Source organism: Mesocryomonas fontinalis (assembly GCF_055730125.2).
The window spans coordinates 166,041-222,254 of record NZ_JBUZWG020000006.1; the positions used below are offsets into that span (position 1 = coordinate 166,041).

Consider the following 56,214-nt stretch of genomic DNA (forward strand, 5'->3'; position numbering starts at 1 on the left):
CGACGACTTGGCGTCGCCCACGGCTTGCTGGGCCTCGCCCTTCACTTCCTGCGCCTTGCCGTCTGCCTGCAGACGCTCGTTGCCGGTGACCTTGCCGGCCGCCTGCTTGAGGTTGCCGACTGCCTCGTTGGCGAGGCCCGAAATCTTGTCGCCCGTGCTACCCATCGATTTTCTCCCGCGGACACCCGTGTCGCTGGAGAGGAAAATGCGCAGCGTACGGTTTGGTTCATTCGGCCGTGAGAGAGGCGCGCAATGCCCCGCAGACGCCCTGCAGAACTGTCCCTTCGCCTACCAGCCGCACCAGACATTGCCCTTGCTCCGCCAGGGCTGCGCGAGGTCCTCGGCGATCAGCACGCTGCCGGCATCGCGCCCGTCGGCGAGTTGGATGGTGACGCGCGCCCGGCGGCTGCGGTCGCGTCGGCCGCTGTCGATGAGGCTGTAGCCGGGTGCCATCAAGGCGATCAGCCGTGCCCGCGCCGCCTCGCCGTCCGCCTTCTCCGCGGGACAGCCGGGATTGGCGATCGAGGGCGTGTCGACGTCGAGCAGCACCCAGGCGAGACCCTTCTCGATGCCCATGTCGCCTTCCTCGATGCAGGTCGCCTTGCGGTCGCTCCGGCTGGCCTCGGTGCAGATGGCCGGCGCCCCGTCCGCCGCGGCCGCGGGGAGCGGAAGCACGGCGAGGCCGAGGACGAATATTGCGCCCAGGAGGACCGGCACGAGCGCTCCCGGCCGCCCGTCGCGCGCCTGGCGCCGGCCTTCCGTCCCGCGTCCGTCGCGGGCGGAAGGCTCCCCTGTAGGAAGCCGGCGGCAGCATGTGGGGTCGGGCAGGATCATGATCGACGTTGGACCATGCCGGCCCTGTCAAGATCAACCCTCGGGGGCCTTTTGGCCGCCGATGCGGTCGTGCGTCGCAGCGAAGTGATCCGGGCGCATCGAACCGGCAGCCTTCTCAGTGCCGGGGAGCCCGGCCGGTACGGGTTCTCCCCGCCGGCCCTTACTGCCGGCGGGCCTTGAGATCGAAGGCGATGGTGACCGGCAGCGCCAGCCACTGGCCGGTCGCGTCGTTCGCAGCGCCGAGCCGGTAGGCCATGCGGTCGAAGCTTGCGGTGCCGGTGACGTGCGCCGTGCCGTCCTGGCTCTCGGTGAAGCTGAAAGGCACCTCGATCGGCTGGCTGGTGCCCTTGATCGTCATCGTGCCCTTGCCGAGGAAGCCGCTTGCGGTCTTCTCGAAGGCACCGAGCGCGACGCTCGCCTGCGGTTGCGCCGCGGCGTCGAGGCCGTCGGGGCCGGCAAGGTTGGAGCGCACGAAGGCGTCGTCGATGGTCACCGAGGCGCTGTCGACGACGATCTTCGCCGAGGCGTCGGCAAGGTTCTCGGGGTCGAAGACGACGGCGGCATCCCAGTTGCCGATCGTGCCACCGATGGTCTTGCCGGAGAACGTCGCGGTGTAGCCGAGCGTCGAGGCCGGCTTGTCGATGGTCCAGCCGGTGCCGGATGCCGCCGGGGCGGCGACCACGGCAGCGTTCGTCGCCCCGGTCGCGGCGCTGCCGCCACCGACGGCGAGGCCGCCGCCGAGGAAGACGGCGCTGGCGGCAATCGCGATGGGAATGGCGAGGAGCGCGGCCGACTGGCGCGGCAGCCGGCCCACCGGCAGCATGCGGGAGAAGGACGGCGCGCGGTCGACGAGGGAATGCTTCAGCGCGCCGGCGACGTGGAGGACGATCAGGCCGGCGACGGAGTAGGCGAGCCAGATGTGGACGGTCTCGGCGGTCTCCTCGGTGGCCGCACTCGCCGCCACCGGAAGGTTCGGCCAGGGCAAGAGGTCGGAGAGGAAGAGCAGCGTCGGAATGCGGGTCGGCGAGGCCGAGACCAGCACCCAGCCGGACAGCGGCACCGCCAGCATCAGGGCGTAGAACAGGAAATGCACGACGCCCGCGAGCGCCGCCTCGGTGGGGCGCATGGCCCCATGCGGCGGCGGCGGGTTGAACAGCCGCCAGGCGATGCGTGCGAAGGTCAGCGTCAGCACCAGGAGGCCGACGGTCTTGTGCCACTGGAACAGCGTGAAGCGCAGCGTATCGGGAAAGATGTCGAGCCGGCTCATCGCGAACCCGATGGCGAGCTGGAACAGCATCGCCAGCGCGATCGCCCAGTGCAGCAGCATCGCCCCGGCATTGTAGCCCCGGACGGTCTCGCCCCCGGCGGCTTGGATCGCACCGCGGTTGAACGTCGTTCCCGGCATCGTCTTCTCCTGCGCTGACAGAGAAAGGGCCCGATCCTTCGATCAGGCCCTTCCTGGCGGACGCGTCTTACTTCGCGCCGAACTCGGTCTCGATCGTCAGCTTGACGTCGTCGCCGATCGGGCCGACCAGCGTGGCAACGCCGAAATCGGAGCGCTTGATGGTGCCGGTGGCCGAGAAGCCGACGACCGGCTTCTTCGACATCGGGTGCGGGTTCAGCGCGGCGTTCATCTTGACGTCGAGCGTCACCGGCTTGGTCACGCCGTGGAAGGTGAGGTCACCGGTCACCGTGCCGGTGTCGGCGCCGGTGGTCTTGATCTCGGTCGAGACGAACTTGATGTCCTTGAACTTGCCGGCGTCGAGGAACATGTCGCTCTCGATCTCGGCGGCGAAGTCCTTGTCGTCCTTCGGGTAGTTCACGTCGACCGAGGCCGGGTCGATCGTCGCGGTGAGCTTCGACTTGGTCGGGTCGGCCGGGTCGATCTCGAGCGTCGCCTGGATGCCGTCGAAGCGACCGATGTAGTTGGACACGCCGAAATGGCTGACCGACCAGAGCAGGTTGGTGTGGGTGGGGTCGCTGACATAGCTGCCGGCGGGAACGCCGATGGTCTGGGCCGAGGCGGCGGAGACGCCGACGAGCGCGGTCGAGGCGATGATCAGGGATTTCACGAGAGTCATGGTCGCTTACGTTCCTTAGGTTGGAAGTGAACGGACCCTAAGCGATCGTATCGCAGTGCAAAATCCCGGCAGGTGCGACGCACTGTTCAGCGTCAGGCGTCCTTGGGGGAAGCCGCGGCCGGATCTTGGCTTTGTCGAGGAAGGATATTTTCCGAGGGCGCCGCGGGTTCGCGCTGGCCGCACCAGGGTTCTGGCGGTGTTCTGGCAAGGGTGCGCCGGGCTGTCCGCCCGGCGCACCGGGACAGTCAGTTCGGCTGGCGGGCGGTCGCCTCGCACACTTCCACATGCTTCAGCAGCGCGTCCATGCTGAGGATGGCACTGATCGAGCGGACGTCGCGGCCCTTCAGCTGCGGGGCGTTCTGCACGTTCTGCAGGCGCTTCAGGAGATCGGCACGTGTCATGGCATTTCCTTTCCGTTGATGGGGTTTGACGGACGTTTCAATGCGCGGCGGCAAGCCGGACCGGGCTGATGGGCAGTTCGATGTCCACCTCGAGCGTCGAGACGGCATTGCCGCTGTCCATCTTCACCTTCACCTTGTCGCGATCGATTTCGACATGCTTGGCGATGACCGCGAGAATCTCCTCCCGCAGCAGCGCCACCAGATCGGACTGGCCGATCGTCGAACGCTCGTGCGCGAGGAGAATTTGCAGGCGCTCCCGCGCCGCCGGGGCGGTGGAGCGTTTATTGAGGAAGCTGAACAGGCTCATGCCGCCCTCCTTCCGAACAGCCGTCCGAGGAAGCCCTTCCGGTCGCCCGGAACGGTCATCGCGATGTCGGCGCCGTTGAGGCGGCGGGCGGCGTCCATGTAGGCCCGCGCCGGCGCGCTGGTGGCGTCGCTGATCGTCACCGGCGTGCCGGTGTTCGAGGCACGCAGCACTTCCGGGCTCTCCGGAATGATGCCGAGCAGCGGGATCGACAGGATCTCCAGCACGTCCTCGACCTTCAGCATGTCGCCGCGCTCGGCGCGGGCGACGTCGTAGCGGGTGAGGAGGAGATGCTTCTCCATCCGCTCGCCGCGCTCGGCCTTCAGCGTCTTGGCGTCGAGGATGCCGATGATGCGGTCGGAGTCGCGCACCGAGGACACTTCCGGATTGGTCACGACGACGGCGACGTCGGCATGGCGCATGGCGAGCGTCGCGCCGCGCTCGATGCCGGCCGGGCTGTCGCAGATCACCCAGTCGAATTTCTCGCGCAGCTCGGCCATCACGCGGTCGACGCCCTCGACGGTGAGGTTGTCCTTGTCGCGGGTCTGCGAGGCCGGAAGGAGATGCAGCGTGTCGATCCGCTTGTCGCGGATCAGCGCCTGGGCAAGCTTGGCATCGCCCTGGACGACGTTGATGAGGTCGTAGACCACGCGCCGCTCGGCGCCCATCACGAGGTCGAGGTTGCGCAGGCCGACGTCGAAGTCGACCACGCAGACGCTCTGTCCGCCCTGGGCCAGGGCCGCGCCAAGGGCTGCCGTCGACGTCGTCTTGCCGACGCCGCCCTTGCCCGATGTCACCACCATCACTCGTGCCATCTCAGGCCTCCTTCTATTTCAATTCGTCAAATTCAGGCGAGGACGGCGGTCTTCAGCTCGTCGCCGTCCAGCCAGGCCTGAATGGATTGGCCGACAAGGCCAGGTTCGATGTCTTCGGCGGTCTTGTAGAGGCCGTCGATCGCGATCAGTTCGGCCTGCAGCTTGCGGCAGAATATGCGCGCGCCGGCCTGGCCCGCCGAGCCCGCCAGCGCCCGGCCGCGCAGCGCGCCGTAGACGTGGATCGAGCCGCCGGCGATGACTTCCGCGCCCGAGGCGACGGAGCCGAGAATGGTGACGTCGCCCTCGGGAAAGATGATCGACTGGCCCGAACGCACGGGCACGTCGACGAGAAGCGACGCCTGTGCCGGCAGGATGGGCGAAGGTTGTGGCGCGGTTGCGGCGGACGGCGCCGTCGTCGCCGCGGGGACTGATGCGTCGTCGACGGCCTCGATGTCTTCGGCGGCGCGGCCGCCGCGCATTTCCGGCGGCATGCCGGGCGACAGCTGCGAGGGAATGGCGCCTTCGATGCCCATGATCCGGACGTTGCGCTCGCCGAGCGCCGCGATGAGGCCGGTCAGCGCCTCGCGGTCGATGCCGAGGCCGCCGATGTCCAGCACGATCGGCCTGCCCAGGAAGAAGCCGGTCGAACGCTTGGCGAGGTCGTCGAGGCTCGCCAGCCAGTCCTTCAGCGGAAGCTCCGGCGAAAGGACGAGGGCGAGGAAGGATCTGCCGCGGAGGCGGACCGGTTTGATCATGGTTAACGCTTCGGTCATCTTGGTTAAGGCTTGGTTGCGGTACGATCTAAGCCCGTCATCGTTAACAAGGCGTTAAGTTCTCCAGCCTGTGCCGAGCTTACGGTCCACCCGTCGCCAAACCTAAGCAATTGACGACGCTGGTATTTTAATTTGGGCAAGGATGGCGTCGAGGGCGCCCTCCGGCGCTTCAGGCCTTGAATTGCAGGGGGCAGGGGCGACATCCCGCATAAGGGCCCTCCGGCCCGGACAGCCAGCATAAGGGCCTCCCGGCCCGGCCAGCCAGCAAGAGGGCCCTCCGGCCCGGATATCCAGCATGAGGGCCTTCCGGCCCGGACATCCAGCAAGAGGGCCTTTCGGCCCGGAAGGATCCCGATGTCGGTTCGAAACCTCGATGCCCTGTTTCGTCCCCGCGCCATCGCGCTGCTTGGGGCCAGCACCGTCGAACGCTCGATCGGCGCGGTGCTCGCCCGCAACCTCATGGAAAGCGGCTTCGACGGCCCGATCCTGCCGGTCGATCCGCAGCGCCGGGTGATTCGCTCGGTGCTGACCTATCCCGGCGTCGCCGATCTGCCGGTGACGCCGGACCTTGCCGTCATCGCGACGCCGCCGGAGACGCTGCCCGGCCTCATCGACGATCTCGGCCGGCGCGGCTGCCGCGCGGCGATCGTCGTCACCGTCGGCTTCGGCGAGGATGGCGGGGCCGAGGGCATCGCCTTGCGCCAGGCGATGCTCGATGCCGCAAAGCCGCATCTCCTGCGCATCGTCGGGCCGAACGGGCTCGGCGTCATCTCGACGCAGAGCGGCATCAATGCGAGCTATGCCCACCGCGCGCCGGCGCCGGGCAACATCGCCTTCCTCACCCAGTCCGGCCTGATCGCGACCTCCGTGCTCGACTGGGCGGCGGAACGCGGCATCGGCTTCTCCCACATCGTCTCTCTGGGGGCGATGAGCGACGTCGACTTCGGCGACATGCTCGACGTCCTGGAGTCCGACCCGCACACCCGGATCATCCTTCTCTACGTCGAGGCGATCACCGAGGCGCGCAAGTTCATCTCGGCGGCGCGGATCGCGTCGCGCACCAAGCCGGTGGTGGTGGTCAAGGCCGGGCGCACGGCCGAGGGCGCGCTGGCGGCGATGGCGCACAGCGGCGTCGTGGCGGGCGCGGATGCGGTCTACGACGCCGCCTTCCGGCGCGCCGGCATGCTGCGGGTCGACACGCTCGGCGAGCTGTTCCAGGCGGTGGCGACGCTGTCCTCGGGCCTGCGGGTGCGCGGCGACCGGCTGGCAGTGCTGACCAATGGCGGCGGCATCGGCGTGATGGCGGCCGATGCCGTTGCCCGCACCGGGGGGCGCCTCGCCGAACTGCCGGCGGCAACGCTCGAGGCGCTCGCAGCCTTGCTGCCGGGAGCGGCTGAGATCGCCCATCCCGTCGACATCCGGGGCGATGCGGACGGCACCCGCTATGCCGCGGCCGCGGCGATGATGCTGGATTCCGGGGCGGCTGACGCGGTGCTCGTGCTCAACTGCCCGACGGCGCTCGCCGACAGCCTGGCGGCGGCGAAGGCGGTGGCCGAGGTCGCCGGCAAGCGGCGCAAGCCCGTGCTCACCTGCTGGCTCGGCGGCGAATCGGCCGGGGCCGCGCGGCGCATCTTCGATGCCGCCAAGGTCGCGACCTACACCACCCCCGAGCGCGCCGTGCAGGCCTTCGTGCAGCTCGACGACTACCGCCGCAACCAGGATCTCCTGATGCAGACGCCGGGCGGCACGGCCGAGGCGCTGCGGTTCGACCGGTCGCAGGCGGAGGCGCTGATCGCCGAGGCGCGCGCGGCCGGCCGCAACGTGCTGCACGGCCCGGCCGCCCTGGCGCTGCTCTCCGCCTACGGCATTCCGACGGTCGAGACCGCCGTCGCCGCCGACGTGGACGCGGCCTGTGCGGCTGCAGAGGCGATCGGCTTTCCGGTGGTGCTGAAGATCCGGTCCGACGACATTCACCTGAAGTCCGACGTCGGCGGGGTTCACCTCTCCATCGGCTCGGCCGCGGTGCTGCGCGAGGCGGCGGCCGACATGCTGGCCGCGGTGCGGGCGAAGGCACCGGGTGCCGCGGTCGACGGGTTCCTTGTCCAGCCGATGATCCGCCGCGGCGAGACCCGCGAGCTCAGCCTCGGCGTCTCGGAGGACAAGGTGTTCGGGCCGGTGATCCTGTTCGGCGAGGGCGGCACGGCAGCCGACGTCATCGGCGACCGGGTGGTCGGCCTGCCGCCGCTGAACGATGTCCTCGCCGGCGAGATGATCGCCCGGACCCGCGTCTCGAAGCTGTTCGACGGCCACCGCGGCGGGACCCCGGTCGATCGCGAGGCGGTGGCGCTGGCGCTGGTGCAGCTGTCGCACCTCGCCTCGGACCTGGCCGACGTGATGTCGCTCGAGATCAATCCGCTGATCGCCGGCGCCAAGGGCGTGCTGGCGCTCGACGCCCGGATCGTCCTGCGGCCGGCGGGCACGCGGCCGCCGCCGCCGGCCATCCGTCCCTATCCGCGCGAGCTCGCGCATCCCGTCCGGACGAGCCGGGGTGCTGTCTATGCCGTGAGGCCGATCCGGCCGGAGGACGAGGCGGCGATCGTGCGGATGCTGCAGGCGTCCTCGCAGGACGACGTCCGGCTGCGCTTCTTCGCCCCCCGCAGCGATTTCAGCCACGCCTTCGCTGCCCGGCTGACCCAGGTCGACTACGACCGCGAAATGGCCTTCGTGGCGCTGGCGGACGGATCGGACGAGATCAGCGGCGTCGTCCGGCTGATCGCCGATCCCGATGGCGAGGCTGGCGAGTTCGCGGTCATGGTCCGCTCCGATCTGAAGGGCGTCGGCCTCGGCTCGCTGCTGATGGCGGAAATCCTTGCCTATGCCGGCAAGCGCGGGATCGTCCGGGTGCATGGCGAGGTGCTGCGCGAGAACACCCAGATGCTGAAGATGGTGAAGCGGATCGGCTTCGGCTCGAGGACCAAGCCGGACGACGCCTCCGTGGTGCTGGTGGAGATCGCCGTGCCGTCCTGAGGCCGCCAGAATGATTCACGTGAAACACGAAAACGCAGAAGGCCGCCGGAGTGCCCGGCGGCCTTCTGGTGGATCGGACTGCTTCAAACGACGGGCACCTATTTTGATGGGGTGAGGCCACCCCATCAAGAAGGATGCTGCTAGCCGCCGAACAGGTCGCGGAACAGCGAGCGGTCGGAGGCGCGGCCGCCGTCGCCGTTGCCGACCGGACCCTCGAGGATCGCGCCGGGCTCCGGCCGGTCGCGGCGGACGATGCGCGAGGGACCGCGGGCGGGGGCGATCTCGTCCGGCGCCCGCATGGCGCCGCCGCCGTCGTAATAGCCGTCCTCCGGCGGCAGCTCGCCGCTGCCGTAGATGTCCTGTTCCGGCGGCAGCGGGTCGACGCCGTAGACGTCGTCGTCCGGCAGCGCCTCGCGGCGGCGCGGCGCCGGCTCGCGCGCGACGGTGCGCGGTGCGATCTCGGTCGGCTGCGTCGTCATCGGCGGCAACTCGGCCTGCGGCGCCTCGGCGTCCGCCGGGTCCCGCGGCGGCAAGGCGGCGTTCGGGTCGGTGCCGGCCGGTGGCAGCTCGCTGTCGTAGAAGCCACCCGTCGGCTCGTCCGGATTGGTCGAGGCGGTCAGCGGTGCCTCGTGCTCGCCGCCGATCTGGTAGTCGCCCGGCAGCGGCATCGCCGGCAGCCCCTGGTGCGCCGCGACCATGAACGTGTGCCAGGCCTCGGCCGGCAGCCCGCCGCCGGTGACCTTCTTCATCAGCGCGCCGTTGTCGTTGCCGATCCAGACGCCGGTGGTGAGGTTGGCGGTGTAGCCGAGGAACCAGGCGTCCTTGAAGTCCTGCGTCGTGCCGCTCTTGCCGGCCGCCTGCCAGCCGGGGATCGCGGCCTTGCGGCCGGTGCCAGAGGTCACGACGCCTTCCAGCATGGCGTTCATCATCGCCACGATGTCGTTGGTGACGATGATCGGCGGCACGGCTGCCTCGCGCTCGTAGAGCACCTTGCCGGCCGAATCGGTGACACGGTTGACGAGATGCGGCGTCGCCTCGTAGCCGCCATTGGCGAACGGCGCATAGGCGCCGGTGAGTTCGACCAGCGAGACCTCGGACGTGCCGAGCGCGATCGACGCATTGTCGACCAGCGGCGTCTTCACCCCCATGCGGGCGGCGGTCTCGATCACCGCCTTGGCCCCGACATTGGCGGTCAGCTGCGCGGCGATGGTGTTCAGCGAATGCGCGAGCGCATAGGCGACCGTCACCGGGCCGCGGAACTTGCGGTCGTAGTTGGACGGCGTCCAGTTGCCGATCTTGGTCGGAGCATCGTCGACCATGGACTCCGGCCGCCAGCCGTATTCCAGCGCGGTCTGGTAGACGAAGGGCTTGAAGGCCGAGCCCGGCTGGCGCTTGGCATCGACCGCGCGGTTGAACTGGCTGTCGGCATAGTCGCGCCCGCCGACCAGCGCGCGGATCGCGCCGGTGCCGTCGACGGCGACGAGCGCGCCCTGGCTGGCGTTGGCCTTCGCTCCGTCGAGCGTCGTGCGGATCGCCTTCTCGGCGTCTTTCTCGAGCCCGAGGTCGATCGTCGTCTCGACGACGACGTCGCCCTTCACGTCGCCGACCAGCGTCTTCAGGTCGCGCATGACGATGTCGGCCGCGTAGTTCTCGGCGCCGTTCCAGTAGCTCTTCGAGCCCGTCGACTTCTCTTCCAAAGCCGCGTCGAGCTGCGCCTTGTCGATCATCTTCTCGTCGAGCATGGCCTGCAGCACGACGGCGGCACGTGCCTTGGCGGCGGCGGGATCCTTGACCGGCGACAGCCGCGAGGGCGCCTTGAGGAGGCCGGCCAGCAGCGCCGCCTCGCCGAGGTCGACGTCCTTCGCCGACTTGTTGAAGTAGCGCCGGGCCGCGGCCTCGACGCCGGTGGCGCCCGAGCCGAAATACACCCGGTTGAGGTACATCTCGATGATCTGGTCCTTGGTGAACTTCTGTTCCAGCCAGATCGAAAGGATCGCCTCCTGCACCTTGCGCTGCAGGGTCTGCTCGGGATTGAGGAAGATGTTCTTCGCCAGCTGCTGGGTCAGCGTCGAGCCACCTTGCACGGTGGCGCCCGCCGCCATGTTCTCGGCGAAGGCCCGGACGATGCCGACGGGGTCGACGCCCCAGTGCGAATAGAAGCGCCGGTCCTCGATCGCCATCACCGCCTGCGGGATGAAGCTGCTCATCTCGTCGAGCGAGACCGCCTCGCCGCCGGTCAGGCCGCGGTTGGCGAGGAGATCGCCGGAGACCGAGACGATCTTGACGTTCGGCGGCCGGTCCGGGATCGCCCAGGCCTCCTGCGGCAGCTTGATGGCGAAATAGACGATGACCGCGAGGACCGCGAGCGCGCCCCAGAGCCCGGTGAAGAAGGCAAGGCGGAACACGTGGCCGAAGAAGCTGCGCCGACGCCGCGGCGGACGACCGCCCCGGCCATCGCCGCTCGAACCGCTGCCGTTTCCGCCATTGCCACCACCGCCACCACCGAAGAAACGCCGGCGCTGCGCATTGCCGTCGTCCTCGAGCGCCAGCTCGGCTTTCGCCTGGCGGCGCGGGGCCTTGCGGGACGGCTCGCTGTCGCTGCGGACGGCACGGTCGTCGGCCGATAGCCGGAAATCGTCTTCCTTCCGGTCCGCGCCGAAGCTCGGTTCGATGCGTTCGCCTTTGCGCCGTGGGGCCATGAATACCTTTGCCTTGCCGCTCCACGGGAACGCGCTGCTGTCGGGGGTCGCCACGGCGACCGACCGGCGGGATACCAAACCGCTGACGATGGCCGCGGGGCGTTGCCGCGATCGGGGTCGATTGGACACTAAATGCGGCTATTTAACGGGGCGTTACGCATGGTCGCGGCGTCGGATCATCCGGCTTTAGCGCATTTGGCGCCCAGCGCCAAAGGCTTTGCGGCGCCATCTTCAGCTTTCGGGCACCGCGGTACTGCGACGGCCGGTGCCGACAGCAAAAAGGGCCGGCACGCGTGTGCCAGCCCCTTCTCATCAAGCAATCGAACGTCTTCTCAGCGGCCGGCGAAGGCGATGAGGTCGGCTGTCAGGCGATCCTTCTCGGTGAAGTAGAGCCCATGCGGCGCGCCTTCATAGACCTTGAGTTCGGCCGAGGGGACGAGCGCCGGCACACGCTCGGCCGAGGCGGCGAAGGGGACGGTCTGGTCGGCGTCGCCGTGGATGACGAGGGTCGGTACCTTGAAATGCGCCATGTCCGCGCGGAAGTCGGTCCGCGCGAAGGCGTTGACGCAGTCGAGCGTCGCCTTCGGCGAGGCCAGGAGGGCGAGCGACACGAACTGATCGAGGATCTCGGCCGAGACCTGGAAGTTCAGCATGCCCGCATTGTAGAAGCTCTTGGCGAAGCCCGCGAGGAAATGCGGCCGGTCGGCGCGCAGGCCGTCGAGGATCTCCTCGAAGACGCTGGCATCGACACCTTCCGGATTGTCGGAGGTCTTGAGGAGGTACGGCGTCACGGCCGAGACCAGCACCGTCTTGGCGACGCGCTTGCCGCCATGCCGCGACATGTAGCGGGCGACTTCGCCGCCCCCCATCGAGAAGCCGACGAGCACGGCCTTGTCGAGGTCGAGCTGGTCGAGCACCGCGGCAAGATCGTCCGACAGCGTGTCGTAGTCGTAGCCGTCATAGGGCTGCGACGACTTGCCGAAGCCGCGACGGTCATAGGCGACAACCCGGAAACCGGCCTCGACGAGCGGCGCCGCCTGATACTCCCACATCGCCGAGGTCACCGGCCAGCCATGGATCAGGACGATCGGCGTGCCCGTTCCCCAGTCGGTGTAGTAGAGCTCGGTCTGGTCGGCGGTCTTGATGAAGGGCATGCGGGACTCCTTGCAAAGGCAAGCGCTGAACAAACGGCTGGCGCTCGGCCGGAGTGAACCCAATCGCCTGCTGCCGGGAGTGTTCCGTCCTCGCAGCCTTGTGAGCGGGCAACACACGGGGGCGAAATGCAAAATGGCCGATCCTTGCGGACCGGCCATCGCGTCATGTCGGAAGCGTTCGGAAACGCGGTTTTCTCAAATCGAAAACCCGGGGTTTTCTCAGAAGACGTCGAGCGTGAAGCGCTTGGAGATGCCGAGGCCGAAAGTGTACTGGTCGCTGTCGCCAACGCGGACGATCGGCGAATCCTTGGCGTCGCCGATCATGCTGGTCCAGGACGCGTCGGCGTTGAGGAACCAGTCAGGACGGAACTCGTAGCGGGCCGCGGCGGCAATGCCGGCCGACTTGAAGCCGCCATCGGGATCGTAGGCGCCGAGACGGCCGCCCGAGTTGAAGGACTCGGTGTTCGAGACGCCGAAATAGGTGTCCATGTAGTCTTCCGAGGCGAAGGAGACGACCGGGCCGGCCTTCAGCTCGAGTTCCGGGGTCGGCCGGGCGATGAGGTTCGCGCCGACTTCGCCCATGAAGCCTTCCGCGCCGCCGAAGGCGTAGCGCACGGCACCGTAGACTTCCGCATACTGCCACTCGTAGCCGAGCTTGATGCCGGCGGCGTAGGTGGCGTCGACGTCGCGCAGGCCGCGCAGCTCGTCATAGTCGCGCGCCTCGCGCTCGCCGATGTAGTCGAAGGACGGTCCGATCGACAGGCCGCCGCCCTGCGGCGAGGTGCTGCCGAGCTCCAGAACGCCGGGGATGTTGAGGTAGCCGAGGTTGATGATCGGGAAAGGCGAGACCTCGTAGTCCTTCGAGCCTTCGTATTCCGGCTGGATCCGGCCGCCGACGCCGAGCTCGATGATGAGGTCGGTGTTGGTGGTGACCAGCGGGGCTTCGGCCGGCGCATCGTAGGACGTCATGTCGGCGGCAAGGGCAGGGGCCGCGGCGACGAGGGCGAGAAGCGAGGCGGCGAGAAGGGTACGGGACATCTGAGAACTCCGGAAAGCGGCTCGATGGCTGAGCCGGTGCATGGATGAAGCTCTCGTCTGAAACCGCCGGGCCGGCAATCACCAAAGCAACACACCGGCGCCGGGACCGACCCAGCGCCAATGTTTGGCCAGGCAACGTTGCAGGAAGGCCACGATTCGCAACACGTTGCCGCGATTTCGTCACATTTCTATTCCGCTGGGGAAGGCGCCGGATGGCGGCTTCAGGCCTCGGTCGCGCCGAGTGCCGCGAGCACCCGCGCCCAGGAGCGCTGGCCCTTGTGGAAGGAGGTCAGCTCGTACTTCTCGTTCGGCGAATGGATGCGATCGTCGCCGAGCGCGAAGCCGATCAGCAGCGAATCCATGCCGAGGCGGCGCTTGAACTCGCCGACGACCGGGATCGAGCCGCCCATGCCGATCATCACCGCCGGCTTCGGCCATTCGTCGGACAGCGCCTGGCGCGCCGTGGTCAGCACGGCCGAATCGAAGGGCAGCTGGATCGCCGGCGAGGCGCCGTGCTCGTGGAAGGTGACCGAGCAGTCCGCCGGCAGGCGCTCGGTGACGAAGGCGCGGAAGGCGTCGCGGATCGCCGCCGGGTCCTGCTCGAAGACGAGGCGGAACGAGATCTTGGCCGAGGCCTCCGAGGCGATCACGGTCTTGAAACCCTTGCCGGCATAGCCGCCGGTGATGCCGTTGACCTCGGCGGTCGGCCGCGACCAGGTCTGCTCGAGCACCGAGCGGCCCTTCTCGCCGGCGGGTACCGACAGGTCGACCGAGCCGAGGAAGGCGGCCTCGTCGAAGCCGAGCGCATCCCACACCGCCTTGACGCTCGCCGGCAGTTCCTGGACGCCGTCGTAGAAGCCGGGGAGTGTCACCCGGCCCTCGTCGTCGTGCAGGTCGGCGATGATCTCGGCGAGGATGCGGATCGGATTGGCGGCCGCCCCGCCGAAATAGCCGGAGTGCAGGTCCTTGTCGGCGGCGCGGATCACCACCTCCTCGCCGACCAGGCCGCGCAGGCCCGTCGAGATCGCCGGCGTGTCCTTGTCCCACATGTTGGTGTCGCAGATCAGCGCGATGTCGGCGGTCAGCTCGGCTTTGTGGGCGTCCATGAAGGGCAGCAGCGAGGGCGAGCCGGACTCTTCCTCGCCCTCGAGGAAGATCGTCACCCGGCACGGCAGTTCGCCGGTCTCCGCCTTGAAGGCGCGGCAGGCCTCGATGAAGGTCATCAGCTGACCCTTGTCATCGGAGGAGCCGCGGCCGGTGATGCGCTTGGCGCCGTCCGGCATGGTCACGAGCTGGGGGTCGAAGGGGTCGGTGTCCCAGAGCGCCACCGGATCGACCGGCTGCACGTCGTAATGGCCATAGAACAGGACATGCGGCGTGCCGGCGGGGCCGTCGTGGTGGGCGACCACCATCGGATGGCCGGTTGTGTCGCGCACCTCCGCCTGGAAGCCGATGGCGGAAAGGTCGCCGGCCAGCCACTCCGCCGCGCGCCGGCAGTCGCCGGCATAAGCCGGGTCGGTCGAGATCGAGGGAATGCGCAGGAGATCGCTCAACCGCTCGACCGAGCGGTCGAGGTTGAGGTCGAGGCAGGCGAGGACGCTGTCGAGGCTGGGCATGTCGGCTCCTTGCGTAGGGATGTCGGCGCGAAGGGATGGCGGCTTGCCGCCTTGCCGGGTCTAGATCAAAGTTTCGGCGACAGGACAAGGTTCGCGCTGGCGGGGCGGAGGGCATCGTCATGTGATGACGGGACGCGGCCGGAAGATCTGGCCACGGGCCAGTGGATCCGCCCTATCCAATAGTCATTCCGGACTTGATCCCAGCGAAACTAGAGGGTTTCGCAGGAATCCATGCCCGAGCCATTTCAGGACTGAGACGGGCGGCAACAAATTCAGCGACTCTGATGTGTTCGGCGCTGAGGAATGGATCCCGGATTAAGTCCGGGATGACGAAAAAAGGAAAAGAAAAAGGAAAGAAAAGCGCCCTCACAGCACAAAGCCGCCGCGGCACGAGGGGGACTGCCGCGACGGCTTCGTTGCATCAGCCGGCGGTCCACGAGGGGGGATCGGACCGATCGGCTCTATCCGGCACGAAAGCGGGGGACGACGCTCTGGCCGAAGACGGCGCTCAGCGCGCCGGTGCTGGAGATGTGCGCCTTGGCGGTGTCGTGATCAAGAAGTGTCGCCGCCAAATCCGTCACTTGCGTGTGAGAAAACCTAAACATTCGGAAAGGATCGCCAAGTCTCCAGCAAGAATTCGCAACAAAACCGAGCGATGCCGCGGGCTTGGCGGTTCGGTGGTCGCGGCTGTCCGTCCGCTGCCGCACCGGGGGCAGAGCAGGCCGGCGACGGGGCGGCTCGGATGGACTCTTTTCGCCCGCCGCGATAGGCAGCGGGGATGAAAAAAGGCGATCATCTCTTCCTGGTCGATGGGTCGGCCTACATCTTCCGCGCCTACCATGCGCTGCCGCCGCTGACGCGAAAATCCGACGGCACGCCGGTCGGCGCCGTCGCCGGTTTCTGCAACATGCTTTGGAAGCTGGTGGAAGAGTCGCGGGACACCTCGGTCGGCGTCGTGCCGACGCATTTCGCGGTGATCTTCGACCATTCCTCGACGACGTTCCGCAACGAGCTCTACGACCAGTACAAGGCCAACCGCTCGGCCCCGCCGGAGGATCTGGTGCCGCAGTTCGGCCTGATCCGCGAGGCGGTGCGGGCCTTCGACCTTCCCTGCATCGAGAAGCAGGGCTTCGAGGCCGACGACCTTATCGCGACCTATACGCGGCTCGCCGTCGAGGCCGGCGGCGACGTGACCATCGTCTCCTCCGACAAGGACCTGATGCAGCTCGTCGGGCCGAGCGTGATCCTCTACGACCAGATGAAGGACAAGCGCCTCGGTCCGGAGGAGGTGAAGGAGAAGTTCGGCGTCTACCCCGAGAAGATGATCGACCTGCAGGCGCTGGTCGGCGACAGCTCCGACAACGTGCCGGGCGTGCCGGGCATCGGTCCGAAGACCGCCGCCGACCTCCTCGACACCTTCGGCGACCTCGAGACGCTGCTGTCGCGGGCCGGCGAGATCAAGCAGGCCAAGCGCCGCGACAACCTGATCGAATTCGCCGACCAGGCGCGGCTGTCGAAGAAGCTGGTGACGCTCGACCAGAACATGGACCTCGACGTGCCGCTGGATGACCTGTTCATCCACGAGCCCGACGGCGAGAAGCTGATCGCCTATCTGAAGGCGATGGAGTTCAACACGCTGACGCGGCGCGTTGCCGCCGTGCTCGGCGAGGACGCCAGCGCCATTCCGTCCGCCGCGATCGCCGTCGACGGCCCGGCGCGCGGGCCCGACCTCGACCCGCAGGGCGGCGCGGGCCGCACCGCGGGGTTCGTTCCGGCGGAAGGGGCGGGCCTGCTGCCGATGGCGCCGGCGCACCTTGTCGCCGCGCGCCGCGAGGCAGCGTCCGCCGAGAGCTTCGACCGCAGCGCCTATGTGACCATCCGCGATGCCGAGACGCTTCTCGCCTGGATGGAAAAGGCCCGCGAGACCGGGATCCTCGCCTTCGACGTCGAGAGCACCTCGCTCAACGCGATGACCGCCGAGCTGGTCGGCGTCTCCTTCGCGGTCCGGCCGGGCGAGGCGGCCTACCTGCCGCTGGCGCATGTCTCGGCTGATTCAGGCGACCTCCTCGCCAGCGACGAAAGCCGCGCTGGCGTCGGGGCGCAGGTGCCGCTCGGCCCGGCGCAGGAGATCCTGAAGGCGGTGCTGGAGGACGCCTCGATCCTGAAGATCGGGCAGAACTTCAAGTACGACTACCTCGTGATGCTGCGCTACGGGATCGCCATTGCCGGCTTCGACGACACGATGCTGATCTCCTACGCGCTCGACGCGTCCTCCTCGCTCGAGGGGCACGGCATGGACGAGCTGTCCGAGCGCTTCCTCGGCCACAAGCCGATCAGCTACAAGGAGCTCTGCGGCTCCGGAAAGTCGCTGAAGCCGCTCGCCAGCATCGACATCGCCCGCGTCACCGAATACGCCGCCGAGGATGCCGACGTGACGCTGCGCCTCTGGCGCGTGCTGAAGCCGCGCCTCGTCGCCGAGGGTCTGATCTCGGTCTACGAGCGGCTGGAGCGGCCGCTGGTCGCCGTGCTCGCGCGCATGGAGCAGCGCGGCATCCGCACCGACCGGCAGATCCTGTCGCGCCTCTCCGGTCGCTTCGCCCAGAAGGCGGCGGCGCTGGAGTCGGAGATCGCCGAGATGGCCGGCGAGGCGTTCAACCCCGGCTCGCCGAAGCAGCTCGGCGACATCCTCTTCGGCAAGCTGGGCCTCCCCGGCGGCAAGAAGACCAAGACCGGCCAATGGTCGACCGACGCCAAGGTCCTCGAGGACCTTGCCGCCGAGGGCCACGTCCTGCCGCGGCACATCGTCGACTGGCGCCAGCTGACCAAGCTGAAGGGCACCTACACCGACGCTTTGCCGGCTTACATGGACCGCGAGGACCGGATCCACACCTCGTTCTCGATGGCCTCGACCACCACCGGCCGGCTCTCCTCGGCCGAACCGAACATCCAAAACATCCCCGTCCGCACCGAAGAGGGCCGGGCGATCCGCACCGCCTTCGTCGCCGCCGAGGGCCACAAGCTGCTGTCGGCCGACTACAGCCAGATCGAGCTGCGTATCCTCGCCCACATGGCCGAGATCCCGCAGCTGACGCTCGCCTTCCAGGAGGGCATCGACATCCACGCGATGACCGCGTCGGAAATGTTCGGCGTGCCGGTCAAGGGCATGCCGTCGGACATCCGGCGGCGCGCCAAGGCGATCAACTTCGGCATCATCTACGGCATCTCCGCCTTCGGCCTTGCCAACCAGCTGTCGATCCCGCGTGAGGAGGCCGGCCTCTACATCCGCCGTTACTTCGAGCGCTTCCCCGGCATCCGCGACTACATGGACGCGACCAAGGACTTCGCCAAGCGCCACGGCTATGTCGAGACGCTGTTCGGCCGGCGGGCGCACTATCCCGACATCCGCCACGCCAACCCATCGGTGCGCGCCTTCAACGAGCGCGCCTCGATCAACGCGCCGATCCAGGGCACCGCCGCCGACATCATCCGCCGCGCGATGATCCGCATGGAGGACGCGCTGGCCGAAGCCAAGCTCTCGGCGCGGATGCTGTTGCAGGTGCACGACGAACTGGTGTTCGAGGTGCCCGACGACGAGATCGAGGCGACGATCCCGGTGGTCAAGGCGGTGATGGAAAACGCCGCCGTGCCGCGCGTCGCGCTCTCGGTGCCGCTGGTGGTCGACGCGCGCGCCGCCCTGAACTGGGACGAGGCGCACTGACGATGACGTTCCGATCTCCCCACCCGAGGGGGAGATGCCCGGCAGGGCAGAGGGGGGTGGTGCGCCGCTACTTGACCAAGCGAGCCGGCATAGCCCTCGGAAATGCTCATGCGGGACAAGCCGCGGCAGCTCGCCCCCCTCTGTCGCCTTCGGCGACATCTCCCCCTCGGGTGGGGAGATCATCACGTCGCCGCCGCGCTTCTCCTTCGCTGCCGAAGGCAGCTCAGCCGTCGCGATTGATCCTGATGGATTGATACGCTAGTCCGGGCCTCCGAAGCCGTCGGATTTTTCCGGCGCGATCCGGAGACTTCCATGTCGACTACTTCCGCCCTGCGCGAGCGCCTGATCGTCGGGCTCGACGTCTCCAGCCGGGCCGAGGCCGAGGCGATCGTCGAGACGCTCGGTGACAGCATCTCGCACTACAAGATCGGCTACCAGCTGGTCTTCGCCGGCGGCCTGCCGCTGGTGGAAGAACTGACCCGTGCCGGCAAGAAGGTGTTCCTCGACTGCAAGCTGCTCGACATCGCCAACACCGTCGAGAAGGGCATCGAGAGCATCGTCCGCATGGGCGCCGCGATGACGACGATCCACGCCTATCCGCATGCGATGACGGCGGCGGCGAAGGCGGCCGAGGGCTCCGGCCTCCTGGTGCTGGCGGTCACCGTCCTGACCTCGCTTGACGAGGCCGACCTTGCCGCCTCGGGCTATGCCGGGACGGTCGAGGCACTCGTCGCCCGCCGGGCGGCGCAAGCCCGCGATGCCGGGATCGGCGGCCTCGTCGCCTCGGCGCAGGAGGCGCAAGCCCTCCGCCAGATTATCGGGCCGGACATGGCGCTGGTCACCCCCGGCATCCGCCCGGCGGGCGCTTCGTCCGGCGACCAGAAGCGCATCGCGACGCCGGCGGACGCCATCCGCGACGGCGCCTCGCACCTCGTCGTCGCCCGGCCGATCATCGCGGCGGCCGATCCGCGGGCCGCCGCCCTTGCCATCCTTGCCGAAATGGCCGCCGCCTGAAACGGCCGGCCTCAATCCCAGGAGCCATCACCATGCCGAAAGCCTACTGGATCGCCCGCGTCGATGTCCGCGACCCCGAGCGCTACAAGGACTACCTCGCCGCCGCCGCTCCCGCCTTCGCCGAGTTCGGCGCGAAGGCTGTGGTCCGCGGCGGCGCGGTGACCCCGCTGGAGGGCCAGGCGCGGGCCCGCAACGTCGTCTGGGAGTTCGAGAGCGCCGAAAAGGCGAAAGCCTGCTACGACAGCCCGGCCTACCAGGTGGCCGTGAAGATCCGGCAGGAATGCGCCGAGTCCGAGCTGCTGATCGTCGAGGGCGTCGCCTGACCGCCTTGCCGGTCGATGGCATCGGCTTCAGCGATTTCCCCGGCAGTCTCTGAGGCATGGCCAAACGCAAGCGTGACTGGTTCCGCAAGATGGCGCCGAAGGGTTTCCGCATCCGCATGATGGAGCCGGGCGAGGCACCCGCGCTGCAGGCGATCCGCGCGCGGGCGGCGGGCGTTCCTGCCGCCGTGGAAGCCCCCGTCCAGCCGATCGGCGATTTCGTCGCTTGGCTCCTGCAACACGAGATCTTCGTCGCCGAGACCAAGGCCGGCGTGCCCATCGGCTTTGCGGCTGCGGGCGATCTCGGCGAGCTCTACTGGCTCGCCGGGCTCTACGTCACGCGGGAGCAGGCGGGGCAAGGCGTCGGGCGGGCGCTTCTTGGCGCCGTCGTCGCGCGCGCCGGCTGGTTCTTCCACCGTGCCCTCGGCCTCACCACCGCGCAAACGACCGCCCCCTTCTTCGAGGCTTCCGGCTTCACCGCAATCTCCCGGCAAGACCTGCCGGCTATTCTGGAGGAACGCTGGCAGGCAGAATGCCCGCCGGACGCGTCGCCGGAAGAACGGCGGGTGCTGGTCAAATGGCTGTGACGTCATGCCCATGCATTTGAACCGTCGCTGGTCCGGGCGTACTTTGTGCACTGCAATAGAAGATGGTAGCGTGCTGTAACAATAACGGGAGGCTTCGATGTTGTATCAGTTCTACGAGTGGAACCATGCCGCCGTGGCGCCGATGCGCGCCTTCGCCGAAGCCGCGCGGATGTTCTACCAGAACCCGATGAACCCGATGTCCCAGACCGAGGCCGGCCGATCCTTCGCCGCGATGGCCGAGGTCTTCGAGCGCTCGACGCGGGTCTATGGCAAGCCGGAATTCGGCCTGCACGAGACCGTGGTCAACGGCCTGCGCATTCCCGTCGTCGACAAGCCGGTCTGGCAGAAGCCTTTCGGCCGGCTGCTGCACTTCGAGCGCGCACTGCCGGCAAGCCACAAGGCCGATCCGCGCCTGCTCATCGTCGCGCCGATGTCCGGCCATTATGCGACGCTGCTGCGCGGCACGGTCGAGGCGCTGCTGCCCTATGCCGATGTCTACATCGCCGACTGGGAGGATGCCCGCACCGTGCCGGTCGCCGCCGGCAAGTTCGACCTCGACGACTACGTCGACTACGTCATCGAGATGCTGCAGTTCCTCGGGCCGGACACCCACGTCATGGCGGTCTGCCAGCCGGCGGTGCCGGTGCTGATGGCGGTGGCCGCAATGGAGGCCAAGGACGACCCTTGTGCCCCCGCCACGATGACGCTGATGGGCGGCCCGATCGACACCCGCATCAACCCGACCGCGGTCAACACGCTGGCGATGGACAAGGGCATCGACTGGTTCCGCGACAATGTCGTCATGAAGGTGCCATTTCCGCATGCGGGCTTCATGCGCGACGTCTATCCCGGCTTCCTGCAGCTCTCGGGCTTCATGTCGATGAACCTCGACCGGCACGTGACGGCGCACCGCGAGTTCTTCGGCCATCTCGTCCAGAACGATGGCGACAGCGCCGAGAAGCACCGCGAATTCTACGACGAATACATGGCGGTGATGGACCTCACGGCCGAGTTCTACCTGCAGACCGTCGAGAGCGTGTTCATCACCCACGCGCTGCCGCGCGGCGAGATGCTGTACCGGGGCGAGCGCATTGACCTCTCGAAAATCCGCCGCACGGCGCTGCTCACCGTCGAGGGCGAGAACGACGACATTTCGGGCGTCGGCCAGACCCGTGCCGCGCAGGACCTCTGCTCGTCGATCCCGCCGGAGAAGCGGGTGCATTATCTCCAGCCGAAGGTTGGCCATTACGGCGTGTTCAACGGCTCGCGCTACCGCGCCGAGATCGCACCGCGCATTGTCGATTTCGCGCTGACGCACGGCACCACCCATGCCTCCGCCAAGCTGCCCCGCAAGGCCGCGGGCGCCGCGGCGCCGGCGACCGTCACCGAGCCTACGGCGCCAAGCCTCGCGAAGCCGCCTCTGGCTGACAAGCCCGCGGCCGGCAAGCCGCCTCTGACCGGCAAGCCCGTGTCCGGCAAGTCCGAGCAGCCCGAAGCCGCGGCGACTGCGGGCTTGAAGCGGCCGGTGGCCGTAAAAGGCACCCCGGCATCGCGCGGGACCAAGCCGGCCGCCCCGCCGGAGACGCCGACCAAAGCCTGACGGAAAAGCCGCGGTCCATCGCTTTCCGCTGCCGGGCCATTGCCGGGTCCTTGCGACCAAGTAACCGATGGTTGAGGTGTTCCCAAGAACGGTCGATACCCCGATGCCGTTCTTGCGGAGACAGTCTTGACGCAAGAAGCGGGAAGGCGTCACCTGACAATAGCGCTGGTTATTGCTCAGGGAGGCATAGCAATGGACAGGGATACTCTAAAGCGGGCGAGCGCCGAGTTCTTCGGCACGTTCTGGCTGACCTTCGGCGGCTGCGGCGCGGCGGTGCTGTCGGCGGCCTTCCCCGAACTCGGCATCGGCTTTCTCGGCGTCGCCTTCGCTTTCGGCCTCACCGTGCTCACCATGGCCTATGCCGTCGGCCATATCTCCGGCGGCCATTTCAATCCGGCGGTGACGCTTGGCCTCTGGTCCGCCGGACGCTGCGCCAACAAGCACGTCTTTCCCTACATCCTCGCCCAGGTCGCGGGCGCCATCGCCGGCGCGGGCGTCCTCTACCTCATCGCCTCGGGCAAGCCCGACTGGGTGCCCGGCGGCTTCGCGTCGAACGGCTACGGCGAACTCAGCCCCGGCAAGTTCTCGCTGGCGGCCGGCTTCCTGACCGAGTTCCTCGCCACCTTCTTCTTCCTCTTCATCATCATCGGGACGACGTCGAAGGGCGCGGCCACCGGCTTTGCCGGCATTCCCATCGGGTTTGCCCTCGTCCTCATCCACCTCATCTCGATCCCGGTGACCAACACCTCCGTAAACCCCGCGCGGAGCACCGGACCGGCTCTCTTCGCCGGCGGGGAGTATGTCGGCCAGCTCTGGATGTTCTGGCTGGCGCCGATCCTCGGGGCGGTCGTCGCCGGCGCGCTGGCGAAATGGCTCTACGAGCCCGCCGTCGTCATCGACACCGTCATCGTCGAAGAGCGGACGGCCTGACCGCCACCCGGCTCCCGTCTGGCAATGGCGGGGCTTGAGGCACCGTATCTGCCGCCGGCCCTTCCCGACAGCATCGAAGAAGGCGGCGCTGTGTCGTACAAGGCCTGCCGAATTTATTTCTGTCGTTCTTGAACGTCAAATCGATCGGGGCCATCTCGAAACTATCGCGATGCTGGATGCGTCGCAGGTTTCTTCGAGAGGAACAGCTCCATGACTTCGCGTGCTTTGATCCGTCCGGCCTGGACGCCGGCGACGATTGCTTTGATGGTTGTCGGCTTCATGGTCTACTGGCCGCTGGGCCTTGCCATGATCGGCTATATACTCTGGGGCGACCGCCTGGAGAGCTTTCGGCACGATGTCGGCCGTTCCACCGACCGCTTCTTCGGCGGCCTGAAGCGCACGGGCGCCACCAACCCCTTCGCCACCCCGCGCACCGGCAACGTCGCCTTCGACGACTGGCGCGAGAAGGAACTCGCCCGGCTCGACGCCGAGCGCCGCAAGCTGATGCAGGCGAGCGAGGAGTTCGAGGCTTATGCGCGCGAACTGCGCCGCGCCAAGGACTCGGAAGAGTTCGACCGCTTCATGGCCAGCCGCCGCACCGGCGCCCCGGCGACGACGATCGACCTCTAAGGACCAGCCTCGCGATGGCTGGGCCGCTGCAACCCCTCCTGCAGCGGCCCCCGCCGAAAATAGCTGGGCGATGCCCTCGCAGGGGAGCGCCCGGTCCGATACGACCGAGCGATGCCGGACAGACGATGAAGCGACGGTGGCCTTGGCTGCCGTCGCTTTTTTTGGGCCGGCATGGTCCAGTCGCCGCGATGCGATCCCGATTCGAGCCAGGCCGATGCAGCTCCCGAAATTCCTGACACGGCCGCCGCGCCAGGCCGCCGAGGTCCTGCCGCAACGGGTGGAGCTCGCCTCCGGCAGCGTGCCGCTGCTGGTCCGGCGCAATCCGCGGGCCAAGCGGCTGATCATGCGTCTGGCACCCGGCGCCGCCTCGCTGTCCGTCACCGCGCCGCCGCGGGCGACCAACCGCGCCATCCTCGACTTCATCGAACGCCACCGCGGCTGGGCCGAAAGCCGCATGGCCGGCGCGGCCACCCCGCTGCCGGTCGGCACGGGCGCCGTCCTGCCGTTCCGCGGGGGCACGCTGACCGTCCTGCACCAGCCGGGTCGGCGCAGCGCCCGCTTCGAGGGGGACCGGCTGCTCGTCGGCGGGGAGGCCGGGCATTTCGCCCGGCGTGTCCAGGATGCGTTGAAGCGCGAGGCGAGGCGCGACCTGCAGGCGGCCGTCGAGCGGCACGCCGCCAGCGTCGGGCTGCAGCCGCGGGCCCTGACGCTGAAGGATACGGTCAGCCGCTGGGGTTCCTGCACCAGCGACCGCAAACTCGCCTTTTCCTGGCGGATCGTCATGGCGCCGCCGGCGGTGCTCGACTATCTCGCCGCCCACGAGGTGGCGCATTTTCGCGAGATGAACCACGGCCCGGCCTTCTGGGCGCTGTGCCGGCTTCTGTGCCCCGACATGGACCATGGCCGTGCCTGGCTGAAGCGCGAGGGCGCCTCGCTGCATGCGATCCGCTTCGACTGAGGCCGCTTCGACTGAAACGCCGCGCCGTGCCGTCAGCCTCGGATGGCCGCATTACCAAGCCGTATAGTCAGAGAGAGGTCAGGGCGGGGCGGGTCGCGCTAAGGCAGCGTGCCGCCCGACAGGATCGCGCGGGTCGTCCACCTGGAGGCTTATCCGCATGTCTGTTCCCGCCCGCGCCCACTGGACGAAGCTGAACGTCATCCTCCACTGGCTGATCGTCGTTCTTCTCGTCGTGCAATATCTGGTCAGCGACTCGATGGAGGGGCTCTGGGACGCCACCACCGAAGGCAAGCTCCTGACCCCCGAGACGCATTTCTACGGCTGGGTCCACATCATCACCGGATCGGTCGTGCTGGTGGCGGCGGCCCTGCGGCTGGCAGACCGGCTGCGCAATGGCCGTCCGCCGCACTCGGATGCCGAGCCGCACTGGGCGCTGCTCCTGTCCAAGGTGACGCACGCCGCGATGTACGCGGTGCTCCTTCTGATGCCGGCCCTCGGCCTTGCCGCCTGGCTGTCAGGCATCGATGGCATCGCGCAGCTGCACACCCTGCTCTGGACGCCGCTCCTGGTGCTGATCGGCCTGCATATCCTCGGCGCGCTGGCGCAGCAGTTCTATTTCCGCACCAATGCGCTCGGGCGGATGACCCAGCTGCGGTAAGGCGCCGCACCGACCCGCAACGACCGGCCGGAAAGCCGGCAAGACGCCCGTCCGGCAGCCGCCGGGCGGGCGTCTTGCTTTACACGGCCGGCCGAACGGGGCGATAATCCGGCCTGACTTCACGGCAGGACAACGCATGACGCTCGACATCAAGATCTGCGGACTGAGCACCGAGGCGGCGATTGCCGCCGTGCTGGCGCGCGGCGCCACGCATGTCGGCTTCATCCATTTCGCGAAAAGCCCCCGGCATCTCGGCATCGACGAAATGGCAGCGCTGCGGCCGGCGGTGAGGGGCGCTGCGCTCGTCGTCGTCACCGTCGATGCGGACGACGCGCTGCTCGGCGAGATCGTCCGCCGGGTTCGCCCGGACATGCTGCAGCTGCACGGGCACGAGACGCCGGCCCGCGTCGCCGCGGTGAAGGCGGGTTTCGGCCTGCCGGTGATCAAGGCAATTTCCGTCGGCTCGGCCGAGGACATCGAAAGCATCACCGCCTACCGCGGCATCGCCGATCTCCTGCTGCTCGACGCGCAGAAACCGAGAGGGTCGGATCTTCCCGGCGGCAATGGCGTTTCCTTCGACTGGCGGCTTCTCGCCGCGCTTGACGCTGATGTCGCATACATGCTTTCCGGAGGCCTCAACGCCGGCAATATCCCGGCGGCGCTGCAGCAGGCGAAGCCGTCCGGCATCGACGTCTCCTCCGGCGTCGAGAGCGCCCCGGGGGTCAAGGACCTCGGCCTCATCGGGGCGTTCTTCGATGCTCTCGGCGACGCCGCCAGCGGAATTTCCCCGGGGACGCCTTCCCCTCACGCGGCTCTCGCCGAGCCGGAACGGATGATATCGTGAACCAGACGCCCGCTCCCAACTCCTTCCGCGCCGGTCCCGACGAGGACGGCCGCTTCGGCATCTTCGGCGGCCGCTTCGTCGCGGAAACGCTGATGCCGCTGATTCTCGAGCTGGAGGATGCCTGGAAGCACGCCCGGCAGGACAAGGTCTTCCAGGAAGAGCTGGCCTATCTCAACAAGCACTATACCGGCCGGCCCTCGCCGCTCTACTTCGCCGAGCGGTTGACGGAAGAGCTCGGCGGCGCGAAGATCTACTTCAAGCGCGACGAGCTGAACCACACCGGCAGCCACAAGATCAACAACTGCCTCGGCCAGATCCTCCTCGCCCGCAAGATGGGCAAGACGCGGATCATCGCCGAGACCGGCGCCGGCCAGCACGGCGTGGCGTCGGCGACGGTCGCCGCGCGCTTCGGTTTTCCCTGCGTCGTCTACATGGGCGCGACCGACGTCGAGCGGCAGTCGCCGAACGTCTTCCGCATGAAGCTGCTCGGCGCCGAGGTGGTGCCGGTCACCTCCGGCCACGGCACGCTGAAGGACGCGATGAACGAGGCGCTGCGCGACTGGGTGACCAATGTCGACAGCACCTACTACATCATCGGCACCGCCGCCGGCCCGCATCCCTATCCGGAGCTCGTGCGCGAGTTCCAGTCGGTGATCGGCCGCGAGGCGAAGGAGCAGATCCTCGAGGCCGAGGGCCGGCTGCCGGACATGCTGGTTGCCGCCGTCGGCGGCGGCTCCAACGCCATCGGCCTGTTCCATCCCTTCCTCGACGACAAGGAGGTCGAGATCGTCGGCGTCGAAGCCGGCGGGCGCGGCCTCGACGGCGAGGAGCACTGCGCCTCGCTCACCGCCGGCACGCCCGGCGTCCTGCACGGCAACCGCACCTATCTGCTGCAGGACAGCGACGGGCAGATCAAGGAAGGCCATTCGATCTCGGCCGGCCTCGACTATCCCGGCATCGGCCCCGAGCATTCCTGGCTGAAGGATACCGGCCGGGTCGACTACGTCCCGATCATGGACACCGAGGCGCTCGCCGCCTTCCAGATGCTGACCCGCACCGAGGGCATCATCCCGGCGCTGGAGCCGAGCCACGCCCTCGCCGAAGTGATCAAGCGCGCGCCGAAGATGGGCAAGGACAAGATCATCATCATGAATCTCTGCGGCCGCGGCGACAAGGACGTCCACACCGTCGCCAAGCATCTGGGGATGGAGATCTAGGCGGGCCGGTTACGAGACAGCCTGACAATTACGGGACGGCCTGACAATTACGGGACGGCCTGACAAAAGTGGGTCGTTCTGACGAAAGCCTCGACGGCCCAGCCGCCTTCTTCGCCCCTCCGGGGAGAAGTGGCCGGCAGGCCGATGAGGGGGGCGACAGGAAGGGTGCTCAGCGCTCTTTCTGGGAGCATCTGCGCCGACCCCTCATCCCGCTGCCGCGACCTTCTCCCCGGGAGGGGAGAAGAGGGCAGCTGAAACCCCGGCGCTTCCAAGCTTCCAAATCTACGGTTTAAGGCTGGTGCCGGCCGAGCGCCTGGGCCTGGTCGATCAGCTGCTGGATCAGCGCGTCGAGGGCGAGACGCTGGCGCTCGTCCGCCAGGCGGCCCCGCTCGTCGAAGGCGGTGGCGGCGTCGTTGAGGGCTAGCTGCGGCGTCATCACCTCGGCGCCGAGCGACATCAGGATCGGGCGGAGGGCGGTGAGCCCGCGCAGGCCGCCGAGACGCCCGGGCGAGGCGGCGGCCAAGCCGACGACCAGCTGCTTGTAGGGCTGCAGCGGACGGCCTTCCACCTTGCGCACGCGGCTGACCCAGTCGAGCGCGTTCTTCAGGAGCGGCGGGACGGAGGCGTTGTATTCCGGGCTGACCAGCAGCATGGCGTCCTGCGCGGCGATCCTCTCGGCGAGCTGCACCGCCTTCTGCGGCACACCGGACGCCTCCTCGAGGTCGCCGTCGTAGAGCGGCAGCGGGTAGTCGGCGAGGTCGACGAAGGAAACGGTCGCATAGCTCAACGCCAGGAGGCGCGCCGCCTCGAGCGCCAGCCTCTTGTTGTAGGAGCCGGTACGCGCCGAGCCCGGAAGGACGAGGATGCGCGGGCTCATCGAGCGTCCCCCGCGGTGTCGCCGCGCGAGCCTTCGGGCGTATAGATCCACACCCGCGCCGGCGGAATGTTGCGCCAGACAATCGGCGAGCACGAGACGCCGAACACCCCGGCAACCGGTTTGACGGGCGCGGTCATTAGGTAGGACAGCTGGGTCAGGTTGCCGCCGGGGCTGAGGCGGGAAATGTAGTCGCAGAACAGCTTCTGTTTCTCCTCCTGGCCGAGATGCGCGACGGGCACGGCGAACAGGATGGCCGCGAATTTTTCCGCCTTGCGGGCACCGAGCGTCTCGTCGAGCCGGAAGCCGTCGCCTTGGATGACGTCGACACGGGGGAAACGCTGCCGCAGCGTCCGGGCGAAATCTGGATCGTATTCGATGGCGGTGATCCGCTCCGGCGCGATGCCTTTCTCGATCAGCGCGCGCGTGACGACGCCGAGCCCCGGGCCGATCTCGAGGATCGGGCCTTCCAGCGCCGTCGTCGCCTTCTCGACCATCATCGCGCCGTAGTGCGGCGAGGAGGGAGCGACGGCGCCGATCTTCAGGGGGTTGCGGGCCCAGGTGGCGAAGAAGCGGCCAAAATCCCCACTGCGATCCTCGGCGGCCATGCGATTGTCTTTCATGCTGTTCTCCTGCCGCCGATGCCGGCTGGCGTCAGGGCCGACGATAGACGAGAACCCGCGCCGGCGGCAGGTTTCGCTTTACCCAGGCGCTGATCTCCACAGCGGCGCCGACCCTTGCCGGCTTCACCGGCAGCGTCAGCGCATAGGAAAACTGGATGAAAGGGTGGCCGGCCGGCAGGCGGGCGAGCGCTGCGGCGATGACGTCTTCGCGCACCGCATCCGGCTTGGTGAACAGCGGCAGGCTGGAGACGACGGCGCCGACCGGGCGCGCTGCGAGCGCCGCGACGACATCCGCGCTCTCGCAGTAGGCATCGCCCTGGACGATCCGGGCTTTCGGAAAGCGGGCGCGCAGGAGGACGCAGAACTCCGGCGAGTACTCGACGAGGACGAGGCTTTCCTCCGGAACGCCGGCATCCAGCAGGCACTGCGTGACGACGCCCGTGCCAGGGCCGAGTTCCAGCACTGCCATGCCGCCGGCAAGGACCGCCTCGACCGGCACCGCCGCCGCCATCGTCCGCCCCAGCGCCTTCGACGAGGGGGACACCGCACCCATCTGCAGAGGTCGCCGGAGCCAGCCCTTGAAGAAGCGGGCATCGTCGACCGAGCGGTTGCGGGGGTCGCTGGCTTTCAGCGGCGTCGAGACTGTCATGCGTCCTGCCGATCTTTCCGCCGCATCCGTCCGCCAGGGGCGGCTTGGATGCGGCAAGGCCTGTGGGAACCATCGTCGGCCGCGGTCATGGCGCGCACTCTTGTTCCTTTCGCGGCAGGATGCGCTTTTGCCGCGCTGCGGTCGAGGGACGCCGTGCGGTCGAGGGACCGCCGTGCGGGTAACCGCCCGCTACTTCTCGCTGAGCCCCTCGAAGAAATCCTTCATCCGCGCGAAAAAGCCCGTCGACTCCGGCGAATTGTCCGACGAAGAGATGGCATTGAACTCTTCCAGCAGCTCGCGCTGGCGGCGGTTGAGGTTCTGCGGCGTCTCGATCTGCACCTGGATGAACAGGTCGCCGGTCTGCGGCGAGCGCAGCACCGTCATGCCCTTGGCTTTGACGCGGAACTGCTTGCCGCTCTGCGTCCCCTCGGGAACCTTGACGCGGGTCATCGCGCCATCGAGCGTCGTCACCTCGAAACTGCCCCCGAGCGCCGCCGTCGTCATCGACACTGGCACGCTGCAATAGAGGTCGGCGCCGTCGCGCTGGAAGAACTCGTGCGGGCGGACGGTCAGGAAGATGTAGAGATCTCCCGCGGGGCCGCCGCGCAGGCCCGCCTCGCCTTCGCCGGCCAAGCGGATGCGGGTGCCGTCCTCGATGCCGGCGGGGATGTTGACCGAGAGCTGGCGCTCCTCGGCGAGACGTCCGTCGCCGCCGCACTTGCCGCAAGGGTCGGAGATCATCTGTCCGCGGCCCTGGCAGGTCGGGCAGGTCCGCTCGATCGAGAAGAAGCCTTGCGCGGCGCGCACGCGTCCGACGCCGCCGCAGGTCGGGCAGAGCTTTGGCGCCGAGCCCGGCCGTGCGCCGGTGCCCGTGCACTCGTCGCACTGGATGGTCGTCGGCACGCCGATCTCGGCGGTCTTGCCGGCGAAGGCCTCCTCGAGCGAGATCTCCATGTTGTAGCGCAGGTCCGAGCCGCGCTCGCGGCCGCCCCCTCCGCCGCCGGCCGCACGGCCCCGCCGCTGGCCCATCATCTCGCCGAAGATGTCGTCGAAGACGTCGGCCATCGACGAGCCGAAGTCGCCGCGGAAGCCGCCGCCCTGGCCGCCATTCTGGAACGCGGCATGCCCGTAGCGGTCGTAGGCCGAGCGCTTCTGCGGATCCTTCAGGACCTCGTAGGCCTCGCCGAGCTCCTTGAACTTCGCCTCCGCCGCCGCGTCGCCCGGATTCTTGTCCGGATGGAATTGCATGGCGAGCTTGCGAAATGCACTCTTGAGGGTCTTCTCGTCGCACCCTTTGGTGACGCCGAGCATCTCGTAATAATCGACTTTCATCGAGACTGGTCCATCGGTTGTCGCGAGATCATGGGAGAGGTTCGGCTGTTCCTGCGGAAGGCCCACCAATGCCGAGCATGTGGGGACGTTTCCGGCGCGTTACCATAGCCGGCCGCCTCTCGGAAAGCGTCCTGCGGCCACAGCGGCAGTGCAATCTTGCGTGGAAGAAATTCCGCCGGTTGCCGCTGGATCACGGCGTCGGGACGGGTTGCTCACCAAGCAAAAGCCCCGGCAGTTGCCTGCCGGGGCTTCTCGAACTGTCGGAGACGACCGGTTAGGCCGACTTCTTGCGCTCGTCGTCGTTCACCTCTTCGAAGTCGGCATCGACGACGTCGTCGTGTGCCTCGTTGCCGGTCGGCTGCGCCGCGGCATCGGCCTGATCGTTCTGCGAGGCTTCGTACATCGCCTGGCCGAGCTTCATCGAGGCTTCGGCGAGGATCTCGCTCTTGGCCTTGATCGCATCGGCGTCCGGCTCGGGCGCGTCGAGCTCGTTGCGCAGCGCGGCGATCGCGACCTCGATGGCCGAACGATCGGCCTCGGTGACCTTGTCGCCGTAGTCCTTCAGCGACTTCTCGGCCGAGTGCATCAGCGACTCGCCCTGGTTCTTCGCCTCGACGCCGGCACGACGCTTCTTGTCGCCCTCGGCATTGGCTTCGGCTTCCTTCACCATCGCCTCGATGTCGGCGTCGGAAAGACCACCGGAGGCCTGGATGGTGATCCGCTGCTCCTTGTTGGTGCCCTTGTCCTTGGCCGAGACGTTGACGATGCCGTTGGCGTCGATGTCGAAGGTCACTTCGATCTGCGGCACGCCGCGCGGTGCCGGCGGGATGCCCTCGAGGTTGAAGCGGCCGAGGCTCTTATTGTCCTGCGCCATCTCGCGCTCACCCTGGAAGACCTGGATGGTGACGGCGTTCTGGCTGTCCTCGGCGGTCGAGAACACCTGGCTCTTCTTGGTCGGGATCGTCGTGTTGCGGTCGATCAGGCGGGTGAACACGCCGCCGAGCGTCTCGATGCCGAGCGACAGCGGGGTCACGTCGAGCAGCAGCACGTCCTTGACGTCGCCCTGCAGCACGCCGGCCTGGATCGCGGCGCCCATGGCGACGACCTCGTCCGGGTTGACGCCCTTGTGCGGCTCCTTGCCGAACAGCTGCTTGACGATCTCCTGCACCTTCGGCATGCGGCTCATGCCACCGACGAGCACGACCTCGTCGATGTCGGCAGCGGTGAGGCCGGCATCCTTGAGGGCCGACTTGCACGGGCCGACGGTGCGCTGCACGAGATCATCGACCAGCGCCTCGAACTTCGAGCGCGTCAGCTTGATCGCCAGATGCTTCGGACCTGAGGCATCGGCGGTGATGAAGGGCAGGTTGATCTCGGTCTGGCTCGACGAGGACAGCTCGATCTTCGCCTTTTCGGCGGCTTCCTTCAGACGCTGAAGTGCGAGCTTGTCGGTCTTCAGGTCGATGCCCTGGTCCTTCTTGAACTCGGACGCGAGGTAGTCGACGAGGCGCATGTCGAAGTCTTCGCCGCCGAGGAAGGTGTCGCCATTGGTCGACTTCACCTCGAACACGCCGTCGCCGATCTCCAGCACCGACACGTCGAAGGTGCCGCCGCCGAGATCGTAGACCGCGATGGTCTTGCCATCGTTCTTGTCGAGGCCGTAGGCGAGCGCTGCCGCAGTCGGCTCGTTGATGATGCGCAGCACGTCCAGGCCGGCGATACGACCGGCATCCTTGGTCGCCTGGCGCTGGGCGTCGTTGAAGTACGCGGGAACGGTGATGACGGCCTTCTCGACCTTCTCGCCGAGATAGGCTTCCGCCGTCTCCTTCATCTTCTGCAGGATCATCGCGGAGATCTGCGACGGCGAGTACTTCTCGCCCTCGGCCTCGACCCAGGCATCGCCATTGTCGGCGCGCACGATCTTGTAGGGGACGAGGTCCTTGTCCTTGGCGACGGTCGGGTCGTCGTAGCGACGGCCGATCAGCCGCTTCACGGCGAACAGCGTGTCCTCGGGATTGGTTACGGCCTGGCGCTTCGCCGGCTGGCCGACCAGACGCTCGCCGCCATCGGCAAACGCCACGATCGACGGCGTGGTGCGCGCGCCTTCGGCGTTTTCGATCACCTTCGCGGTCTTGCCGTCCATGACGGACACGCAGGAATTGGTGGTGCCAAGGTCGATACCGATCACCTTCGCCATGTTCTTCTCCTTGTTGAGCGAACTGCCCGGACCCTCGATGAGGCGTTCCAGAGGGGCAGCCCCCGATATGCTGACGTTATCGACGGTCTCTATCGGTCAACGACCGATCCCGTCGGGGCTGGAGAGTATATATGAAGGGCCTGGGAGACGCGCAAGACGGGCTTTCGGACTGAAGAAAAAACTGCCGAGCGCCGGGAAACGCGATGAAACCACTGCGGGTATCACGGAACCGTTAGCGGTTTCAGGCCTTTTCATCCCCATCAGGCCGGGCGTGCATATGCACTGCTGATGGCTTTTCAGTTCAGGAGACCTGCCATGAACGGTATCATCTATCTCGTCGGCCTCGTGGTCGTGGTCATCGCCGTCCTCTCGTTCTTCGGCCTGCGCTGAGCGCATTTGCCGCGGCGCAAGGGTTCAGGCCCAAGCGCGCGGTCCGGATGACCAGATCTGAAGCCGCGTCCGGTCAGGGCGCGGCTTTTTTCATGGAAGCCTCAGGCCCCGTCCGGCAGGACCGTCATCAGGCTTCGTCCGGCAGGACGGTCATATAGGGATTGGCGCGCCATTCCGCCTGCTGCAGGCGGTCGGCCGAGAGCCGGGCGAAGCGCAGCGTCATCGCCTTGCGGGCAGCAGGGGCCAGGCGATGCTCCGGGGCCTCCCGCAGCATTTCGGCACTGTACCCGTCGGTCAGGATCAGCCCGCAATCCTCCGGGAAGATCGCCGTCGGCACGCCGGGATGGGTGGCGAAATACAGGCGGTCGCAGTGCAGGCGGTACTCCGGCCATTTGCGGTCGACGCGAAAATCCTCGATCGAGGTCTTGATCTCGACGATCCACACCTCGCCCTTCTCGGTGATGCCCGCGAGGTCGGCGCGACGGCCGGAGGCGAGCGGCATTTCAGGCAGCAGCGACACACGGCGCTCCACCATCAGCCGCTGGACACCGCGGCGCACCAGCATGGCGCGCTCGGACTGGCGCCTATCGACGAGCGGTTCGGTGCGGTTGGGCGAGACTATCGGCATGTCCGCAAACTAGGCCGGCGCGCGCCTGCGTCGCAAGTGAAAAACCGAACAAACCATAAACGCCGGTCGGATCCACTCTCGCTTCCACACCGCCACCATAGGCCGAGTGCGGCGTTCGGTGTGCGTTCACGCCTCGCCGTGCGACGGCCGCAGAACCCGCACCGGGCGCTCGCCGGCGATCTCCTCGAGGATCGGGCAGTCCGGCCCGGCATCTCCCGGGCACTGCTCGGCGAGGATCGACAGCGCCCTCTTCAGCGACTGCAGTTCCTCGATCTTGCGGTCGATCTCGGCCATCCGCCCGCTCGCCATCCGCCGGACGTCCTCGCTGTGGCGCTGGTCGTCGGCATAGAGGGCGAGGAGCCTGCGCGCCTCCTCGATGGTGAAGCCGAGGGAGCGCGAGCGCTGCAGGAAGCGCAGCATGTGGACATCGCGCTCGCGGTAGTCGCGGTAGCCGTTCTGTGCCCGCGCCGGTCGCACCAGCCCGACTTCCTCATAGTAGCGGATGGTCTTCGGCGGCAGGCCCGAAAGCCGTGCTGCTTCCCCTATATTCATGAGAAGTCCTCGCTGCGTCCGACGCATCATCCCAGTCTCCGAAAGATGTCGCGGGGCAGGCCGCCGTCAACTGTGACTGCGGGGCAACAAAGACTTTATTAACCATAACCCTGTCTATTGTTCGCGTTGTCACGGCTTGCCGCAGGGCATATCCAGAGAGCGTCTTCGCTGGATAGCTTGCCCCGTCGAACGAGTGTGGCGCCACGAACGAACACTTACTCCGACGTTGCGGACCCGTCTCCCATGACCAACAGACTGAACCTCGTATCCCTCGGTGCTGTTTTCGCATCGTTGGCGGTCCTTTCGGGCTGCGCGACGACGACGACGCCGCAGAAGATGGCGGATAACACCTCGGCGGCCGTGGCGCGGATCACCGCCTATGCCTCGCCGACCCCGAACGAGGACCGCAGCTTCGGCGTCGCCCCCGCGACCGCCTATGCCGCGACGGTCGACGACGGCTTCTCGCTGCCGTCCATTCCGTCGGACAAGATCGACCCGAAGTTCCTGCGCCAGCGCGTCGTCTACGATGCCGGCGGCTACGAGGAAGGCACGGTCGTCGTCGATACCGGCAACCGCTTCCTCTACGTCATCGAGCGCGGCGGCACCGCCATGCGCTACGGCATCGGCGTCGGCAAGGCCGGCTTCTCCTGGGCCGGCGAGGCCAAGATCGGCGACAAGCAGCATTGGCCGCGCTGGTTCCCGCCGAAGGAGATGATCGAGCGTCGCAGCGACCTCGAGAAGTTCAAGGACGGCAAGGGCATGGATCCGGGCGTGATGAACCCGCTCGGCGCCCGCGCTCTCTACCTCTACCAGGGCAACAAGGATACGCTGTACCGCCTGCACGGCTCGCCCGAGTGGCGCTCCATCGGCACCGCGGCCTCGTCCGGCTGCATCCGCCTGATGAACCAGGACATCATCGACCTCTACGAGCGCATCCCGCTCGGCGCCCGCGTCGTGGTGCTGCAGGGCAAGGAACGCCTGGTCGACCAGAGCCCGGCCAAGCCTGTCCGCACCAAGGCGAAGGCGAAGGCGAGCTAAGGCAGGCCAGCTTCGGCAGCCCAGCTAGGGCAGGCCAGCTAGGGCAGGCCAGCTCAGGAAAGCGATGGCGCTCGCGCCGACAGGATACCCCGGCGGAGATATCCGCCGGCGACAGTTTGAAAGGCGGGGGACCGTCATGGCCGGGTGCTTCGGGGGAAGCATCCGGTCTTTTTTTGTCTGGCTGCGACCGGAGAGAGCACGGCGTCGGGCGCGGCTCAGGCGGTGATGCGGTGGCGGCGGGGACGCGCGCCGTGGCGGATCGCGGCCGAGAGCAGTAGGCCGAGCGTCGTGGCGTTAAGGATGTGCCAGAGGAAATGCGTGCCCAGCGGAAAGCTGGCGCAGATCGGCACGTCCGCCATGCGCAGCGCGATCGAGCCGGTGAACACGCCGGCCGCCGCCAGCAGCCGCCGCGCCGGCGAGCGCCTTCGGGCGGCGAGCACGAGGCCGATGGCATAGAGCGCCACCGCCGGCGGGATGTAGCCGGCCGAACTCCCGAAAACCTGTCCCAAAGCATCGCGTGTCAAAAACGTCGCGGCGAAGAAGCCGGCGACGCAGAGCGCTGCGGCTAAGCGGGCGAGGCCGAGGAAGCGGTGCAGCGCGAGGCCGAGATAGGCGGCGATGAACAGGGTGATCGGCAGGACGTCGGCAAGGCTCGACCAGCGGTTCGCGAAGGTGTGGAACAGGAAGGAGCCGACGCCGATGATCCCGACGAGGATGATCAGCGCGAGGCCGGCGACGTCACGCCGCCGGCGCTTCGCCAGCGCGTCGCGCCGCCGCCAGGCGACGACGGCGGCCGCCGCGACGATGATGAAGGCAAGGTTCGAGAACGCATTCACGGGCTCGGCCCAGAACGCGCCGCTCAACCGCTCGCAATAGGCGTCGATCGGGTCGGTCCATGCCATGAGGCGGATCTTCCTCGGAATGGCCGATCATCGGCCGCCAAGGGGCGGCTTGAGCGCCCCGGGAAAGCATGCCCGGCAACGGATCGCAGGCGCAGTCCGGGTTCCCGTCGGCCGAAGGAGCCGGTCAGCGCGGCGTCTTGTTCCGCCGGGTCCGCTCGTTCAGCAGCACGTAGGCCCATGCCGCGGAAGCAAGGGAAATCGGCAGGATGACGAAGGCGAAAAGCTCGGTACCGGTCATGAGCGCAATCCCCGCAGCAGGCGTCTTGCGCTCCAATGTAGGGCAATCGCCGCACCAGGCCAAATCGCCGTGCCGATGACGAGCGTGTCGAGGCCGACGGGACTCGTGCCAACGCTGTAGAAGGTTGCAGCGACGGGGGCGAGGACGCCCACCGTGATGCAGGCGGTCGAGGCGCGGTCGAACGCTGCCGCCGTGAGTTTCGTCTGCTCATTGTGGACGATCGTCACCTGCCGTTCCTCACCCACCCACCGACCAGGAAGTCTGGGCTCAGAGGGTGGGAGCCTGCAAGGCCTGCTCCCACCCTCTGGTCTTTTTCGTCAGCCCCGTGCCTTCTTCTCCAGCCGGCGCCTATGCAGCACCGGCTCGGTATAGCCGTTCGGCTGCACGGCGCCCTCGAACACCAGGTCACAGGCCGCCTGGAAGGCGATGGAGGCATCGAAATCCGGCGCCATCGGCTCGTACCTGGCGTCGCCGGCGTTCTGCGCGTCGACCTTGGCCGCCATCTTCTGCATCGCCGCCATCACCTCGTCCTTCGAGACGACGCCGTGGCGCAGCCAGTTGGCGATGTGCTGGGAGGAGATGCGACAGGTCGCCCGGTCCTCCATCAGGCCGACGTCGTTGATATCCGGCACCGTCGAGCAGCCGACGCCCTGGTCGACCCAGCGCACGACGTAGCCGAGAATGCCCTGCGCATTGTTCTCGACTTCCGCGACGATCTGCTCGTTCGGCCAGTTGGCACGGCCGGCGAGCGGGATGGTCAGGATATCGGCGAGGATCGCGCGGCGGCCCTTGGCGGCGATGTTGTCCTGCCAGGCCAGCACGTCGACGCGGTGGTAGTGCGTGGCGTGCAGCGTCGCCGCCGTCGGGCTCGGGACCCAGGCGCAGTTGGCGCCGGCCTGCGGATGGCCGATCTTCACCGCCAGCATGTCGTGCATCTTCGACGGCATCGCCCACATGCCCTTGCCGATCTGCGCTTTGCCCTTGAGGCCGCAGAGGAGGCCGACGTCGACGTTCCAGTCCTCGTAGGCGCCGATCCAGGTGCGGTCCTTCATCACCGTCTTGCGCACCATCGGGCCGGCCTCCATCGAGGTGTGGATCTCGTCGCCGGTGCGGTCGAGGAAGCCGGTGTTGATGAAGAAGACGCGGTGCTGGGCGGCGCGGATGCACTCCTTGAGGTTCACCGTGGTGCGGCGCTCCTCGTCCATGATGCCCATCTTCAGCGTGTTCTCGGCCAGTCCCAGCACCGCCTCGACGCGGCCGAAAATCTCGGCGGAGAAGGCCACTTCGTCCGGCCCGTGCATCTTCGGCTTGACGATATAGACCGAGCCGGCGCGGGAGTTGCGGATGCCGTCGGTCTTCTTCAGGTCGTGCAAGGCGATCATGCCGGTCACCATCGCGTCCATGATGCCTTCTGGCACCTCCGACCCGTCCTTCAGGTGAACCGCCGGATTGGTCATGAGGTGGCCGACATTGCGGATCAGCAGCAGCGAGCGGCCCGGCAGCGTCAGCGGCGAGCCGTCCGGCGCGGTGTAGCTGCGGTCGGGGTTGAGGCGGCGCGTCACCGTCTTGCCGGCCTTCTCGAAGGAATCCTCGAGGTCCCCCTTCATCAAGCCGAGCCAGTTGCGGTAGACGGCGGTCTTGTCCTCGGCATCCACAGCGGCGATCGAATCCTCGCAGTCGCAGATCGTCGAGACCGCCGACTCCATCAGCATGTCGGCGACATGGGCGCGGTCGCGCGAGCCGATGCGGTTTGCAGCGTCGATCTGCACCTCGATGTGCAGGCCGTTCTGCCGGAACAGCACCGCGGTCGGCGCTGCGGGATCGCCGACATAGCCGGCGAAGGCGTCGGGGGTCTTCAGCATGGCCTTCTTCGGTCCGCCGAAATCGGCGACCAGCGAGCCGCCCTCGACGGCATAGGCGGTGACATCGATGTGGCTGATGCGGTCGAGCGGCGCGACGCCGTCGAGGAAACTTTTCGCCCAGGACACGACCCGGGCGCCGCGGGCCCGGTCATAGGGGCCGGACGGCGGCGCATCGCCCATCGCATCGGTGCCGTAGAGCGCGTCGTAGAGCGAGGCCCAGCGCGCATTGGCGGCGTTCAGCGTGTAGCGCGCGTTCATCAGCGGCACTACGAGCTGCGGCCCGGGGATCTCGGCGATCTCGGGGTCGACGTTGGCCGTGTCGATCTGGAAGTCGGGGCCCTCGGGCTTCAGGTAGCCGATCTCCTGCAGGAAGGCGCGGTAGCCGGGCGCGTCGAGCGGCTGGCCGCGGCGGGCCTGGTGCCAGGCATCGATCTCGCTCTGCAGCCGGTCGCGGACAGCGAGAAGCTCGCGGTTCTTCGGCGCGAGATCGTCGAGGATGTCGGCAAAGCCCTTCCAGAACTGATCGGGCGCGATCCCGGTGCCCGGCAGCGCCTCCTCGTCGATGAAGGTCTTCAGCTCGGCGGCGACTGTCAGGCCATGGACGTCGATCGTATCGGACATGTTGCGGCTTCCTTTCCCGTGTTGCCCCGCAAATCGACCTTGCACCCCGTCCTGTCAATCATGCGAAAGCCCAAGAGGGCATCGCGCCGCCCCGCGCGGGGGGCGCTGGACAGTCCGAGCGGGCGCGCGAAGCTGGCGCGGAGAGCGTGCGAAAGAACGTAAGAGACGAGGCCTGGTCTCTGCGGACCTACAGGAGATCGCCCCATTTGCGCTTGCGGGCGCGGGCGAAAGCCTCGCGGTCGCGCTTCGGTACGGTGGCGAGATGCACGCCGCCGTCGGTGCCGCAGAGTTTCACGGCAACGCCGATCTTGCTGGTCTCCGGCCGGTCGAGGATGCGGGCCTCTTCGGGCGGTGTGTAGAGCGCGGGCCGGACGGCGACGAGATAGGCGAACTTCTCGTCCTCGTAGGAAAGCGTCGCGGATTTCGCGCTCATGTGGTCGCGGCTGCGCTGCAGGCGCACGGCGAAATGGCACCAGTCCGGCGGTGTCAGCGGGCAAGGCGCCTCGTGCGGACAGGGGGCGAGGATGCGGGCACCAAGCTGCATCAGGTTGTCGCGGACGCCGAGGATGCGGGCATAGCCGGCCGGCGTTCCGGGCTCGACGATCACCAGCGCGCCGGTGCAGCTGGCCCAGAGGCTCTGCATCAGCGCCGGCAGGCGGGCGGGTGGCAGTTCGGTCAGGGCATAGCCGAGGACAACCAGGTCGAATTTCTCGGCCGGGCCCGCCCAGGCGACGAGATCGGCGGTGATCTGGCGCGGGGTTTGGAGGGCGGTGTTCTCGGCGTCCTCGGCCAGCGTCCGCGCGAGGTCGAGGAAGGCGGTGTTGCGGTCGACCTGGACGATCTCCGCGATCGCCGGCCAGAGATCGGCCATCGCCCAGCTCGCCGTGCCCGGTCCTGCGCCGACGTCGAGCGCTCGTGCCGGCGCAAAATCCGGGCAGCGTTCCAGCAGGCGCTCGAACACTTCGCTTGCGGCGGCAAAGGTCGCGGGCATGCGCGCCACCGCATAGGCCATGGCGTCCGCCTCGCCCTCGACGACGCCGGTCGACGAGCCGCCCTCTCGGTAGCGCTTGGAGATCTTGCCGGAGCGCTCCGACAGATCTTTGCGCGAGCGGCCCTCCATCAGCGCGGTGATCGCCGCCGTCAGCGCCTCAGGAAGTTCAGCTGCCATCGGATCTCTTCGCCACCCCGCAATGCCGGCGAGGACTAGCCTACCGCTGGCTTTCCTGCCAGTTCGGATTGATCCAGGGCCTCAGCGGCGAGGCCGGCAGCAAGGTGCGGCCGAGGATGTGGTCGGCGGCCTTCTCGCCGACCATGATCGAGGGGCCGTTGAGGTTGCCGTTGGTGACGCGCGGAAAGATCGAGCTATCGGCGACGCGCAGGTTCTCGATGCCGATCACCCGGCATTCCGGGTCGACCACCGCGTCGATGTCATCGGCGTCGCCCATCCGGCAGGCGCCGCAGGGGTGGTAGGCGCTCTCGGCGTGGTCGCGGATGAAGCCGTCGAGCTCGTCGTCGCTCTGGAACGCCGCGCCCGGCTGGATCTCGGCGCCGCGATAGGGCGCGAACGCCTCCTGGCCGAAGATCTCGCGGGTCAGCCGGATGGCGGTGCGGAAGTCGCGCCAGTCGTCGGCGTGGCTCATATAGTTGAAGCGGATCGACGGCTTGTCGGATGCGCCGCTCCCGGTCAACCGGATCGCGCCGCGCGACTTCGAGCGCATCGGCCCGACATGCGCCTGGAAGCCGTGGCCCTTCGAGGCCGAGGTGCCGTCGTAGCGCACCGCGGCGGGGAGGAAGTGGTACTGGATGTCGGGATACTCGACGCCGGCCGCCGAGCGCACGAAGGCGCAGGATTCGAAATGGTTGGTCGCGCCATGGCCGGTGTGCAGCAGCATCCATTCGAGGCCAACGCGGCCCTTGGCGAAGAGGTTGAGATAGCCGTTGAGGGTGATCGGCTGGGTGCATTCCTGCTGCACGTAGACCTCGAGATGGTCCTGCAGGTTTCGCCCGACGCCCGGCCGGTGAAGTTTCGGCTCGACCCCGACGGCGGAAAGCTCGGCCGCATCGCCGATGCCGGAGCGCAAGAGCAGCAGCGGAGAGTTGATCGCGCCGGCGGCGACCACCACCTCGCGCCGCGCCCGCACGATGCCGGGCAGCCGCCGTGGGCGGCGCACCGCGACACCGACCGCCTTGTCGCCCTCGAAGACCAGCCGCACCGCCTCGCCCGCCAGCAGCCGGCAATTGCCGCGGCGCATGGCGGGCCGAAGATAGGCGTTGGCGGTGGACCAGCGGCGGCCGCGCCAGATGGTGTGCTGCATCGGGCTAAAGCCTTCCTGCTGCTCGCCGTTATAGTCGTCGGTCACCGGGAAGCCCGCCTGCCGCCCGGCCTCGATGAAGGCGGGATAGAGTGGGTTCTGCATCGCGCCGCGCTTCATGTGCAGCGGGCCATCGAGGCCGCGCCAGCGGGCGTCGCCGCCCTCCATCGCCTCCATCCGCTGGAAGTAGGGGAGGACGTCGCCATAGGCCCAGCCGTCAGCGCCCGCCTCCGCCCAGTAGTCGAAGTCGCGGGCATGGCCGCGGACATAGACCATGCCGTTGATCGAGGACGAGCCGCCGATCACCTTGCCGCGCGGGGTGGCGAGGCTGCGGTTGCCGAGCGCCGGCTCGGGCTCGGCGCGGTAGCCCCAGTCGTAGCGCTTCATATTCATGGGATAGGAGAGGGCGCCCGGCATCTGGATGAACGGCCCGGCATCGGTGCCGCCGGCCTCGATCACCAGGACGTCGTACTGGCCGCCCTCCGACAGGCGATAGGCCATCGCCGCCCCGGCCGAGCCGGAGCCGATGACGACGTAGTCGGCTTCGTCGATCTCACGCATGCAGAACTCCAGCGGGAAGGGCGCACGCCGGCGCGGTGGTATGGAAGGGCAAGGCGCCGGGCGGGCGGCGGCTCATGCGCCGCCTGCCCCGGATGCCGAGCGGGCGGTCTCGGCATCGATGAAGCGCTCGATCACGGCGATCGCCGCCAGCCGGTCGGGTCCGTGCAGCGGCGCGCCGCGGCGAGGCGAGACCAGCGCATGGCGCAGCCAGACGCCGTCGATCATCGAGCCCGCCACCTGGGCGATCGGCCGCGCGCGATCTCGGCCGATCAGCGGCGCCAAGGCATCGACGAGGTTCGATTCCAGCCGCCGGAAGTAGACCGCGAGCAGCCGCGCCGCCTCGGCGTTGCGGCGGGCGTGGAGGTAGAAGACCAGCCAGGCGGAGATCGCCTCGGCCGAGAACTGGTCGGGATCGAAGCAGCCCTCGACGATCGCCGAGATCCGCGCGCGCGGCGTCTCGGCATGGCGCAGGCGCTGCGTCACGCCGGCCCGGTAGCCACCGAGGAGATGGCGCATGGCGGCGATCAGGAGGTCGTCCTTGCCGCCGAAATAATGGTGCGCCAGCGCCGGCGAGACCGCGGCGCGCCGGGCGATCTCGGCCATGGTGACGCCGAGCGAGCCCTCGCCGTCGATCGCGTCGATCGCCGCGCGGATCAGGGCGCCGCGCCGCTCGTCCTCCATGCTGCGTCTCGTCATCGCGGCCGTCCCGTCGCCTGTCTCTTCGGGGTAAGCGTATTGTTGATTGACTGATCAATCAACCAGCGGAGGGCGGCAAGTTTCGGGGTGAGCGGCGGCGCGGGCGTTGAACCGTCACGCGGGGCGTATAGGCTGGCCCGCATCGCGTCATCACGGAGACCGCCATGACGAAGCCCCTTGCCCGCCGTTCCGCCCGCCCTCTTGCCCGCTCTCTCGCCGGTCTTGCGGCCGTGCTGTCAGCGGGGCTCGGCCTCGCCGGCCCCGCCAGCGCCGAGTTCCGGCTCCGCGTCCTCCACACCAACGACATCCACTCGCGGCTGGAGCCGATCAACAAGCAGGACTCCACCTGCGGGGCGAAGGACCAGGCCGCCGGGGCCTGCTTCGGCGGCACCGCGCGGCTCGCCACTGCGATCGCCCGCGAGCGTCTGCCCGCATCGCTGCTGCTCGACGCCGGCGACCAGTTCCAGGGCTCGCTGTTCTACACCCACTATCTGGGCCAGGAGGTCGCCGAGCTGATGAGCCGCCTCGGCTACGACGCCATGGCGGTCGGCAACCACGAGTTCGACAACGGCGTGACGGTGCTGCAGCGCTTCGCCGAAGCGATCGGGTTTCCGCTGCTGATGGCCAATGCGGACCTCTCGAAGGAGCCCGGCCTTGCCGCCCGCATCAAGCCGCACGCGATCCTCGACGTCGCGGGTGAGAAGATCGGCGTGATCGGCCTGACGCCGGAGAACAACCAGGAACTGACCAGCGCCGGTACGACCATCGACTTCCAGGACCCGGTCGACACCGCCCGGCGCGAGGTCGCGGCGCTCACCGCCGAGGGCGTGACGAAGATCATCCTCCTCAGCCATTCCGGCTATGCCGTCGACCAGGCGATCGCCGCTGAAGTCGACGGCATCGACCTCATCGTCGGCGGCCATTCGCATACCTTGTTGTCGAACAGCGTGCCGACCGCCGGCGGCCCGTCGCCGACCTTCGTCGCCTCACCCGACGGCACGAGGGTGCCGATCGTCCAGACCGGCGCGTATGGCCGCTATCTCGGCAAGGTCGACCTCGTCTTCGACGACAAGGGCGTCGTCACCGAGGCGGTCGGCGAGCCGATCCTCCTCGACCAGAAGATCCCGGAAGACCCGGCGATCAAGGCGCGGATCGCCGAGCTCGCAAAGCCGCTCGACGCCGTCCGCAACACCGTGGTCGGCGAGACCGCCGCGCCGATCGAGGGCAGCGCCGCCTATTGCCGGACGCAGGAATGCACCATGGGCGATCTCGTCACCGACGCCATGCTCGCCAAGGTGAAGGACCAGGGCATCGAGATCGCCATCACCAATGGCGGGGGCCTCCGCGCCTCGATCGACGGCGGCGAGATCACTATGGGCGAGGTGCTGACCGTGCTGCCGTTCCAGAACACGCTGGCGACCTTCACTCTGAAGGGCGCCGACATCATCGCCGCACTGGAGAACGGTGTCTCGCAGATCGAGACCGGCGGTGGCAGGTTCCCGCAGGTGGCTGGCCTCGAATTCGACTGGTCGCTCGGTGGCACGGCCGGAAAGGACCGGATCAAGGCGGTGCGGGTGGTCAAGGACGGCCGCGCGGCGCCGATCGACCCGGCGGCGGACTACCGGGTGGTCACCAACAACTTCATGCGCAATGGCGGTGACGGCTATGCGGTGTTCGCCTCCGCCGGCCGCGACACCTACGACTTCGGCCCGACGCTCGACAGCGTCCTCGCCGACTATCTCGGCAAGGGCCCGTTCGTACCGCCGGCGGGCGTGCGGATCAGGCTGGTGCCGTAGGGCGCGGCGGCCGGCGCGGGGTCAGACCCGCTCGGTGAACAACACGCGGTGGTCGAGCAGGAATTTCGCGAAGAACGGCAGGCTCGCCGCGCCGATCTCGCGGGCGCTGGCGCCGATTGTGCCGGGCTGGACGCGGATCGGCGACAGGCCCTCGCGGCGGATCTCGACAAGCTTCGCCTGCGTCGCCGCCACCAGCCGGTCGCGTACCTCGAGCGGGATCGAGCCGTCGATCACCGCGCATTCGAAGTCGTAGACCGACATCGCCGAGACGATGGCGTGGGCAAGGCCGAAAGCCGCCGTGTCCAGCCAGCGGTCGAGCAGCGGGCCGAGCTCAGGCCACTGGCCGTCATCGTTCCAGAGATCGCGCGGGTTCTTCCCGGCGGCGCGCATCTCCTGCTCCAGAAGATGGATCGAGGCGGAGTGGATCAGCTGCCGGTGGCCGGCGGGCGCGCCGTCCGGCCCGGCCGGCCGCGGCACCGGCATCGAGCCGAGCGCGCCGGCATTGCCGTTGCGGCCGACCACCAGGTTGCCGTCGATGACGATGCCGCCGCCGACGAAGGTGCCGACGTAGAAGTAGACGTAATCGGTGCTGCGGGTCGTGCCGAAGACGTGCTCTGCGGCGCAGGCAGCCGTCGCGTCGTTGGCGAGGTCGACGGAATAGCCGGTGAGGGTCGCGAGCTCGGCGGTGATGTCGAGCCCGCGCCACTCGTCCATCTCGCCGGCCGGCGCGCCGATCTCCTCGCCCCATTCCCAGATCGCAGAGGGCATGGCGACGCCGAGGCCGGCGATGCGGGCGCGGCCGTCGGCATCCAGCGTCTGGCAGAGCTCGGTCATCGCCGTGACCACGAACTGCTTGATCGCGCCGAGCACCGGCAAGGGATAGCTCGCCCGACGCCGTTCGCGGATCACCCCGACGAAATCCATCAGCACCAGTTCGACCGAGCGCCGGCCGAGTTTGAGGCCAAGCGAGAAGGCGCCATCGGGGTTGAGCCGCATCGGGATCGAGGGCTGGCCGACCCGGCCGCGGCGCGGCGCATCGCGCAGCACCAGCTTCTGGCGCTCGAGCTCGCGCATGATCACCGACGCCGTCTGCGGCGACAGGCCGGTGCGCCGGGCGATGTCGGCCTTGGCCAGCACGCCGTTGCGTCGGATCAGCGACAGCACGGCCCGCTCGTTGTGCGCCCGCAGGCCGGACTGGTTGGAGCCGCGCATCCGCTCTCCCGCCGCTTCCTCCGAGAATGGCCCGGTCACGTCGCTCATCTCTTCCCCCCCTGCGGCGCAGCTGGATCCTCTCCCGGCCGCCCACCTTTGCCGCCGCCAACCTTCGCCGCCGCCAACCTTCGCCGCCGCCCACCTTCGCCGCCGGACGGCGCCTGAAGTCCGCACAAGCCCGCTGGATCGCGCTGCCGGGTAACATCCCGACGTGCCATCCGACTTGCCAGCCCGTCTGCTTCAGGTCATCCTTGTCTACCAGCGTTGCGGCGACCTGTCGGCAGCGTTGTGGCGGCCTGTCGGCAGACAGTTCAGCGGGACCCGGAAGAGGACGCAAGACCTTGGCCAGCTTCGTCCGGAAGTTGGTCCAGCGCCTTCGGGGTGTCAATATTTAAATCCACTTGATTTATTTAAGTTGACAGGGCGATGCTTTGCCGCTTTTCTTGGCGCCAACCTGTCGCGGCGGCGCGCCGTGACGCGGTCAACCGTCGCCGTGCGGGAGTGCGGCGGCATCGGATCATATCTGGGAGGATATCCGTGACGCTTCGCTCGCTTCTCGCCACCACCGCCATTGCCGGCTTCGTCTCGCTGTCGGCGCTCGCCTCGACCGCCAGCGCCGCCGACGCGCCGCTGGTCTGCCTGATCACCAAGACCGACACCAACCCGTTCTTCGTCAAGATGAAGGAAGGCGCGCTCGCCAAGGCCAAGGAGCTCGGCGTCACGCTGCAGACCTATGCCGGCAAGATCGACGGCGACACCGAGAGCCAGGTCGCGGCCATCGAGAGCTGCATCGCCGGCGGCGCCAAGGGCATCCTCATCACCGCGTCCGACACCAAGGGCATCGTCCCCTCGGTCAAGCAGGCGCGCGATGCCGGCATCATGGTGATCGCGCTCGACACCTCGCTCGAGCCGATCGACTCCGCCGACGCGACGTTTGCCACCAACAACTTCACCGCCGGCGAGCTGATCGGCCAGTGGGCCAAGTCGACGCTCGGCGACAAGGCGGCCGATGCCCGCATTGCCTTCCTCGACCTGATCCCGTCCCAGCCCTCCGTCGACGTGCTGCGTGACCAGGGCTTCATGAAGGGTTTTGGCATCGACACCAAGGATGCCAACGTCATCGGTGATGAGGACGACAAGCGCATCGTCGGCCACGACATCACCAATGGCAACGAGGAAGGCGGCCGGACCGCGATGGAGAACCTTCTCCAGAAGGATCCGACGATCAACGTCGTCTACACCATCAACGAGCCGGCGGCGGCCGGCGCCTACGAGGCGCTGAAGGCGGTCGGCGCCGAGGGCAGCGTGCTGCTCGTCTCGATCGACGGCGGTTGCCCGGGCGTCAACAACGTCAAGGACGGCATCATCGGCGCGACCTCGATGCAGTACCCGCTGAAGATGGCCGCGCTCGGCGTCGAGGCGATCAAGAAGTTCGCCGACACCGGCGAGAAGCCGAAAGTCACCGAAGGCCTGAACTTCACCGACACCGGCGCCGACCTCGTCACCGACAAGCCGGTCGACGGCCAGAAGTCGATGACCTCGGCCGATGCGCTGAAGGCCTGCTGGGGCTGATCGCCCGCCCGGTCGGGCCCGGTCGGCTGTGCCGGCCAGGTAGGCTTGCCAGCCCGGTCGGCTTTGCCAGCCACGTCGGCTTGCCGGCCAATTCGGCTCGGCGAGCTAGGCTGACGGCGTCGGTCCGGCCGGCTTGACCCGGTCAGCCGGCGTCGATCCGCACGCACCGCGAGACTGCGGGTGGGAGGGTGCCTTCGCGCCTTCCCACCGATGCGGGGGCCGCGCCCATCGGGCCGACGGCTCTCTTTTCCCGATATTCCCGGACAGATTTCGAAAGGTGAGGCGATGAGCGACACCCCCCGACCGGCGACCCCGCAGCGCAGCCCCAGCGACTTCGAGGCGGCCGCGGCCAAGAGCGATACGCGGGTTGCCGAGTTCGAGACGAACAATGGCGGCGGCCTCGCCCGTTTCCAGCACTTCCTGCACGCCAACCCGACCATGGTGCCGGTTCTGGTGCTGCTGGTCAGCGTGGCGGTGTTCGGCGTGCTGCTCGGCAGCCGGTTCTTCAGCCCGCAGACGCTGAACTTCATCCTCCAGCAGGTGACGCTCGTCGGCATCATCGGCGTCGCGCAGACCCTCGTCATCGTCACCGCCGGCATCGACCTCTCGGTCGGCGCGATCATGGTGCTGTCATCGGTGGTGATGGGCCAGTTCGCCACCCGCTACGGCCTGCCGGCGCCGCTCGCCATCGCCTGCGGCCTCGCCGTCGGCACCTTCTGCGGCCTCATCAACGGCTTCCTCATCGCCCGGCTGAAGCTGCCGCCCTTCATCGTTACCCTCGGCACCTGGTCGGTGTTCCTGGCGACGAACTTCATCTACTCCGCCAATGAGACCATCCGCGCCCAGGACATCGCCAGCGCCGCGCCGCTGCTGCAGTTCCTCGGCCAGACCTTCAAGATCTTCGGCGCCACCTTCAGCTACGGCGCCGTGTTCATGGTGCTGCTGGTCGTCCTGTTCTTCTACATCCTCAACAACACCGCCTGGGGACGACACGTCTACGCCCTCGGCGACGATCCGGACGCGGCCCGCCTGTCCGGCATCTCGACGACGAAGACGCTGATCTCGGTCTATGTCGTCGGCGGCTTCATCTGCGGCCTCGCCGGCTGGGCGCTGATCGGGCGCATCGGCTCGGTCAGCCCGACTTCCGGCCAGGAAGCCAACATCCAGTCGATCACTGCCGTGGTGATCGGCGGCACCTCGCTCTTCGGTGGCCGCGGCTCGGTGTTCGGCACGCTGATCGGCGCCCTCATCGTCGGCGTCTTCGCCATGGGCCTCCGCATCTGGGGCACCGACCCGCAATGGACGCAGCTCACCGTCGGCGCGCTGATCATACTCTCCGTCGCCGCCGACCAGTGGATCAGAAAGGCTTCCGCATGACCCCGCAGCTCGTTCTCTCCGCCCGCGGCCTCGTCAAGAAATACGGCCGCGTCGTCGCCATTGACCATGCCGATTTCGACCTCCGGGCCGGCGAGATCCTCGCCGTCATCGGCGACAACGGCGCCGGCAAGTCGACGCTGATCAAGGCCGTCTCCGGCGCCGTCATTCCCGACGGCGGCGAGATCCTGCTCGACGGCGCGCCGATCACCTTCACCAACCCGCAAGGCGCGCGCGACGCCGGCATCGAGACCGTCTACCAGCAGCTGGCGCTCTCGCCCGCCCTCTCGATCGCCGACAACATGTTCCTGGGCCGCGAAATCCGCCGCAAGGGTTTCCTCGGCGAGTTCCTGCGCATGCTGGACAAGCCGACCATGCGCCGCATCGCCCGCGAGAAACTCTCCGAGCTGGGGCTGATGACCATCCAGAACATCGACCAGCCGGTGGAGACGCTGTCGGGCGGCCAGCGCCAGGGCGTCGCCGTGGCCCGCGCCGCCGCCTTCGGTTCCAAGGTGCTGATCCTCGACGAGCCCACCGCGGCCCTGGGCGTGAAAGAGTCGCGGCGCGTTCTCGACCTCATCCTCGAGGTGCGCTCGCGCGGCCTGCCGATCGTCCTGATCTCTCACAACATGCCGCATGTCTTCGAGATCGCCGACCGCATCCACATCCACCGCCTCGGCCGCCGCCTCTGCGTCATCGACCCGAAAAGCGCGTCGATGTCCGACGCGGTCGCGCTGATGACGGGCGCCAAGGCGCCGGAAGCGACGATGATGGCGGCGTAGGACCGCGCGAGCCATCGCCACTAGAGATGGCTGGGAATATCCATGCGACCATGCAGGACGCGGATCACATTGATACCGCTTTCGATGGTTTGGTACAGGATCAGGTGCGATCGGACCCTATAGAGGCAGTAGCCCGGCCGGATGTCGCCGATTCGGCGCCCCAAATGGGGCGAGCCGGCCAGGAGACTGATGGCGTCGTTGATGTCGAGGATATAGCGGCTGGCTTGGTCTACCGACCAGACTCTTGCTGAATACGCGAAGATGCCCTCGAGGTCGCCCCTTGCCCTTCGGCTAAGGCGAAATCTAGGCGCTGTGCCGGGCACGCATCTCAGTCAGAAAGGCGTCGACGTCGAACTCTTCGGGTGGTCCGCTTTCCTCACCCTCGATCAGCGCAGTCCGCAAGGCTTCACGCTTCGCTTCCCGCTCCAGGAGTTCCAGCCCGGCCTGCACTACCTCGCTGACCGATGCGTAGCGGCCCTGGTCTATCGAGGCGGCGACAAAGTCGGTGAAGTGATCATCGAGAACGACCGGGGTTGTCTTTGACATCGTCTCTGGCTCCTGACGAAACCAAGACATAACCTCGGGCGCTGTCCATCTCAAGCGGAGCCGGCAGGGTCATTGCTAAGCTGGCACCACCCCCGCCTTCGCCGCCATCCGCCGCGCCGCCTCTGCGCCGGCGAAATGACAGGCGCCAGAATGGCCCGGCGACACCTCGACCAGCGGCGGCAGCACCTCGGCGCAGATCGGCTCGGCGATCGGGCATCGGGTGCGGAAGGCGCAGCCCGACGGCGGGTCGATCGGCGAGGGCGGGTCGCCGAGGAGGAGGGTGCGGCCGCGTTGGCGGGCGATCGCCGGGTCGGGGATCGGCGCGGCCGACAGGAGCGCCCGGGCATAGGGGTGCGCCGGGTTCTCGAACACATCGCCGCGTGCCCCGATCTCGACGATGCGGCCGAGGTAGAGCACCATGATCCGGTCGGAGATCAGCCGGACGACCGAGAGGTCGTGGCTGATGAAGATCAGGCTGAGCCCGTGTCTGTCGCGCAGGCCGGTCAGGAGATTGATGATCTGCGCCTGGATCGAGACGTCGAGCGCCGACACCGGCTCGTCGCAGACGATCAGTTTTGGCCGGGTGATGATCGCCCGGGCGATGCCGATGCGCTGCGCCTGGCCGCCGGAGAACTCGTGCGGATAGCGCCCGATCATCTCCGGCGCGAGGCCGACCTCGTCCATCGCCTGCAGCACACGCGCCCGCCGCTCGGCCTTGCGCAAGGCCGGCTCGGCGACTTCCAGCGGCTCGGCGATGATGTCGCCGACGGTCATCCGCGGATCGAGCGAGGCGATCGGGTCCTGGAAGATGATGGTGAGGTCGCGCCGCGCCTTGCGCATCTCGGCCTCCGACAGCGCCGTCAGGTCGCGACCCTGCCAGACGACGCGGCCGGCGGTCGGCTGGATCAGGCGCAGGATCGAGCGGCCGAGGGTGGACTTGCCGCAGCCCGATTCCCCGACGATGCCGAGTGTCTCGCCTTGACCAAGGCTGAACGAGACGTCGTTCACCGCCTTCAGCGTGGCGCCGCGCCCGAACAGCGTGCGGCTGCGGATGGCGAAGCTGGTCGACAGGCTTTCGACGCTGAGGATCGGTTGTTTCACGTGTGACAGGTCAGGCATGGAGGCCTCCGGCGAGGACGGCGTTCACGGCGGCGTCGGCGAATGGATGCCAGCAGGCGGCGCGCCGGCCGGGGCCGACCTCGGCGAGCGGCGGCCGCTCGTCGACGCAGCGCTCGGTGGCGTGCCGGCAGCGGGGATGGAAGGCGCAGCCGCTCGGCAGGTGCTGCAGGCTCGGCGGCCTGCCGGGGATCGGGTCGACGCCGGCGATGTCGCGGTCGACCCGCGGGATCGAGCGCAGGAGCGCTGCGGTATAGGGATGCGCCGGCGCTTCGAAGAGGGCGTCGACCCCGGCCTCCTCGACCACCCGGCCGGCATACATCACCGCGACGCGCGTCGCGATGCCCGCGACGACGCCGAGATCGTGCGTGATCAGCACCAGCGCCGTGCCGAAGTCCGCGGTGAGGTCGCGGAAGAGGTCGAGGATCTGCGCCTGGATGGTGACGTCGAGCGCCGTCGTCGGCTCGTCCGCGACGATGAGTTTCGGCCGGCAGATCAGCGCCATGGCGATCACCACGCGCTGGCGCATGCCGCCGGAGAGCTCGTGCGGATACTGCTGGAAACGCCGCTCCGCCTCGGGAATGCCGACGCGCATCAGCATGGCGAGCCCCGCCGCCTCGGCCTCGCGCCGGCGCATGCCCTGGTGCACCTCGAGGAGTTCCGACAGCTGCCGCTTGATCTTCATCGAAGGGTTCAGCGCGGTCATCGGGTCCTGGAACACCATGCCCATGTCCTTGCCGCGGATCTTGTCGAGCTGGCGCGGCGTGAGCGCGAGAAGGTCGGTACCGTCCATCACCGCGCTGCCGCTGCTCGCGCCGTTGCGGGCGAGGAGGCCGAAGACGCCGTTGAAGGTCTGGCTCTTGCCCGAGCCGGACTCGCCGACGATCGCCAGCGTCTCGCCCGGCATCACCGCGAGGTCGAGATCGGACACCGCCGCGACTTCGCCCTCGGGGGTCGCGAAGCGGACGGAGTAGTTTTTCAGCTGCAGGAGGGGGGCGGTCATGTCAGCGGTCCTTCGGGTCGAAGGCGTCACGCAGGCCGTCGCCGACGAAGGCGAAGGCGAGCAGCAGAGCGACGAGGGTGGCACCGGGGAAGCCGAGGAGCCAGGGCAGCGTCTCCATCGTGTCGGCGCCCTCGGAGATCAGGGTGCCGAGCGAGGTCAGCGGCTCCTGCACGCCGAAGCCGAGATAGGAGAGGAAGCTCTCGGTGGCGATGATCTCGGGCACCGTCAGCGTCGCGAAGATCACCACCGGCCCGACGAGATTGGGCACGATGTGACGGCGGATGGTGGTGAAGGTCGAGGCGCCCGAGGCGCGCGCCGCCTCGATGAACTCGCGCTCCTTCAGGGACAGCGTCTGGCCGCGCACGATCCGCGCCATCGTCAGCCATTCCAGGAGGCCGATGGCGGCGAAGAGGAGGTAGACGTTGCGGCCGAACATCACCATCAGGAGGATGACGAAGAGGATGTACGGGAGAGCGTACATGACGTCGACGAAGCGCATCATGGCGCCGTCGATGCGCCCGCCGAGAAAGCCCGCGACGGCGCCGTAGAGGACGCCGACGACGACCGAGACGAGCGTCGCGATCAACCCGACCATCAGCGAGACGCGGGTGCCGTAGAGCGTGCGGGCGAGGAGGTCGCGGCCGTTCTGGTCGGTGCCGAAATAGTGCCCGCTTTCCCAGGATGGCGGGGCGCGGAAGGCGGCCCAGTCCGGCGTCTCGTAGTCGAAGGGGATCAGCCAGGGGCCGATGATGGCGGCAAGGATGATGAAGGCGAGAACGAACAGCGACACCATCGCCGCCTTGTTGGCGGCAAGGCGGCGCATCGCATCGCGCGTCAGCGACCGCGGCTTGCCGGCGAGCGCCGCGCTCTGGTTCTCGGCGAACGGCGCCAGCGCCTCGCGCTTGTCGACGAAGAGGCTCATCGCGTCCGCACCTTCGGATCGAGGAAGGCGTAGGCGAGGTCGACCAGGAGGTTCAGGACGACGATCAGGATCATGTAGAAGACCACCGTGCCCAGCACCATGCCGTAGTCGCGGTTCAGCGCCGCCTGGATGAAATACCGCCCTATGCCGGGAATGCCAAAAATCTCCTCGACGACGATCGAGCCGGTGAGGAGGTAGCCCGCCGCCGGGCCGAGATAGGAGACGACCGGCGTCAGCGCCGGCCGCAGCGCGTGGCCGAGCACCATGCGGCGCACGCCGATGCCCTTCGCCCGCGCGGTGCGGATGAAGTTGGCGTTCAGCACCTCGATCATCGAGCCGCGCATCAACCGCGAGATGCGCGCGGCGTGCGGCAGCGCCAGCACCGCCATCGGCAGCACCAGGAAGCGCGGCGAGCCGTCCCCCCAGCCGCCGACCGGCAGCCAGCCGAGTTTTAGCCCGAACACCAGCTGCAGGATCGGCGCGACGAGGAAGCTCGGCACCACGAGCCCCGCCATGATCACCCCGGCGATCAGGAAGTCGGCTGATTTGTTCTGGTAGAGCGCCCCATAGATGCCGGCGGCGAGGCCGACGACGACGGCAAGAATCATCGCCCCGCCGCCGAGGATCAGCGTGTAGGGCAGGCCGATCATGATCTGCTCGGACACCGTGAAGTCGTCGGTGGTGAAGGACGGCCCGAGGTCGCCGCGCACGAGGCCGGCGAGGTAGCTGAGATACTGGCCGATCAACGGCTGGTCGAGATGGTAGTGCGCGCGCAGGTTCTCGAGGATCTGCGGTGGCAGCGCCCGCTCCATGTCGAACGGCCCGCCCGGCGCCAGCCGCAGCACGAAGAAGCAGACGGTCACCGCGATCAGCACCACGGGGATCGCGGTCAGCAGACGGTGGAAGGCGAAACGCAGCATGGGAATCCTTCGCGGGTTCGCACCTGAGGAGTACGACCTATGACCTTCGTCATCCCGGATTTGATCTCGGCGAAACCAAAGGTTTCGCTGGGATCCATTCCAAATCGTTGACGGGTTGGGCTTGTTTCTGTTGGCGATTTGGCGGTGGAACTGGCTTGGAATGGATCCCGGATCAAGTCCGGGATGACGAAGCTGAGGGGCAGCAAGAACCTTCTTTTGATGTGCCGGAGATGGCACGACTTATGACGTTCGTCATCCCGGCCTTGAGCCGGGATCCATTCCAAATCGGCGACGGGTGGGTGCTCGTTTCTACCGGCGACATGGCGGTTTATAGGGCTTGGAATGGATCCCGGATCAAGTCCGGGATGACGAAGCTTAGAGCCTTCGCGACCTTCTGAAGTGTCGCAGGAGGCCTCACCATCCCATCCCCGTATACAACTCGTTCCAGTCCGGGTTCATCGCCTCGATCAGGTCCGCCTTCCAGCTTCTCGGCCATCGCTTGATCGTCTTCTCACGGGTGATGGCGTCGCGGATGTCGAAATGCTCCTCGTACCAAACCAGCCGCTTGCACCCGTATCGCGTGGTAAAGCCGGGTGTGAGTCCCTCCTTGTGTTCCCACACCCGCCGCGACATGTCGCCGGTCACGCCGACATAGAGGGTGCCGTCCCGTTTGCTGGCCATGATGTAGACATGCCCAGTCATCCCGGCCCCTCCGAGAGCGCTACTCCGCCTTGGTCAGCCAGCGCGTGCGGTGCTTGTCGAAGGCGTTGTCCTCGTAGCCGGTGATCTTCGGCGAGACGACGCTGCGCGAGGCGTAGAAGTAGATCGGGATTGCCGCGGACTGGTCGAGGGCGATCTTTTCGGCCTGCTTCATCAGCTTGGCCCGCGCGGCCATGTCGGAGGTCGCATTGGCCTCGTCGAGCAACTTGTCGAAGTCGGGGTTCGACCACTTGCCGTAGTTCATCTCGACGCTGGACTTCAGGAGGTTGAGGAAGTTGTCGGCATCGTTGTAGTCGGCGAGCCAGCCGGCGCGGCCGACGTCGAAGGAGCCCTGGCGGAGGTCTGCATAGTGCACCTTCACCTCGGTATTGGTCAGCTCGACATTGACGCCGAGCGGCTTCCACATCGAGGCGATGGCGACCGCCAGGCGCTTGTGGTTCTCGTCGGTGTTGTAGCGCAGCTGCAAGGTCAGCGGCTTGTCGGCGCCGAAGCCGGCTTCGGCCAGCAGCGCCTTCGCCTTCTCCAGCTTCTCACCATAGGAGAGGTCCGCCCAGTCGACGCGCTGGTCGGCGCCCTCGTAGTTCGCCATGCCCGGCGGCACCCAGCCATAGGCCGGCAGCTCGCCGGTGCCGAGAATCTGCGGGCCGATCACCTCGCGGTTGATCGCCATCGACAGCGCCTGGCGCACGCGGATGTCGTCGAACGGCGGCTTCGAGGAGTTGACGACGTAGTAGTAGAGGCCGGCGAACGGGGCGACATGCGCCTGGCCCGGCATGTTCTCCTGCAGCCACTGGTACTGGTCGGTCGGGAAGGCGGTGATGACGTCGAACTCGCCGGCGCGGTAGCGGCGGAGCGCCGCCGCCTGGTCCTCCAGCGTGAAGAACTTCACGCCGTCGATCTTCAGGTCCTTGGCGCCGCGCCATTCCGGGTTCTTCGCCGTCAGCACGTGGCTGCCGGGGATCCACTCGACCGGCTTGTAGGGTCCGTTGGTGACGATGTTGGCGACCTGCACCCAGGCGTCGCCCTTCGCCTTGATCAGGTGCTCCGGCAGCGGATAGGCGGTGTAGTGGGTCAGCGCGCCGAGGAAGTACGGCGTCGGTCGCTCCAGCGTGATCTCGAGCGTCGTGTCGTCGATCGCCTTGACGCCGAGCTGGTCGAGGTCGGCGATCTTGCCGGTGTTGATGCCCTCGGCATTCTTGATGGGATACTGCAGATAGGCGTATTCGGCCGCATTCTTCGGGTCCATCAGCCGCTTGAACGAGAACACGAAGTCCGATGCCTTCACCGGCTGGCCGTCGGACCACTTGTTGTCCGCGCGCAGCTTGAAGGTATAGGTCAGCTTGTCGTCGGAGAGGGTGTAGCTTTCGGCTTGGCCGAGGATCGGCTCGGCCTTGGCGTCCTCGGTCATCAGGCCTTCGAAGATGTCGCCGGAGACGCGGTCCTCCCAGTCGCCCGAGAGCTTCTGCGGATCGAGCGAGGTCACGTCGCCGCCATTGTGGAGGTTCAGCTGGTTGGCCTGCGCTGCGCTAAGTCCCAGGACCGTCGCCAGAGCGACAGC

52 protein-coding genes (2 of these 52 running past the window's edge) are annotated in these 56,214 nt (G+C 67.9%); 18 read left to right on the forward strand and 34 right to left on the reverse strand.

From position 1 onward, the window contains the following. The 8 genes from ACZL02_RS16020 to minC form a co-directional block, all read right to left on the reverse strand. Positions 1-165, reverse strand: partial view of a CsbD family protein gene (locus ACZL02_RS16020; RefSeq protein WP_472939260.1) — the 5' portion only. The gene continues 51 nt to the left of window position 1, outside the view; only the first 165 of its 216 coding nucleotides appear in the window; its start codon is at positions 163-165; the stop codon falls past the left edge of the window. A 123-nt stretch (positions 166-288) separates the two neighbouring features. After that, positions 289-717: a hypothetical protein gene (locus ACZL02_RS16025; protein WP_472939261.1), complete on the reverse strand. Its 429-nt coding sequence runs from the start codon at positions 715-717 to the stop codon at positions 289-291. Positions 718-994: 277 nt separating this feature from the next. Continuing rightward, positions 995-2,239 (reverse strand): cytochrome b/b6 domain-containing protein, encoded by a 1,245-nt coding sequence (locus ACZL02_RS16030; RefSeq protein ID WP_472939262.1) that lies wholly within the window; start codon positions 2,237-2,239, stop codon positions 995-997. A gap of 67 nt (positions 2,240-2,306) precedes the next feature. After that, positions 2,307-2,915: a YceI family protein gene (locus ACZL02_RS16035; RefSeq protein ID WP_472939263.1), complete on the reverse strand. Its 609-nt coding sequence runs from the start codon at positions 2,913-2,915 to the stop codon at positions 2,307-2,309. Positions 2,916-3,160: 245 nt separating this feature from the next. Further along, positions 3,161-3,316 (reverse strand): hypothetical protein, encoded by a 156-nt coding sequence (locus ACZL02_RS16040; RefSeq protein ID WP_472934280.1) that lies wholly within the window; start codon positions 3,314-3,316, stop codon positions 3,161-3,163. Between the two features lie 37 nt (positions 3,317-3,353). Next, on the reverse strand, positions 3,354-3,623 hold the full coding sequence (minE, locus tag ACZL02_RS16045) for a cell division topological specificity factor MinE (protein WP_472939264.1): 270 nt from the start codon (positions 3,621-3,623) through the stop codon (positions 3,354-3,356). After that, positions 3,620-4,435 (reverse strand): septum site-determining protein MinD, encoded by an 816-nt coding sequence (gene minD, locus ACZL02_RS16050; protein WP_472934282.1) that lies wholly within the window; start codon positions 4,433-4,435, stop codon positions 3,620-3,622. The genes minE and minD overlap by 4 nt, the downstream gene beginning before the upstream one ends. 32 nt (positions 4,436-4,467) lie before the next feature. Further along, the gene (gene minC / locus ACZL02_RS16055; RefSeq protein ID WP_472939265.1) at positions 4,468-5,208 is read right to left on the reverse strand and encodes a septum site-determining protein MinC; all 741 of its coding nucleotides are present in this window, start codon (positions 5,206-5,208) and stop codon (positions 4,468-4,470) included. Positions 5,209-5,562: 354 nt separating this feature from the next. On the opposite strand from minC, the gene ACZL02_RS16060 reads away from it, so the two are divergent. Then, a complete protein-coding gene (locus ACZL02_RS16060) occupies positions 5,563-8,235 on the forward strand; it encodes a bifunctional acetate--CoA ligase family protein/GNAT family N-acetyltransferase (RefSeq protein WP_472939266.1) in 2,673 nt (890 codons plus the stop codon). A 140-nt stretch (positions 8,236-8,375) separates the two neighbouring features. On the opposite strand, the gene ACZL02_RS16065 is transcribed toward ACZL02_RS16060, so the two are convergent. From ACZL02_RS16065 to ACZL02_RS16080, 4 genes are all read right to left on the reverse strand, one after another. Next, complete coding sequence (locus ACZL02_RS16065; RefSeq protein ID WP_472939267.1) at positions 8,376-10,934, reverse strand: transglycosylase domain-containing protein; 2,559 nt, start codon at positions 10,932-10,934, stop codon at positions 8,376-8,378. Positions 10,935-11,266: 332 nt separating this feature from the next. Next, positions 11,267-12,088: an alpha/beta fold hydrolase gene (locus ACZL02_RS16070; protein ID WP_472939268.1), complete on the reverse strand. Its 822-nt coding sequence runs from the start codon at positions 12,086-12,088 to the stop codon at positions 11,267-11,269. 219 nt (positions 12,089-12,307) lie between these two features. Then, the gene (locus tag ACZL02_RS16075) at positions 12,308-13,126 is read right to left on the reverse strand and encodes a MipA/OmpV family protein (protein ID WP_472939269.1); all 819 of its coding nucleotides are present in this window, start codon (positions 13,124-13,126) and stop codon (positions 12,308-12,310) included. 221 nt (positions 13,127-13,347) lie between these two features. Beyond that, positions 13,348-14,742 (reverse strand): dipeptidase, encoded by a 1,395-nt coding sequence (locus ACZL02_RS16080; protein ID WP_472939270.1) that lies wholly within the window; start codon positions 14,740-14,742, stop codon positions 13,348-13,350. 778 nt (positions 14,743-15,520) lie between these two features. Here ACZL02_RS16080 and polA point away from each other — a divergent pair. The 11 genes from polA (at position 15,521) to trpB (ending at position 27,218) form a co-directional block, all read left to right on the forward strand. Then, entirely contained in the window at positions 15,521-18,460 is a 2,940-nt protein-coding gene (polA, locus tag ACZL02_RS16085) for a DNA polymerase I (RefSeq protein ID WP_472939271.1), read from the forward strand. A gap of 312 nt (positions 18,461-18,772) precedes the next feature. Further along, positions 18,773-19,474, forward strand: a complete 702-nt coding sequence (gene pyrF / locus ACZL02_RS16090) for an orotidine-5'-phosphate decarboxylase (protein WP_472939272.1) — start codon at positions 18,773-18,775, stop codon at positions 19,472-19,474. Between the two features lie 32 nt (positions 19,475-19,506). After that, a complete protein-coding gene (locus tag ACZL02_RS16095; protein WP_472934293.1) occupies positions 19,507-19,797 on the forward strand; it encodes a DUF1330 domain-containing protein in 291 nt (96 codons plus the stop codon). 56 nt (positions 19,798-19,853) lie between these two features. Then, positions 19,854-20,381, forward strand: a complete 528-nt coding sequence (locus ACZL02_RS16100) for a GNAT family N-acetyltransferase (protein WP_472939273.1) — start codon at positions 19,854-19,856, stop codon at positions 20,379-20,381. A gap of 97 nt (positions 20,382-20,478) precedes the next feature. Next, positions 20,479-21,981 (forward strand): polyhydroxyalkanoate depolymerase, encoded by a 1,503-nt coding sequence (locus ACZL02_RS16105; protein ID WP_472939274.1) that lies wholly within the window; start codon positions 20,479-20,481, stop codon positions 21,979-21,981. Between the two features lie 192 nt (positions 21,982-22,173). After that, a complete protein-coding gene (aqpZ, locus tag ACZL02_RS16110) occupies positions 22,174-22,911 on the forward strand; it encodes an aquaporin Z (protein WP_472939275.1) in 738 nt (245 codons plus the stop codon). A gap of 210 nt (positions 22,912-23,121) precedes the next feature. Continuing rightward, a complete protein-coding gene (locus ACZL02_RS16115; protein WP_472939276.1) occupies positions 23,122-23,541 on the forward strand; it encodes a DUF2852 domain-containing protein in 420 nt (139 codons plus the stop codon). Between the two features lie 214 nt (positions 23,542-23,755). After that, complete coding sequence (locus tag ACZL02_RS16120; protein WP_472939277.1) at positions 23,756-24,499, forward strand: M48 family metallopeptidase; 744 nt, start codon at positions 23,756-23,758, stop codon at positions 24,497-24,499. Between the two features lie 157 nt (positions 24,500-24,656). Next, positions 24,657-25,157 (forward strand): cytochrome b, encoded by a 501-nt coding sequence (locus ACZL02_RS16125; protein ID WP_472939278.1) that lies wholly within the window; start codon positions 24,657-24,659, stop codon positions 25,155-25,157. 136 nt (positions 25,158-25,293) lie between these two features. After that, the gene (locus ACZL02_RS16130; RefSeq protein WP_472939279.1) at positions 25,294-26,001 is read left to right on the forward strand and encodes a phosphoribosylanthranilate isomerase; all 708 of its coding nucleotides are present in this window, start codon (positions 25,294-25,296) and stop codon (positions 25,999-26,001) included. Beyond that, positions 25,998-27,218, forward strand: coding sequence for a tryptophan synthase subunit beta (trpB, locus tag ACZL02_RS16135; RefSeq protein WP_472939280.1), 1,221 nt, complete (start codon positions 25,998-26,000; stop codon positions 27,216-27,218). The genes ACZL02_RS16130 and trpB overlap by 4 nt, the downstream gene beginning before the upstream one ends. Before the next feature lie 289 nt (positions 27,219-27,507). Here trpB and ACZL02_RS16140 read toward each other — a convergent pair whose 3' ends face one another. From ACZL02_RS16140 to cueR, 7 genes are all read right to left on the reverse strand, one after another. After that, positions 27,508-28,095: an NADPH-dependent FMN reductase gene (locus ACZL02_RS16140; RefSeq protein ID WP_472939281.1), complete on the reverse strand. Its 588-nt coding sequence runs from the start codon at positions 28,093-28,095 to the stop codon at positions 27,508-27,510. After that, positions 28,092-28,715 carry a class I SAM-dependent methyltransferase gene (locus ACZL02_RS16145; RefSeq protein ID WP_472939282.1) on the reverse strand — a complete coding sequence of 208 codons (624 nt, stop codon included), beginning with the start codon at positions 28,713-28,715 and terminating at the stop codon, positions 28,092-28,094. The genes ACZL02_RS16140 and ACZL02_RS16145 overlap by 4 nt, the downstream gene beginning before the upstream one ends. 31 nt (positions 28,716-28,746) lie before the next feature. Continuing rightward, a complete protein-coding gene (locus ACZL02_RS16150) occupies positions 28,747-29,364 on the reverse strand; it encodes a class I SAM-dependent methyltransferase (protein ID WP_472939283.1) in 618 nt (205 codons plus the stop codon). Positions 29,365-29,553: 189 nt separating this feature from the next. Next, positions 29,554-30,696: a molecular chaperone DnaJ gene (gene dnaJ, locus ACZL02_RS16155; RefSeq protein WP_472939284.1), complete on the reverse strand. Its 1,143-nt coding sequence runs from the start codon at positions 30,694-30,696 to the stop codon at positions 29,554-29,556. Positions 30,697-30,970: 274 nt separating this feature from the next. Next, positions 30,971-32,932 carry a molecular chaperone DnaK gene (gene dnaK / locus ACZL02_RS16160; protein ID WP_472939599.1) on the reverse strand — a complete coding sequence of 654 codons (1,962 nt, stop codon included), beginning with the start codon at positions 32,930-32,932 and terminating at the stop codon, positions 30,971-30,973. Between the two features lie 478 nt (positions 32,933-33,410). Continuing rightward, positions 33,411-33,911 (reverse strand): MmcB family DNA repair protein, encoded by a 501-nt coding sequence (locus ACZL02_RS16165; RefSeq protein ID WP_472939285.1) that lies wholly within the window; start codon positions 33,909-33,911, stop codon positions 33,411-33,413. A gap of 126 nt (positions 33,912-34,037) precedes the next feature. Beyond that, positions 34,038-34,463, reverse strand: coding sequence for a Cu(I)-responsive transcriptional regulator (gene cueR / locus ACZL02_RS16170; protein WP_472939286.1), 426 nt, complete (start codon positions 34,461-34,463; stop codon positions 34,038-34,040). Between the two features lie 243 nt (positions 34,464-34,706). Between cueR and ACZL02_RS16175 the strand changes: the two genes are divergently transcribed. Continuing rightward, on the forward strand, positions 34,707-35,501 hold the full coding sequence (locus ACZL02_RS16175; RefSeq protein ID WP_472939287.1) for a L,D-transpeptidase: 795 nt from the start codon (positions 34,707-34,709) through the stop codon (positions 35,499-35,501). A gap of 215 nt (positions 35,502-35,716) precedes the next feature. Here ACZL02_RS16175 and ACZL02_RS16180 read toward each other — a convergent pair whose 3' ends face one another. The 6 genes from ACZL02_RS16180 to betI all read right to left on the reverse strand — a co-directional run bounded on the left by ACZL02_RS16180 (position 35,717) and on the right by betI (position 42,693). Further along, positions 35,717-36,403, reverse strand: a complete 687-nt coding sequence (locus tag ACZL02_RS16180) for a ceramidase domain-containing protein (RefSeq protein ID WP_472939288.1) — start codon at positions 36,401-36,403, stop codon at positions 35,717-35,719. Positions 36,404-36,637: 234 nt separating this feature from the next. Beyond that, the gene (locus ACZL02_RS16185) at positions 36,638-36,868 is read right to left on the reverse strand and encodes a hypothetical protein (RefSeq protein WP_472939289.1); all 231 of its coding nucleotides are present in this window, start codon (positions 36,866-36,868) and stop codon (positions 36,638-36,640) included. A 90-nt stretch (positions 36,869-36,958) separates the two neighbouring features. Then, a complete protein-coding gene (locus tag ACZL02_RS16190; RefSeq protein WP_472939290.1) occupies positions 36,959-39,124 on the reverse strand; it encodes a malate synthase G in 2,166 nt (721 codons plus the stop codon). Positions 39,125-39,311: 187 nt separating this feature from the next. After that, positions 39,312-40,292, reverse strand: coding sequence for a small ribosomal subunit Rsm22 family protein (locus tag ACZL02_RS16195; protein WP_472939291.1), 981 nt, complete (start codon positions 40,290-40,292; stop codon positions 39,312-39,314). Positions 40,293-40,332: 40 nt separating this feature from the next. Beyond that, complete coding sequence (betA, locus tag ACZL02_RS16200) at positions 40,333-41,997, reverse strand: choline dehydrogenase (RefSeq protein WP_472939292.1); 1,665 nt, start codon at positions 41,995-41,997, stop codon at positions 40,333-40,335. A 72-nt stretch (positions 41,998-42,069) separates the two neighbouring features. Continuing rightward, entirely contained in the window at positions 42,070-42,693 is a 624-nt protein-coding gene (gene betI, locus ACZL02_RS16205; RefSeq protein ID WP_472939293.1) for a transcriptional regulator BetI, read from the reverse strand. Between the two features lie 164 nt (positions 42,694-42,857). Between betI and ACZL02_RS16210 the strand changes: the two genes are divergently transcribed. Continuing rightward, a complete protein-coding gene (locus tag ACZL02_RS16210; RefSeq protein WP_472939294.1) occupies positions 42,858-44,489 on the forward strand; it encodes a bifunctional metallophosphatase/5'-nucleotidase in 1,632 nt (543 codons plus the stop codon). A 21-nt stretch (positions 44,490-44,510) separates the two neighbouring features. Here the strand turns inward: ACZL02_RS16210 and ACZL02_RS16215 are convergent, their stop codons facing one another. Continuing rightward, entirely contained in the window at positions 44,511-45,749 is a 1,239-nt protein-coding gene (locus ACZL02_RS16215) for an ROK family transcriptional regulator (protein WP_472939295.1), read from the reverse strand. 489 nt (positions 45,750-46,238) lie between these two features. Here ACZL02_RS16215 and ACZL02_RS16220 point away from each other — a divergent pair, with 489 nt between their 5' ends. From ACZL02_RS16220 to ACZL02_RS16230, 3 genes are all read left to right on the forward strand, one after another. Further along, positions 46,239-47,273 (forward strand): sugar ABC transporter substrate-binding protein, encoded by a 1,035-nt coding sequence (locus ACZL02_RS16220; RefSeq protein ID WP_472939296.1) that lies wholly within the window; start codon positions 46,239-46,241, stop codon positions 47,271-47,273. Between the two features lie 285 nt (positions 47,274-47,558). After that, positions 47,559-48,650, forward strand: a complete 1,092-nt coding sequence (locus ACZL02_RS16225; protein ID WP_472939297.1) for an ABC transporter permease — start codon at positions 47,559-47,561, stop codon at positions 48,648-48,650. Next, positions 48,647-49,429, forward strand: a complete 783-nt coding sequence (locus ACZL02_RS16230; protein WP_472934321.1) for an ATP-binding cassette domain-containing protein — start codon at positions 48,647-48,649, stop codon at positions 49,427-49,429. The genes ACZL02_RS16225 and ACZL02_RS16230 overlap by 4 nt, the downstream gene beginning before the upstream one ends. Before the next feature lie 20 nt (positions 49,430-49,449). Here ACZL02_RS16230 and ACZL02_RS16235 read toward each other — a convergent pair whose 3' ends face one another. The 6 genes from ACZL02_RS16235 to ACZL02_RS16260 form a co-directional block, all read right to left on the reverse strand. Then, complete coding sequence (locus ACZL02_RS16235) at positions 49,450-49,752, reverse strand: type II toxin-antitoxin system RelE/ParE family toxin (RefSeq protein WP_472939298.1); 303 nt, start codon at positions 49,750-49,752, stop codon at positions 49,450-49,452. Next, positions 49,733-49,975 (reverse strand): type II toxin-antitoxin system ParD family antitoxin, encoded by a 243-nt coding sequence (locus tag ACZL02_RS16240; protein ID WP_472939299.1) that lies wholly within the window; start codon positions 49,973-49,975, stop codon positions 49,733-49,735. Before ACZL02_RS16240 ends, ACZL02_RS16235 begins: the two co-directional genes overlap by 20 nt. Before the next feature lie 75 nt (positions 49,976-50,050). Next, the gene (locus ACZL02_RS16245; RefSeq protein ID WP_472939300.1) at positions 50,051-51,094 is read right to left on the reverse strand and encodes an ABC transporter ATP-binding protein; all 1,044 of its coding nucleotides are present in this window, start codon (positions 51,092-51,094) and stop codon (positions 50,051-50,053) included. Beyond that, positions 51,087-52,094, reverse strand: a complete 1,008-nt coding sequence (locus tag ACZL02_RS16250; protein WP_472939301.1) for an ABC transporter ATP-binding protein — start codon at positions 52,092-52,094, stop codon at positions 51,087-51,089. Before ACZL02_RS16250 ends, ACZL02_RS16245 begins: the two co-directional genes overlap by 8 nt. A gap of 1 nt (position 52,095) precedes the next feature. Beyond that, positions 52,096-53,016, reverse strand: a complete 921-nt coding sequence (locus ACZL02_RS16255; protein WP_472939302.1) for an ABC transporter permease — start codon at positions 53,014-53,016, stop codon at positions 52,096-52,098. Further along, positions 53,013-53,936, reverse strand: coding sequence for an ABC transporter permease subunit (locus ACZL02_RS16260; RefSeq protein ID WP_472939303.1), 924 nt, complete (start codon positions 53,934-53,936; stop codon positions 53,013-53,015). The genes ACZL02_RS16255 and ACZL02_RS16260 overlap by 4 nt, the downstream gene beginning before the upstream one ends. Positions 53,937-54,091: 155 nt before the next feature. Between ACZL02_RS16260 and ACZL02_RS16265 the strand changes: the two genes are divergently transcribed. Further along, the gene (locus ACZL02_RS16265) at positions 54,092-54,334 is read left to right on the forward strand and encodes a hypothetical protein (protein WP_472939304.1); all 243 of its coding nucleotides are present in this window, start codon (positions 54,092-54,094) and stop codon (positions 54,332-54,334) included. Between the two features lie 16 nt (positions 54,335-54,350). Here the strand turns inward: ACZL02_RS16265 and ACZL02_RS16270 are convergent, their stop codons facing one another. Together ACZL02_RS16270 and ACZL02_RS16275 are read right to left on the reverse strand one after the other, a co-directional pair. Continuing rightward, a complete protein-coding gene (locus tag ACZL02_RS16270; RefSeq protein WP_472939305.1) occupies positions 54,351-54,638 on the reverse strand; it encodes a GIY-YIG nuclease family protein in 288 nt (95 codons plus the stop codon). Positions 54,639-54,657: 19 nt separating this feature from the next. Continuing rightward, positions 54,658-56,214 carry the 3' portion of a peptide ABC transporter substrate-binding protein gene (locus tag ACZL02_RS16275; RefSeq protein WP_472939306.1) on the reverse strand. Its footprint extends 39 nt past the window's final position, so only the last 1,557 of its 1,596 coding nucleotides appear in the window; its start codon lies beyond the right edge, outside the window — the gene reads right to left on this strand; its stop codon occupies positions 54,658-54,660.

Excerpts from the sequence above, each read along its gene's own strand:
- ACZL02_RS16125 (WP_472939278.1), top strand. The coding sequence starts at position 24,657 with ATGTCTGTTCCCGCCCGCGCCCACTGGACGAAGCTGAACGTCATCCTC.
- ACZL02_RS16260 (WP_472939303.1), bottom strand. The coding sequence starts at position 53,936 with ATGCTGCGTTTCGCCTTCCACCGTCTGCTGACCGCGATCCCCGTGGTG.
- ACZL02_RS16065 (WP_472939267.1), bottom strand. The coding sequence starts at position 10,934 with ATGGCCCCACGGCGCAAAGGCGAACGCATCGAACCGAGCTTCGGCGCG.
- ACZL02_RS16140 (WP_472939281.1), bottom strand. The coding sequence starts at position 28,095 with ATGAGCCCGCGCATCCTCGTCCTTCCGGGCTCGGCGCGTACCGGCTCC.
- ACZL02_RS16145 (WP_472939282.1), bottom strand. The coding sequence starts at position 28,715 with ATGAAAGACAATCGCATGGCCGCCGAGGATCGCAGTGGGGATTTTGGC.
- ACZL02_RS16255 (WP_472939302.1), bottom strand. The coding sequence starts at position 53,016 with ATGAGCCTCTTCGTCGACAAGCGCGAGGCGCTGGCGCCGTTCGCCGAG.
- minD (WP_472934282.1), bottom strand. The coding sequence starts at position 4,435 with ATGGCACGAGTGATGGTGGTGACATCGGGCAAGGGCGGCGTCGGCAAG.
- ACZL02_RS16245 (WP_472939300.1), bottom strand. The coding sequence starts at position 51,094 with ATGCCTGACCTGTCACACGTGAAACAACCGATCCTCAGCGTCGAAAGC.
- ACZL02_RS16105 (WP_472939274.1), top strand. The coding sequence starts at position 20,479 with ATGTTGTATCAGTTCTACGAGTGGAACCATGCCGCCGTGGCGCCGATG.
- ACZL02_RS16240 (WP_472939299.1), bottom strand. The coding sequence starts at position 49,975 with ATGTCAAAGACAACCCCGGTCGTTCTCGATGATCACTTCACCGACTTT.
- polA (WP_472939271.1), top strand. The coding sequence starts at position 15,521 with ATGAAAAAAGGCGATCATCTCTTCCTGGTCGATGGGTCGGCCTACATC.
- ACZL02_RS16225 (WP_472939297.1), top strand. The coding sequence starts at position 47,559 with ATGAGCGACACCCCCCGACCGGCGACCCCGCAGCGCAGCCCCAGCGAC.
- betI (WP_472939293.1), bottom strand. The coding sequence starts at position 42,693 with ATGACGAGACGCAGCATGGAGGACGAGCGGCGCGGCGCCCTGATCCGC.
- ACZL02_RS16165 (WP_472939285.1), bottom strand. The coding sequence starts at position 33,911 with ATGCCGATAGTCTCGCCCAACCGCACCGAACCGCTCGTCGATAGGCGC.
- ACZL02_RS16030 (WP_472939262.1), bottom strand. The coding sequence starts at position 2,239 with ATGCCGGGAACGACGTTCAACCGCGGTGCGATCCAAGCCGCCGGGGGC.
- ACZL02_RS16080 (WP_472939270.1), bottom strand. The coding sequence starts at position 14,742 with ATGCCCAGCCTCGACAGCGTCCTCGCCTGCCTCGACCTCAACCTCGAC.
- ACZL02_RS16115 (WP_472939276.1), top strand. The coding sequence starts at position 23,122 with ATGACTTCGCGTGCTTTGATCCGTCCGGCCTGGACGCCGGCGACGATT.
- ACZL02_RS16095 (WP_472934293.1), top strand. The coding sequence starts at position 19,507 with ATGCCGAAAGCCTACTGGATCGCCCGCGTCGATGTCCGCGACCCCGAG.
- cueR (WP_472939286.1), bottom strand. The coding sequence starts at position 34,463 with ATGAATATAGGGGAAGCAGCACGGCTTTCGGGCCTGCCGCCGAAGACC.
- ACZL02_RS16150 (WP_472939283.1), bottom strand. The coding sequence starts at position 29,364 with ATGACAGTCTCGACGCCGCTGAAAGCCAGCGACCCCCGCAACCGCTCG.
- ACZL02_RS16175 (WP_472939287.1), top strand. The coding sequence starts at position 34,707 with ATGACCAACAGACTGAACCTCGTATCCCTCGGTGCTGTTTTCGCATCG.
- aqpZ (WP_472939275.1), top strand. The coding sequence starts at position 22,174 with ATGGACAGGGATACTCTAAAGCGGGCGAGCGCCGAGTTCTTCGGCACG.
- betA (WP_472939292.1), bottom strand. The coding sequence starts at position 41,997 with ATGCGTGAGATCGACGAAGCCGACTACGTCGTCATCGGCTCCGGCTCG.
- minC (WP_472939265.1), bottom strand. The coding sequence starts at position 5,208 with ATGACCGAAGCGTTAACCATGATCAAACCGGTCCGCCTCCGCGGCAGA.
- ACZL02_RS16100 (WP_472939273.1), top strand. The coding sequence starts at position 19,854 with ATGGCCAAACGCAAGCGTGACTGGTTCCGCAAGATGGCGCCGAAGGGT.
- minE (WP_472939264.1), bottom strand. The coding sequence starts at position 3,623 with ATGAGCCTGTTCAGCTTCCTCAATAAACGCTCCACCGCCCCGGCGGCG.
- ACZL02_RS16075 (WP_472939269.1), bottom strand. The coding sequence starts at position 13,126 with ATGTCCCGTACCCTTCTCGCCGCCTCGCTTCTCGCCCTCGTCGCCGCG.
- ACZL02_RS16210 (WP_472939294.1), top strand. The coding sequence starts at position 42,858 with ATGACGAAGCCCCTTGCCCGCCGTTCCGCCCGCCCTCTTGCCCGCTCT.
- ACZL02_RS16195 (WP_472939291.1), bottom strand. The coding sequence starts at position 40,292 with ATGGCAGCTGAACTTCCTGAGGCGCTGACGGCGGCGATCACCGCGCTG.
- ACZL02_RS16060 (WP_472939266.1), top strand. The coding sequence starts at position 5,563 with ATGTCGGTTCGAAACCTCGATGCCCTGTTTCGTCCCCGCGCCATCGCG.
- ACZL02_RS16215 (WP_472939295.1), bottom strand. The coding sequence starts at position 45,749 with ATGAGCGACGTGACCGGGCCATTCTCGGAGGAAGCGGCGGGAGAGCGG.
- ACZL02_RS16040 (WP_472934280.1), bottom strand. The coding sequence starts at position 3,316 with ATGACACGTGCCGATCTCCTGAAGCGCCTGCAGAACGTGCAGAACGCC.
- ACZL02_RS16190 (WP_472939290.1), bottom strand. The coding sequence starts at position 39,124 with ATGTCCGATACGATCGACGTCCATGGCCTGACAGTCGCCGCCGAGCTG.
- ACZL02_RS16130 (WP_472939279.1), top strand. The coding sequence starts at position 25,294 with ATGACGCTCGACATCAAGATCTGCGGACTGAGCACCGAGGCGGCGATT.
- ACZL02_RS16035 (WP_472939263.1), bottom strand. The coding sequence starts at position 2,915 with ATGACTCTCGTGAAATCCCTGATCATCGCCTCGACCGCGCTCGTCGGC.
- ACZL02_RS16180 (WP_472939288.1), bottom strand. The coding sequence starts at position 36,403 with ATGGCATGGACCGACCCGATCGACGCCTATTGCGAGCGGTTGAGCGGC.
- ACZL02_RS16230 (WP_472934321.1), top strand. The coding sequence starts at position 48,647 with ATGACCCCGCAGCTCGTTCTCTCCGCCCGCGGCCTCGTCAAGAAATAC.
- ACZL02_RS16250 (WP_472939301.1), bottom strand. The coding sequence starts at position 52,094 with ATGACCGCCCCCCTCCTGCAGCTGAAAAACTACTCCGTCCGCTTCGCG.
- pyrF (WP_472939272.1), top strand. The coding sequence starts at position 18,773 with ATGTCGACTACTTCCGCCCTGCGCGAGCGCCTGATCGTCGGGCTCGAC.
- ACZL02_RS16070 (WP_472939268.1), bottom strand. The coding sequence starts at position 12,088 with ATGCCCTTCATCAAGACCGCCGACCAGACCGAGCTCTACTACACCGAC.
- dnaJ (WP_472939284.1), bottom strand. The coding sequence starts at position 30,696 with ATGAAAGTCGATTATTACGAGATGCTCGGCGTCACCAAAGGGTGCGAC.
- ACZL02_RS16270 (WP_472939305.1), bottom strand. The coding sequence starts at position 54,638 with ATGACTGGGCATGTCTACATCATGGCCAGCAAACGGGACGGCACCCTC.
- ACZL02_RS16120 (WP_472939277.1), top strand. The coding sequence starts at position 23,756 with ATGCAGCTCCCGAAATTCCTGACACGGCCGCCGCGCCAGGCCGCCGAG.